The organism is Nesterenkonia ebinurensis, from assembly GCF_008711175.1.
Classification (GTDB): domain Bacteria; phylum Actinomycetota; class Actinomycetes; order Actinomycetales; family Micrococcaceae; genus Nesterenkonia; species Nesterenkonia ebinurensis.
Genome location: NZ_VWNF01000045.1, coordinates 227,694 through 285,158, shown reverse-complemented (window position 1 = coordinate 285,158; position 57,465 = coordinate 227,694). Strand labels below are relative to the sequence as shown.

Here is a 57,465-nt window from a genome sequence, read left to right as displayed (position 1 = left end):
ACTGGTCAGCCCGTTCCAGGTGGCGTTCAGCGACTCCCACACTGGAGCGGAGACGGTCTCCCGGGCGCGCCGGGCGTTCTCCCGGGCGGCGGAGAGCGAGCCGGCGATGGAGTTTCCCTGCTCAAGGTCAAAGGCCATCCTGCGCAGCAGCTGCGGCAGCCCAGCAGGGGCGTCATCCTCAGTGTCCACACCCATCACCGCCAGCAGATTGGCCGAAACGGTGCGCTGCTCGGCAAGTGGCAGCTGATTCAGCCGCTCCAGGTGCACATCAAGGATCCGTGCGGTGCCATCGGCCCGCTCCACATAGCGTCCGATCCAGAACAGTGACTCAGCGATCCGACTGAGCATCAGAACTCCTTCCCGACGCTGGCTTGAGCGCCGAAGGCGCGACACAGCTCTGATTCTGCTGTTGCTGCTGCTCGTCGTACTGATCAGCGGGGTTGCCCTGATTGTGGAAGGCAGAGGGCCAGACCCGCTGGGCGGAGCGTGCGCTGCGCCGGGTGCTCCAGGGCACCGCGGTGGGTACCGCCGGGGCCTGCTCGCTGCCGCCGGAGTCCACCACCCAGGTGTCCTTGGACCCGCCGCCCTGGGAAGAGTTGACCACCAGGGAGCCTTCGGTCAGCGCCACTCGGGTCAGCCCCCCGGGCAGCACCCAGACTTCCTCACCGTCGTTGACGGCGAAGGGACGCAAATCCACGTGCCGGGGTCCGAAGGTCTCCCCGTCCAGGGTGGGCACTGTGGACAGCTGCAGCACCGGCTGGGCGATCCAGCCTCGCGGGTCGGCCAGCACCTTCTTGCGCAGCGCCTCCAGCTCCTCAGGCGTGGCGGCCGGGCCGATCACCAGACCCTTGCCGCCGGAGCCGTCCACGGGCTTGACCACCAGATCCGCTAACCGGTCCATCACCTCCTCACGTGCCTGCGGCTCCTCCAGCCGGTAGGTGTCCACATTCGGGATGATCGGGTCTTCGCCCAGGTAGTAGCGGATGATCTCCGGCACATAGGTGTAGACCAGTTTGTCATCGGCCACCCCGTTGCCCACCGCGTTGGCGATGGTCACGTTGCCCTCCCGGGCGGCATTGACCAGTCCGGGCACCCCCAGCATCGAGTCGGCCCGGAACTGCAGAGGGTCTAGGAAGTCATCGTCGAGCCGCTTGTAGATGACATCCACCCGCTGCTCGCCCTCGGTGGTGCGCATATAGACCCTGTTGCCGCGGCAGACCAGGTCGCGGCCCTCCACCAGTTCCACCCCCATCATCCCGGCCAGCAGGGTGTGCTCAAAGTAGGCGGAGTTGTACACCCCGGGGGTCAGCACCACCACAGTGGGGTCATCCACGCCTTCAGGGGCGGTGCGCCGCAGCGCGGAGAGCAGTCGGCGCGGGTACTCCTCCACCGGACGGATCGAGGTGCCGGTGAACGCTTCCGGCAGCCCCTTGGCAATCGCCCGGCGGTTCTCCAGCACATAGGAGACGCCGCTGGGCACTCTCACATTGTCCTCCAGCACCCGGAAGGTGCCGGCGTCGTCCCTGACCAAATCGATCCCGGAGATATGCACCCGCACCCCGCCGGGGGTGGGGAAGCCGTGCACCTCGCGGTGGAAATGTGCGCTGGTGGTGATCAGCGAACGCGGCACCACCCCGTCGCGGACGATCTCCATCCGGTCATAGACATCGTTGAGGAACATCTCCAGGGCGGTGACCCGCTGGGCCACTCCGGCAGAGAGGCTGTTCCACTCCGCGCCGGGGATGATGCGCGGGACAATGTCCAACGGCCAGGCCCGCTCCTCCCCGGCGAAGTCAAAGGTCACCCCGCGGTCCAGGAAGGTCCGAGCCATGGTCTCGGCCCGGGCGGATACATCAGAGAGGTTCAGCGACTGCAGCACATCATTGACCCCGGAGTAGTCCGGACGCAGACCGGACTCGCGGGAGAACATCTCGTCGAAGGCAGTGGAGCGCTGCATCGCCTTCGGATAGTCAGTAAAGAGATCTGCCATATTCCTACTGTTCTGTCCGGGTCTGTTTGAATACCACTATGTCAGAAAAATTGAACCTCACCAGGGATGAGGCGGCTTCCCGCTCCTGGAGCATCAGCGTCTCCTCCTACCAGGTCCATGTGGATCTCTCATCGGCCGCCGAGGAAGGTGCCACCACCTATCCGGTCCAGACCCGTGTGGAGTTATCCTTCAGCTCGGCGGCCAGTGACGGAAGTGTGCCATTCCTGGATTACGCGGGTGTTTCGGTCAGGTCAGTGCGCATCAACGGCACAGAGCACAACGACGCCGAGTTCAACGGCGCCCGGATCCCGCTTCCCGGACTGGTCGAGGGCCAGAACATCGTGGAGATCAGCTCGGACTCCGCATTCTCCCGATCAGGGGAGGGGCTGCACCGGTTCACCGACCCCAGCGACGGGGCTGTCTATCTCTACACCCAGTACGAGCCTGCTGACTGTCGGCGGGTGTTCCCCGTCTTCGACCAGCCCGACCTCAAAGCCCGGTTCCAGTTCTCCATCACCGGTCCGGCGGACTGGCAGCTGCGCTCCAATGGAGCTGAGATCTCTCGGACTGAGGTGGCCAGCGGCGTCGTACGGGTGGAGTTCGCTGAGACTGAGGTGATGAGCTCTTATATCACCGCCCTGCTGGCTGGGCCCTACCATCTGGTGGAGGACACCTGGCGCGGCGGTGTACCCGGCGGTGATGAGTTCAGCATTGACCTGGCACTGCTGTGCCGGGCCTCGCTGGCCGAGCATCTGGACGCTGCGGAGCTGTTCCGGATCACCCAACAGGGCCTGGACTTCTTCCACGCCGAGTTCGGCTACCCCTATCCCTGGGGACGCGGGGCCGGCGGTAACGGGAAATACGATCAGGTGTTCGTCCCCGAGTACAACCTGGGTGCGATGGAGAACCCCGGGCTGGTGACCTTCACGGAACGCTATGTGTTCGACACCGGGGCCACCGAGGCCCAGCACGAAACCCGGGCCAACACCATTCTGCACGAGATGGCCCATATGTGGTTCGGCGATCTGGTGACCATGCACTGGTGGGACGATCTCTGGCTCAAGGAGTCCTTCGCCGACTATATGGGCACCTACGGGGTGGACTCCGCCACGGAGTTCACTACCGCCTGGGTGGCCTTCGCCAACTCCCGCAAGGGCTGGGCCTATGTGCAGGACCAGCTGCCCACCACGCATCCGATCGTGGCCGATATCCCTGACCTGGAGGCCGCCGATCAGAACTTCGACGGGATCACCTACGCCAAGGGGGCCAGCGTGCTCAAGCAGTTGGCCGCCTATGCTGGTGCCGAGGCGTTCCGAGCGGCCGCCCGGACCTATTTTCAACGCTTCGCCTTCGGCAACGCCACCCTGGAGGACTTCCTGGGCGTGCTTCAGGAGGCCACCGGCAAGAACATGCGCGCCTGGTCCGCCGCTTGGCTGCAGACCGCGGGCATCCCGGTGCTGGAAACAGTTCACGACGACGCCGGCACCATCAGTGTGCGCCAGACCGGCACTGACCCCACCACCGGCCAGCCCATCGCCCGGCCACATGTGATCAAGGTGGGTCTGTTCACCCTGGACGGCACCGGTACCCTGAGCCGGGCTCAGTCGGTTCCCGCCGAGCTGGACCCGGAGGCCCCGGAGGGGCTCACCTCGGTGCCGGGGCTGCAGCTCCCCCAGGCCGGGACACCTCGGCTGATCCTGCCCAACGACGAGGACCTCACCTACGCCAAGCTGGTGCTGGACCCCGAGTCCGTAGAGGCGGCCTTGACCTATCCGGTGGGCGACCCGCTGGCCCGGGCCACCGTCTGGGCGGCGCTGTGGTCCATGGTCCGCGACGCACAGCTGCCGGCAGCCCGGTTCGTCGAGGCGGTGCTGCGGCTGGGCCTGCAGATCCCCGAGGTCGCGGTGGTCCAGTCCCTGCTGCGTCAGGCTAACCAGGCCTGTGAGCTCTATACCCCGGCAGGGCGGCGCGAGGAGCTGGAGGCTCAGTTGGCTGCTGGACTAGCAGCGTTCATTGATTCCGCGCCCAAAGCCGATGCGTCCCTTGCTGCTACTCGGGTGCTCGCATTGCTCTCCCGCAGACACGGCAGCCAGCTGGACTTTTTGGCCGATCGCCTGGAATCGGAGACCGATGAGGAGCTACGCTGGCTGTTCCTGCAGGCGCTGGCCGCCCACCGGAAGACCAGCGCTGCGGATCTGGAGGCTGAGATCAGTCGCCGCACCACCGCTCGGGGGATGATTGCCCACCGGTTGGCCCTGGCCTCCCGGCCTGACCCGGCCGTCAAGGCAGCAGCCTTCCAGCAGGCGCTGGCCGGGCATGATGCTGAGGGCATGGAGCTCTCCAACGACCACCTGACCGCCACTATCGATGGATTCAACGCCGATCCCACCGGCCTGACCGGGCAGTACACCCAAGCCTACTTTGCGGCGCTCACCGATGTATGGGAGCGGATGACCCAGGGCCAGGCCACTCGTGTGGTGCAGGGCCTGTTCCCGGAGCCGTCACAGTCGGCCGCCGAGCGCACTGAGCAGTGGCTGGCCGAGCACCCGGAGGCCCCGGCCGCCTTGCGCCGGCTGATCCTTGAGGAGCAGGACCACCTGCTGCGCGCCCTGCGCGTCCAGGCCGCCGCTCGTTGAACATCTGGTGTGCTGAATTCCTCTGAATGGCGTCAGGTAACCAGGCATTTTTAGGATTTCAACACACCAAATCCCGGGAGGTGGGGTGAGGCTGGTGAGCCCGCGGTGTATTAGGACTTCTTGCGGGCGGCCCGCTCCTCGGCCCGTTTCCGGTCCAGGAGGGTCTTCTCCTCCACCGGGGCGTCTGCGGAGGCCCGCAGCTTCCGGTAGTACTCATTGGCCGCCTCCTGGCGGGACTGCTCCGCCCTGGAGGCCACCTCCATGCGCACATGCTCAGGCGCATAGCCGAAGCTGTCCACCACATCCTGGGCATGCGGACGGACCCGGGCGACCAGCCGGTTGATGTAGGGGGTCAGCGTCCGGGCCCGCTGGGTGGAGATCCGGCCGTTGATCAGGTACCAGTCCAGGGTCTCCTCGATCCGGCTCAGCGCGTAGATGTCCCTCAGCCAGGTCATCACCTGGCGGGTGCCCGGGTGCTCCACCTGTTCCAGGCCCTCGGTGAAGGCCTCCCAGAGCAGCAGGTCGGCATGGGCCTTGGCGGCACTGATGATCTGGTACTGGTGCTCGTTGAAGACGGTGGCCTGCTTCTCGGCGGGCAGCTTGGCCACATGGCGCAGCTCCCCGGCGGCATCGGCCACCATCTGGCGCACCCGGCCGGCCAGCAGCTCCCGCTGCACCTCGGACTGTTTGAACCAGTTGGCGCTGCGCCGTTCGTCCCCGGTGTCCTGGACCCCCTGCAGAGCTTTGCGCAGGCCGAACCGGTGCATCACGGTGTCACCGGCCTGGTTGGCCACATAGCTGGCCAGGGCCCCCACATCGGCGTTCTTGAACTCGGCGGCATAGTCGGCCAGCAGCCGTTTGGCCACCAGCTGCAGCAGCACATTGTTATCGCCCTCAAAGGTGACATAGATGTCCAGATCTGCACGCAGCGAGGTGAACCGGTTCTCTGAGATGAACCCGGCCCCGCCGCAGGCCTCCCGGGCCTCCTGCAGGGTGTCCAGGGCGTGCCAGGTGGCCACCGGCTTGATGGTGGCAGCAAGAGTCTCCAGTTCCTGGCGGTTCTCATCGGAGTCATCCTTGCCGGAGAAGACATCGTCCAGCTTGGCCAGCAGCTTGTCATGGGCGAAGCCCAGCGCCACCGTCTTGGCCAGGCGGGGGATCAGCCGGCGCTGGTGCAGCTGATAGTCCAGCAGCACCTCCTCCTCCGTGGTGGAGGTGGCGTTGAACTGGCGGCGTTGGTTGCCGTAGGTGATCGCCCCGATCAGGCCCAGTTTGGCGGCCGCCACCGCAGCCCCGGTCAGCGAGACCCGGCCCTGGACCAGGGTGCCCAGCATGGTGAAGAACCGCCGCCCGGGGGATTCGATGGGGGAGCTGTACTCCCCGCCCTCGGCCACATCCCCGTAGCGGTTGAGCAGGTTGGTGCGCGGGATGCGCACCTCCTGGAACCGGATCCGGCCGTTGTCCACACCGTTGAGTCCGCCCTTATGGCCGTCGTCCTCAATGGTGATCCCGGGCAGCGGATTGCCGTCGGGATCCCGGATCTCCATATAGAAACAGTGCACCCCGTGGTTGACACCTTTGGTGATCAGCTGGGCGAAGACCACTGCTGCGGTGGCGTGCAGGGCAGCATTGCCCAGGAACCGCTTCACGGCAGCGTCTAAGGGGGTGTGGATGATGAACTCGTCAGTGGCGTCGTCGTAGGTGGCGGTAGTGCCGATGGAGGCCACATCGGAGCCGTGGCCGATCTCGGTCATGGCGTAGGCGCCCGGCACGGAGAGGTCCATGATCGACGGCAGCCACTTCTTCTGGTGCTCATGGGATCCCAGGTGCATCACCGCAGCCCCGAAGAGCCCCCACTGCACCCCGGATTTGATCTGCAGGGAAGGGTCAGCGGTGACCAGCTCCTCGAAAGCGGCGATATTGGCCCCGTGGTCGGCCTCGCCGCCGAACTCCTCGGGGAAGGCCCGGTGCACGGCATTGGCCTCCACCAGGGCGTGGGACTGCTTGAGTGTGCGCTCCCGGTGGTCTTCCTTGGTGAGGTTCTCCGCCTTGTGGAACTGCGGGTCCTTCAGCAGCTCGCGGGCGGTCCGCTTGGTCTGCGCCCAGCGGCCCAGCAGGATCTCCTCCAGGTGAGCGGTGTCTACTGAGGCGGTGCTGATGGGTCCGGTGGCGGCGTCGTCGTACTCTCCCATAGGGTGCTCCTTAAAGACTGTGAGGCTGACAGTGATGGTCAACACAAGTAGTCTAAGATACTGACGAGTAATAAAGCCAAGTCTGAAGGAGACACCCCATGGCAGAAAAAGTGCGCGACGCCGTGATCATCGGCGGCAACCGGATCCCCTTCGCCCGTGCCCACAGCGCCTATGCGAAGTCCTCCAACCAGGACATGCTCACCTCTGCGCTGAACGGCCTGGTGGCCCGCTACGGGCTGCAGGGCCAGCAACTGGGCGCAGTGGCCGCCGGTGCGGTGCTCAAGCACTCCAAGAACTTCAACTTAGCCCGCGAATCGGTGCTGGGCACCCCGTTGGACCCAAAGACCCCGGCCTACGATGTGCAGATGGCCTGCGCCACCGGCACTGAGGCCATCGGCTCACTGGCCAATAAGATCAGGCTGGGCCAGATCGACTCGGCCATCGGCGGCGGAGTGGACTCCATCTCCGATGCCCCGATCGTGGTCACCGACGAGCTGCGCGGCATCCTCATGGAGGCCAACCGGGCCAGGAGTCTAGGTGCCCGGCTGAAGGCCCTGGCCAAGATTCGTCCCGGCCACCTGGCTCCGCAGGCCCCCGGCACCGGGGAGCCGCGCACCGGACTGTCGATGGGTGAGCATATGGCGATCACCGCTCACCAGTGGGGGATCACCCGCCGGGAGCAGGACGAGCTGGCGGTGGCCAGCCACCGCAACTTGGCCGCCGCCTATGAGGAAGGCTTCTTCGACGATCTGGTCACCCCGTTCAAGGGCCTGACCAAGGACAATAATATGCGCGGTGACTCCACTGTGGAGAAGCTGGCCAAGCTCTCCCCGGTCTTCGGCAAGGACTTAGGGGAGGAGGCCACACTGACCGCGGCCAACTCCACCCCGCTGACCGACGGCGCCTCTGCGGTGCTGCTGGGAACCGAGGAGTGGGCCGATGAGCATGACCTGCCCAAGCTGGCGAACTTTGTGGACTATGAGCAGGGCGCAGTGGACTTTGTGGGCGGGGCCGAGGGGCTGCTGATGGCCCCGGCCTACGCGGCCGCCCGGCTGCTGAAGCGCAATAACCTCAGCTTCGCGGACTTCGAATACTTCGAGATCCACGAGGCCTTCGCCTCCACGGTGCTGGCCCAGATCAAGGCCTGGGAGTCCGAGGAGTTCTGCCGAGGAAAGCTGGGCCTGGATGCTCCACTGGGCAGCATCGATAGGTCCAAGCTCAACGTGACCGGCTCCTCACTGGCCGCTGGTCACCCCTTCGCCGCCACCGGCGGGCGGATCGTGGCCACCCTGGCCAAGCTGCTGCACGGCAAGCCCGGAAAACTCGGCTTCATCTCGGTCTGCGCAGCCGGCGGACAAGGCATCACCGCGATCATCGAAGGACGGTGAGGCCAGTGGCTAAGGACTCCTACACCCATTTCGCCAACACCGGGTTCGGCCGCAGGATCACCAAAGCACTGGGCCTGCCCCAGCCGGCCAAGCTGCGCCGCTACAGTCCCTCCGGTCCGCTGATTGAGGGACCGGTGGTGCTGCTGGGCGCCACTGAAGCCTCCGATCTGATCGCCGAGCACCTGCTGGGCTGGGATCTTGACGTACGCCGCCATGTAGGGCCCAAGGAGAAGGTGGCCGCAGTGGTGGCAGTGTTCGACTCCGCCCACACCCCGGCGGAGCTCTCCGAGACTGTGCTGGAACTGGGCGGGCTGCTCAAACAGCTCAAGCCCTCAGCCCGGGTGATCACCGTGTTCCGTAACCCCGCGCACACTGAAGACCCGGCAGCTCGGGCCGCGCGGAAGGGGATCGAGGGCCTGACCCGCTCCCTGGCGCATGAGATGCGTGCCGGCGGCACCGCCAACGGGCTGATCCTGCACGAGGACTTAGCGACTGCAGCACCCTCAGTGGCTGGTGCTCTGCGTTTTCTGCTCTCCGGGCGCTCGGCCTTCGTCTCCGGGCAGTTCATCACCGTGGACTCGGTCAATGGTGCTCTGCCCGAGGACTGGACCGCACCGCTTTCGGGACAGGTGGCTGTGGTCACCGGCGCCGCCCGCGGGATCGGTGCCGCCATCGCCCGCACCCTGTACCGCGACGGCGCCCAAGTCATTCTGGTAGACATTCCCCCAGCAGGGGAACAGCTGGCGGCAGTGGCCAATGAAGTCGCCGGCACCGCCCTGCAGGTGGATATCACCGAGGATGAGGCCGGTCAGAAGATCCTCACCCACGCCGAGCAGCACTACGGCCGACTGGACATCGTGGTGCACAACGCCGGCATCACCCGGGACAAGCTGCTTGCCAATATGGACCCCGGTCGCTGGAACTCAGTGATCGCGGTGAACATAGAATCCCAACTGCGGATGAACCGCGCCTTCCTGGACTCCGAGCTGTTCAGCCGTACTGAGGGTACGGTGGGTCCACGCATCGTCTCCCTGGCCTCCACCTCGGGGATCGCCGGCAACCGCGGTCAGACCAACTACGCCGCCTCCAAGGCCGGGGTCATCGGCATGGTCTCTGCGGCCTCGGCGCAGCTTGCAGCCCGGCACGGCACCATCAACGCGGTGGCCCCCGGGTTCATCGAGACCGAGATGACCGCCAAAATGCCCGTAGCCACCCGCGAGGTGGCCCGCAGGCTCAACTCGTTGAGCCAGGGCGGACGCCCTGAGGATGTAGCCGAGACCATCGCCTATCTGGTCTCCCCAGCCGCAGCCGGCACCTCCGGGCTGACCCTGCGGGTCTGCGGGCAGAACCTGGTGGGGGCGTGATCACCGTGACAGAACCCCGCCGGATCCCATTGCCCGAGCTCGGCAGGCTCTACCGCAAAGCCGTACTGGACGCCGTGAAGTCCAAACTCTCCACCACCGGCAGTCTCAAAGCCCTGCCGAAGCAGCCGGTGCTGGCTGACCACCCTGGAATCACCCAGGAGCAGGCCGAGGCCTACCGCCAGCTGGTGCACGGCGAGGCCTTCGACGGCGTGCACCGCACCTCGCTGCCCTCAGTACTGGTGCACATCGCCGGGTTCCCGGTGCAGATGGCCCTGATGTCCCAACGCAACTTCCCGCTGCCGCTGCTGGGCATGGTGCACCTGTCCAACCAGGTCCACCACCGTAAGCCGGTCACCGCCGGGCAGCCACTGCAGATCCTGGCCCGGGCGGAGAATCTCACCGCCCACCGGCGTGGTACACAGGTGGACATCGTGGTGGAGGTCTCCGCCGAGGGTGAGGTGCTCTACACCAGCACTTCGGTGTACTTGGGCCGCGGCACCTACCTGTTCGAGAAGCCTGCGGCCGCCCCCGCGCCCCGGGAGGAGTTCCTCCCACCGGCCAAGACCGCACTGTGGACGCTGGGTGCCGATGCCGGCCGTGAATATGCGGCAGTCTCCGGAGACTACAACCCCATCCACCTCACCGGGATCACCGCCAAGGCCCTGGGCCAGAAGCGGGCCATTGTGCACGGGATGTATTCGGCAGCCCGGATGTTGGAGGGCCGGGAGCCTGAGACTGCCGGGCACCGTTGGAGCATCGAGTTCTCTGCCCCGGTGACACTTCCTGGCAAGGTGGCCTTCGCCGCTGAGCAGATCGATGAGAAGACCCAGCGGTTCTCTGGCTGGAACCCGCGGAAGGCGCGGCCGCACTTCACCGGAGAGCTCACGCTGCCGTGAGCTGCCAGGCTCGGTAGACTGATCAGATGAGCATACTGCACACGATCCGCTCACCACAGGATCTGTCCAAGCTCAGCGCCGAGCAGCTGGACCGGCTGGGCGAGGAGATCCGCGAGTTCCTGATCACCCATGTCTCCGCCACCGGGGGGCATCTGGGCCCCAATCTCGGCGTGGTCGAACTCACTCTGGCTGTGCACCGGGTCTTTGACTCTCCGCGGGACTCCATCGTGTTCGACACCGGACACCAGTCCTATGTGCACAAGTTGGTTACCGGTCGCCAGAACTTCACCACATTGCGCCAGCAGGGTGGACTGGCCGGTTATCCTGACCGCTCCGAGTCTGTTCATGACATTGTGGAGTCCTCCCACGCTTCCAGCTCGCTGGCCTGGGCGGATGGAATCTCCCGGGCCCGGGCGCTGAAGGGCGAGGGCGACCGTTACGTGGTGCCGATCATCGGTGACGGGGCGCTGACCGGAGGCATGGCCTGGGAGGCGCTGAACAACATTGCCGCCGATAAGCACCGGCGGGTGGTGATTGTGGTCAATGACAACGGCCGTTCCTACGCGCCCACGGTGGGCGGGATCGCCAACCAGCTCTCCAAACTGCGCCGCGGAGTCCTGGACAAAGTTCGCACCCACCCGGTCTACGAATCCGTGATGGACGGCACTAAGCGACGGTTGGTCAGCGGCGGGCCGATGAGCCAGATGGCCTACCGCAGCCTGCACGCCATGAAGAAGGGCGCTAAGGACTTCTGGGCCCCGCAGGGCCTGTTTGAAGACCTGGGCATGAAGTACATCGGCCCGGTGGACGGCCATAACCAGCGCGCCCTGGAGGAGGCCCTGGAGGATGCTCGCAGCTATGAGGGCCCGGTGATCGTCCACGTGATCACCGAGAAGGGCCGCGGCTATGCCCCGGCCCGGGCCGATGAGGCCGACCAGTTCCACGCCGTGGGGGTGATCGACCCCGAGACCGGAGACCCAGTCTCCCGCGGTTCATCCCGCTCCTGGACCTCAGTGTTTGAGGAAGAGATCGCCGCGATCGCCGATGAGCGTGAGGACATCGTGGCCCTGACCGGTGCGATGGTCATCCCGGTGGGACTGCGCACCCTGGCCGCCAAGCACCCGGACCGGGTGGTGGACGTGGGGATTGCCGAACAGCATGCTGTGGCCTCTGCCGCCGGGCTGGCCTATGGCGGACTGCATCCGGTGGTGGCGGTCTACGCGACGTTCCTCAACCGGGCCTTCGACCAGGTGCTGATGGACGTGGCCCTGCACAAGGCCGGGGTGACCTTTGTGCTGGACCGGGCCGGAGTCACCGGTCCGGACGGTCCCAGCCACCACGGAGTCTGGGATCTCTCCCTGCTGCAGCTGGTCCCTGGCCTGCAGATCGCCGCCCCCCGGGACTCCACCCGGCTGCGCGAGGAACTGCGCGAGGCCGTGGCGGTGGAAGATGCCCCCACAGTGGTGCGGTTCTCCAGAGGCTCGGTCAACGATGAGCTGGATGCCCTGGAGCGGCTGGCCGACGGTGTGGATGTGCTCTACACCAGCAGTGAGAAGGACCACGACGGCTCCTACACCAATGACGTGATGATCGTCTCAGTGGGCGCCATGGGAGAGCTGTCCCTGGACCTGGCCCGTCGGCTGGAGGACCAGGGGATCACCGCCACTGTGGTGGATCCCCGCTGGGTGCTGCCAGTCCCGGAGTCGGTGGTGGCCCTGGCTGCCCGGCACCGGATCGTGGTGTGCATCGAGGACGGTGTGAAGGCCGGGGGAGTAGGGGCACGGATCCGCCAGGTGATGCGCGAGGCCGGAGTGGACACCGCACTGAACGAGGTGGGGCTGCCGGTGGAGTTCCTGGCCCACGGCACCCGCAGCCAGGTCTTCGAGCGGGTGGGACTCACCTCGGCCCAGATCGCCCAGGACACCGTGGCCCAGGTGCTGGGCACCAAGGTTCCCTTCGCCCGGCGGCTGCCCGGCGAGGACCTCCCCACCGGAGAGATACCCGTCTTCCGCTCCCGGTAGAGCTGTTTGGGAAACCGTCGAGCAAGAGGTGCTAATAAGCAGCATCAGTGTTGGGACAGACCCGCTTGCCTCCCAACTACCCTTCAATCCGCGTACTCCCGAATAAGCCCGGTAGCCACTTTGGTTACTCATCGGTAGGATGTGATGCGGAACGCATTGTTCATCCCCGAGCACAGGAGGCCGCCGTTGTCCACTGATTTCTCCCGCTACCGCCCCCTCACCGAGAGCTTCCCCCACGAGGAGCTCACCCACTCTCAGGTGGAGGACATCGAACTGCCCGAGGGTGCCGGCACCATGGCGCTGATCCGCATGGACAATCAGCTCGGCAAGCGTCCCAACACCTTGGGCCCGGGCTCCCTCATCACCTTCGGTGAAGCGGTCCTCAGCCAGTACGCACGGGCCGAATCCGGAGAGATCGCATCACTGGGCATCATCGGCAAGCCTGGAGTTTTCGCCGCCGGTGCAGACATCGTCTCAGCCAGGGAGCTCACCGAATCCCAGCACGGGATCGAGCTGGCCGAACTCGGACATGACGCTTATAACCTGGTGGAGGACTTCCCGGTGCCCACCTTCGCCTTTATCAACGGCACCGCACTGGGCGGCGGGCTGGAGATCGCGCTGCCCGCCGACTACCGGACTGTTTCCGCTACCACCAAGGCGGTCGGCCTGCCTGAGGCCTTCCTCGGCCTGGTTCCCGGCTGGGGCGGTATCTACCGGCTGCCCCGGCTGATTGGTCCTGAGGCCGCCGCCCAGGTGATCTTCACCAACCCGCTGAACAACAATAAGTCGCTCAAGGGTCAGCAGGTCTTCGAGTTCGGCATCGCCGATGCGCTCTTCGAGGAATCCAGCTTTGAGCAGGAGTCCCTGGCCTGGGCGGCCAAAGTGCTGAACCACGACGCCGCCACCACCGCAGAGTTGGAGAAGCACCGTGATCATGACACCAGTGATCAGGCCTGGACCCGGGCCGTGCAGCTGGCGGAGAAGACGGTGGCGGCCAAGACCGGGGAGACCGCCCCGGCGCCGCTGCGCGCCCTGGAGATCTTCCGTCAGGTGCCGCAGAACTCACGGGATGAGGACCGCAAGCTTGAGGTGGAGGCGCTCGGTGAGCTGCTGGTGAGCACCGAGTTCAAGAACACGGTCTACGCTTTCATGGAACTGGTGCAGAAGCGGGCCAAGAAGCCAGCCGGGGTGCCCCAGGCGACCCCGCGGACTCTGGACCGGATCGGCGTCGTCGGTGCTGGCCTGATGGCCTCCCAGCTGGCCCTGGTCTTCGCCCAGCAGCTGCAGGTCCCGGTGGTGATCACCGATATCGAACAGGCCCGGGTGGACAAGGGGTTGGAGTACATCGCAGCCCAGAACGCCAAGCAGGTGCAGAAGGGCCGGCTGAGCCAGCAGCAGGCTGAGGCCCTCACCGGACTGGTCACCGGCTCCACCGATAAGTCGGTCTACGCCGAAGCTGATTTCATCATCGAGGCGGTGTTCGAGGAGATCGGCGTGAAGAAGCAGGTCTTCGCCGAGCTGGAGGAGATCGTCTCCCCGCAGGCCATCCTGGCCACCAACACCTCCTCACTGTCGGTGACCGAAATGGCAGCAGACCTCAAGCACCCCGAGCGGGTGATCGGATTCCACTTCTTCAACCCGGTGCAGGTGATGCCTCTGGTGGAGATCGCCCGCACCGCTGAGACCGCCGATGAGCCGATCGCCACCGCCTTCGACCTGGCTGCCAAGCTGCGTAAGACCCCGGTGCTGACCAAGGACACCGCCGCGTTCGTGGTCAACCGGGTGCTGCTGCGGCTGATGGCCGAGGTGCAGAAGACCTTTGACCAGGGCACCCCAGCTGAGACAGCAGACCAGGCGCTGAAACCCCTGGGGCTGCCGATGTCACCCTTCGACCTGCTGGCGATGGTGGGCATCCCGGTGGCACAGCATGTCACCGAATCGCTGAACGCCAGCTTCGGAGACCGGTTCTATGTGTCCAAGAACCTGCAGACGCTGATCGACAACGGCGTCAAAGGGATCTGGTCCACCGATGAGGTCGGGAACAAGCACATCAAGGACTCCACCCTGGAACTGCTGGAGTTCGGGCAGGCCCCGCAGTCCTCGGAGCAGGTGCTGAGCACTGTGCTGGATGCTCTGGCCGAGGAGATCGGGCTGATGCTTGCCGACGAGGTGGTGGCCTCAGCCAAGGACATCGACCTGTGCATGATCCTCGGTGCCGGCTGGCCCTTCCACCGCGGCGGCATCACCCCCTACCTGGACCAGCAGGGCATCAGCCAGAAGGTCAACGGCAAACCGTTCCACGGGTGAAGAAGATCTACTCGGGAAATCTGGAGGCGCACTCCCAATATGACGTCGCATAGTACTGCGGGTCGTCGCCATCCGGCGCGGTAGTGACTTCACAGATGCCTAACTTTCACTGCTGACCGAGGTGGTTGGTGCGGGGACCAGGCCGTGCTTGATGGCAGCCTGATACATCTCAATCCGAGTGTTTGCGCCGAGCTTCTCATAGATCCGGGATATGTAGGTGTTGACGCTGCTCTGCGCGATGACCAGTTCCGCGGCGATCTCCCCATTGGTCAGGCCGCGGCAGGCGGCTTTGAGGATGCTCAGCTCCCTGGGCGCGAGGTGGGGCCCCTTGGTCCAGCGCTTGAGCACGCTCTTGATGTCATCTCTGCGGACTGAGGGTTTGACCTCCAGGAGTTCTGCCACAGGCTGTGAGAATGCGATCTCACCTCGGTGAATGCGATGCAGAGCATGAATTACTTCCTTGGAGCCCGACCGTTTGGTCATATAGCCGCTGGCCCCGCAGTGCAGTGCACGGATTACGTCTTCTTCGGCCTCCAGAGCGGAGAAGACCAGAACACGCACCTCCGTGGATCGGGTGATCTCATAGGTGGCGCTGAGTCCGTCCCGGCGAGGCAGGTTCAGGTCCATGAGCATCACATCAGGCCGGAACTGCTGTGCCAGCTGGATGGCCTGCTCTCCGTCGGTGGCCGTACCCACGCACTCCACACCAGAAGCCGACTCGATGTACTGTTGGAGGATCTCAAGGATCACCGGGTGATCGTCCACCACTCCCACACGAATCATTGCTGCGTTCCTTTCCTGCTCTCTGGTCCACAGTACGCAGGAAGAGCCGCCATATGCCCCGCTGTTTGGTCAAAGTGTCAAGAACTGTCTACAAGGCTCGGGATAGTTCGAGAGATAAAATGTCCCCACCGATGAGGGGAGATGCACAAATGCTGATTGAATTTGGAATCCAACTCGTGGGGCTGTCTGCGGCGGTCTCTGAATTGTATGTTGTGGTGACTTTGGAGGTTACCCCTGACTCTTGGTGGAGGGAGCGGCTCTGCGAGATCGGGTTTCCGGCCTACTGCTAGGTCTGAGCGACCATCCTTGGTTGTCTTCGGTTAGGCGTGGTTTCGCTGGCACACGGCCACCGCAGGCTCTTATCTGGGGCCTGCTCTTTCTGGGTGGGTCAATCGCTGCCTTTACTGCGTTTACTCAACCGCTCTTGACCGATGAACCTTTGACACGGCGGTTTTACATTGGGGCCGCACTGTGGCTGATCAGCAGTGCTGTCTTATGGCTCGGTGTCCAGCACGCAGTATTAGCTGCGGTCATTGCGTCCGCAGTTCCACGGCTGATTCTTGGGTACGCGTCTCTGGAGCAGGAACTGTTCATGATACTCATGGTCGGCGTCGCTGCCACCTATGGGGGTAAACTGCTCCGCCGGTGCTACGCGGCACTCGCGCTGCCATGGCTCAGCAGCCCGCTCTTCAGCAGTGATGATATCCAGCTCGTAGTGTTGGGAGCTGCTGTCGTGACAGTGCTGGTAGGCCTGGCGTATTTGACAGGGCGGACGATCAGGAAGCTGCAGCTGGACCGCGACAAGACGCGCGGAGAACTCCGGCGCGTGGATGAGTCCCTGAATGCGGAACGTGCGCTGTTGGCCCGTGAGCTCCATGACAGCGCGGTCACTGATCTGAGCCTCATTTCCACATCCGCTGAGAATTTGAAGCTGCTATATCCCGATGAAGACCTGGTTGCCCGCCTGGAGAGCATCCGTTCCAGAGCTGGCGGAACCATCGATCAGCTGGGCCGGATCATCACGCTGCTCAGAGGGGGAGAGCCCCTAGAGAGCTCGGAGCATAAGATGCTTCCGACAGTCTCAGAAGGCCTGGAGCGGTTCCGGATGGAGTTGTGCTCTGCCGGGGTACCCACCTCTGTGGAAGCCACCAATGGGGAAGACATCCTGGGCTCCACAGCTCAGGTGGCGCTGTACCGCATGCTGCAAGAAGCAGTGACGAACGTCATCAAATACGGAGCCCGCTCTCAAGAGGAGCCCACGTGTCATATTCGATTCGCTGTGGAGCAGGACAGAGCCGAGCTCTGCGTGAGGAACAGGATCGATCCTGAACGTCAGCGAAAGAGCCCATCCGCTGGTGTCGGGCTTGAGATTCTCAAGGAACGGGCCGCCGCCTACGGGGCTGCTGTACAAGCAGGCTCTGACAATGACGGCAACTGGCACCTCCGTGTCACCAACATGCGTATCAGCTGATCTGAAAACTGCCAGATGAAAAGAACCTGTTCCGGGTGGTGCGGAACTGCCGGAAGGCTTCCGGATTGCGGTCTTTCCAAGTCCGCGGCGGCGGGGGAGTGCCGGTGCTGCTGGGCCGGCCGGCAAAGCGTCGCTGGATATCGTCGTCACAGGCGGAGAGTTCTGTGTGTTAGGAAAAAAGTGTAATGCGTGACGTGCCGAACAGAGTTGGACCAGGACGAAAGGCTCTAATGTGCGGTGCGGGTGTTACTTTCCTTATCGCGAGTGGGATTTCAGGGGCCACCGCGAGTGGAAGTTACGAAGAAGGCGCAGTTGTTCATCACTTAGTTGAGAACGGTCCATCGGAGGCTCTCAATCCAGCGGAAGAGTTCTCGAGGTATCTGGCAGAACTGTTTAGCGGGAACACAGCATTGGCTACCCATACAGGAGGTTCCGACACCGGCTCGCTCATTACTCCAGTACAAGGACTTTCAGACTATTTCAGTGCTGATGCTGGTATCTCGATAGGATCGGAAGAATGAGGCACACGCTGGCAGTTCCCCCCCCCCCGGTGCTTCTGCTCACTCTGACTGCGTGCGGTGAGGAGGGCATCCAAGATCGGGATGACTCTGGATCTGGTGCCGAGTCCCGCTGCCTGAGGAAGCGCCCGAGGCAATGGGGGATCAGTCCATTGAGGTGGCCGCCCTGGAAGAGTTGGACATTGAAGGTAGCGGGTGGTCCGCATCCGCACGTCACGACTCAAGCAATGAATGCATGACCATCACTATCCGCACAGGAGGGGAGGGCATCCCAGATAATGACCTTGAGAACTACCGTGAAGGTGTCGAGGCTGCGACCGGCTTAGATGACGTGAGAGTAGTCCAAGATGATGCAGAACCCGATCAACTTGATAATTAGCAATTAGGACAGAGCTGAAGCTGAAATCACAGATCCTCTAGAGGGTCGGGGTCCAGCATGGCCACGGTGATGATCGCGGCAGTCTGCTCCACCTGCCAGGGGCGAGCGCCCAGCTCGGCTAACGCAGCTTCAACATGCTCCGGGTCGATTATCTCAGGGGGCGTCCAGCACAGCTGCTTGAGCACCGCCGGGGTCAGCAGGGTCTCCGGCATCAGATCCAGCTCCTCAGCACGGCGGGCCAGCCGGTTCCGGGCAGTGCGGAACTGACGGAACGCCTCCGGGTTGCGGTCCTTCCAGGACCGCGGCGGCGGAGGAACTCCGGTGCTGCTTGGACGCCCGGGAAGATCCTCAGTGCGCGCACCCTCCTGCACCGCGCGAAGCCAGCGCGGAGCCTCCCGCTTGGCAGCCCGGCCATGGAATCCCGGCACCGCCAGCAGCTGAGGGACAGTACGTGGGCCAGCCTCCGCGGCAGCCACCAGGGCCGAGTCCGGCAATAGCTGCCCGGGGGCGACATCGCGCTTCTGCGCCAGTGACTCCCGGGCCTCCCAGAGTTCGCGCAGCACCGCGAGCTTGCGCGGGGACTTAAGCCTGCTCAGCCCGGAGGTCTTCCGCCAACGGTCCGCACGCGGGACCACCGTAGGGGTGAAAGTGCACAGATGGGCGAACTCCTGGGCCGCCCAGTCGGTCTTGCCCTGCTCATCCAGCAGCACGGAGAGCTTCTCCCGCAGCGGGATCAGCAGCTCCACGTCCAGGGCCGCATAGCGCAGCCAGTCCTTGGGCAGCGGGCGCTTGGACCAGTCGGCGGCCGAATGCTCCTTGGCCAGCCGCACACCCAGCAGCTGTTCCACCACCGAGCCCAGGCCCACCCGAGGCAGGCCCGCCATTCGGGCGGCCAGTTCCGTGTCGAAGAGCGCATGAGGTGTCAGCCCGAGCTCAGCCAACCCGGGCAGGTCCTGGGTGGCCGCATGCAGAATCCACTCCGCATCACCCAGGGCCTGCTGAATAAGCTCCAAGGAGCCCAGCGCTTCGGGGTCAATCAGCCAGATGCCCGCGCCCTCACGCTTGAGCTGCACCAGAAAAGCACGCTGCCCGTACCGGATGCCCGAGGCCCGCTCAGCATCCACCGCCACCGGGCCGGCGCCTGCTGCCAGTGACTCAGCCGCCCGGTGCAGCCCACGCTGGGAATCAATGACGGCGGGCACACCACCAGCAGGCTCAGCACACAGCGGCAGCTCAGAATCTCCCATGATCAGCTCCGGCGGATATGGGGCAGGGCCACCACGCCATCGGGCAGCGGAGGCAGACCAGCGAAGGAACAGACCATATCCGCCCAGGCTTCCAGGTTCGCACCGAAGGCGGCCCCCTGCGGAGTCCAGGAGGCGCGCAGCTCCACATCATTGCTGGCCCGCCGCGATTCCAGCGAGCCGAAAGACTCAGAAAGAATGCGAGTGGCCGTACCACCGGCGTGCGAATGCCGCACCCCGTGCTGGGCCAGCGAATCGCTCAGCCAGGTCCAGGCCACCGAGGCCAGCAGCGGATCATTCCCCATCTCCGGCTCCAGCTCCGCGCGGATATAGATCACCACCCGGAATGTTCCGCCCCAGGACTCCTGGCCAGCCGGATCATGCAGCAGGATGAACCGCCCAGTGGCGATATGCTCCCCCGTCTCCTCACCGATCTCAGCGCCCAGAGCCACTGCAAAAGGCGCCAGTTTGGCCGGGGCCGGAACCTCGGAGACCACCGCCTCAGGGCGGGGCCGGGCAGAGCGCAGCTGATCGAGCGCACCGCGGAAGGCGGCAGGCATACTGTCAATGCTGGAGGCCGGCCGGGCAGGGGTGCCGGCCAGAGGGCCGAATACGCTCACCAGTCCAGACTATGGAGCAGCGCACGGACAGCGCTTCAGGCACGCCGCATACCCCCGTGACTGGTTCAGGCTCCAGCCGCTGTGTTCACCAGCTGCTGAATCTGCTCATCAGTGGTCTGCCAGGAGCACATCAGACGCAGCACCGGATTCCCCGACGACGCCGTGTTCCAGATATGTGCCAGATACCTGGCTTGGATCCGCTGCGCCATCTGCACCGGCAGCTCCGGAAACACCGCGTTGACCTGGGTCTGCCCGGAGACGCTGACACCCTCCAGAGCAGCCAGCTGCTCGCCCAGCTTCTGCGCCTGAGCATTGGCGCACTCGGCATTGCGCCGCCAGGTCTCAGTGCCGAACAGGGCCAGCAGCTGAGCAGCCACAAACCGCTGCTTGGAGGCCAGCTGCATGGAGAACTTGCGGATATAGCCCAGCCCGGAGACCCGCTCCGGGTTGATCACCACCACAGCCTCCGCAGCCAAGGCGCCGTTCTTGGTGCCGCCCAGGCTGAGCACATCAGCTCCCGTGCCGGCCACCAGATCGCCGATACTGGTGTTCAGGGCCGCGGCTGCATTGGCGATCCGGGAACCGTCAATGTGCACAGCCAGCCCGTGGGCGTGAGCGGTCTTCGCCAGGGCCGACAGCTGCTCCGGGGCATAGAGAGTCCCCAGCTCAGTGGACTGGGTGAGCGAGACCGCCAGCGGCTGGGCAGCATGCACAAAACCCTGTACGCCCAGCTCCTCGGTGATGTCCTCCGGGCGCAGCCGGCCGTCGGAGGTGGGCCGGGGCAGCAGCTTCATCGCACCTACCCGCTCCGGGGCAGCACCCTCATCATTGTTGATATGGGCCTGGGCTGAGCAGATCGCCGCACCCCAGCGGGGCAGAAGCCCCTGCAGGGCCACCACATTGGCCCCGGTGCCATTGAACACCGGATAGATCTCTGCGGCCGGGCCGAACTCGGCCTTGGCCCAGTCAGTCAGCTCTGCACTGACCGGATCGGCCCCGTAGGGGAGGGCGGCACCTGTATTGGCAGCACTGATCGCCTCAAGGACTTCCGGGGAGATGCCTGAGACATTATCAGAGGCGAAACTGGGGTCCAGGTGAGCCCCTGTGGCGCGCTGCTTTCCCACTCAGGCCGTCTTCCCGGCGTCGTCATTCTTCGGCTCGAACGTCATGGAGACCGAATTGATGCAGTAGCGCAGATCGGTGGGGGTGGAGAACCCCTCACCTTCGAACACATGCCCCAGATGGGACTCACAGGAGCCGCAGCGCACCTCGATCCGCTGCATACCCATCGAAGTGTCCTTCAGATACGTCACATTGGAGCCCTCGGCAGGCTGGTAGAAGCTGGGCCAGCCGCAGCGGGAGTCGAACTTCGTCTCAGACTCGAACAGCTTGTCCCCGCAGGCCCGGCAGTAGTATGTGCCGGCCTCCTTATTGTCCCAGTATTCCCCGGTGTAGGGCCGCTCGGTTCCCCCCTGACGCAGCACATGGAACTCGACGTCGCTGAGCTTATTGCGGAACGGATCATCACTCATAGTTCCAGTCTAAGCCTGCACCAAGGCGCCCGGCGTAGAGTAGTGCCAGGTCAAACACGGTGGGAGGACCATGGACACTGAGGAACTGCTGCGCAGGCTCCGCCGGGAGCCCAAACCCACCCCCTGGATACGATCCGTGCTGCTGGGGGCGGCCACTGGACTGGCCGCAGGCACGGTGCTGGCCGGCATCATGTCCAGCGCCTCGGCCTATCTGGCCCGTATGGTGGTCACCCCGGCCCACCGGAGCGTGGAGGACCTGGAGATCCTGGCCGTCATTGAAGACTCAGAGGGTTTCCAGGTCATCCTGCCGGTCACCGATGACACCGTGATCGAGGGTACCTACGGGCTGCAGTTCAACACCGGGGAAGCACTGGCCCAGATCGGGGAGATCACCTCCCTGGAGCCCAAGCAGGGCACGGTCACCCGGCGAGTGCTCAGCGTGCGCGGCGGGGACCTGCGCCGTACACGCTACGGAGCGATCAGCAATGCACTGCACCGCAACCCAGCAGAGGCCGGCTACGACTATCAGGATGTGATCCTGCAGATGCCGGTGGGTCAGGCCCCCGCATGGTACGTGCCGCCGCAGAAGAAGCAGGCACCGTTGGCCGGCCGGAACATCTGGGCAGTGATGGTGCACGGGCGCAGCGGCACCCGGCTGGACGGCATCAACGCGCTAGGTGCCGCCGCTGACTTGGGCCTGCACTCCCTGGTGGTCTCCTACCGCAATGACGGGGAGGCCCCTACCGCTCTGGATGGGCGTTCCGCCCTGGGACTGACTGAGTGGGAGGACATCGAAGCGGCCGTGCAGTACGCCCTGGACAACGGAGCCGAGGATGTGCTGCTCTTCGGCTGGTCCATGGGCGGGGCCATCGCCCTGCAGGCAGCCCACCGGTCCCCGCTGACCACACGCATCCGAGGGCTGGTGCTCACCGGCCCGGTGGTCGACTGGGTGGACGTGCTGGGCTATCAGACCAAGTCCTATCGGATCCCGGAGCCGGTGGGCCGACTGGCCCAGTGGCTGATCTCCCATGAGGCCGGGCGGCGAATCACCGGACTGGCCTCACCGGTGGACCTCAAGGCGCTGAACTGGGTCTCCCGCTCCGAGCAGCTGCATACCAGGACCCTGATCCTGCACACCATCGACGACGAGGTGGTTCCCTACCAGCCCAGCCGGGACTTGGCCGAGCGCAACAGCCTGGTCAGCTTTGTGCCCTTTCACCGCGCCCACCACATCCGGGAGTGGAACTATGACCCGCAGCGCTGGGAGAGAGCAGTCTACGACTGGGTCACCGAGCTGTTTGCTCTTCCTGAGCCTGGCGCTGCTTAGCCAACCGTTTGGCCCGCCAGCCATGCCGCGGCCGGGCATAGAGCAGCAGGGCACGCAGGATCGCCAAGAAGTTCTCATCAGGCTTGCTGATCGGCAGCGGCCCGCCATTGGCCTTATGGTCACCAGAATGCAGCCAGCAGACTGCACCACGGCCTGCCGGGCGGTAGGTGAGCGTAGGAATAGTGATGGTGCTGCCGTCGTCCAAAGGCTTCTCAGTGGTGTAGAGCCAGAGCACATCCTCATTCCAGGTACCGGTGACGTACTCGCCGTCGTCGAGCAGCGGATTCTCAGGAAGCTCCTCGAAGAGTTCTGCAAACTCACCGCCAAGCTCCCCAGCGGCCGCACGGTTCAGCCGGTACTGCACTCCGGGGCGAGGTGTGCCGTTGTCAGGTTCCGCGATCGGCCGGAACTCCTCCAGGGAGCCGCCGGCCAGATTCTGCAGCAGGTGGTTGCGGCTACGCCGGTACAGGGTGTCATGGCCCAGCATCAGCATCCCGCCGTTCTGGGCATAGCGCAGCAGCTTGGTCTGGATCTTCTGCCGGATCCGCCGGTTGGTGCTGAGCATGGTGACATCGGTCAGCAGGATCGCCACCCCGCGGGTCTGGGCGGGGTGCAGGTGGTAGCGCAGGATCTCCTCCGGGTTGCGCAGCCCGATCACACTGATCCGATGCGGGCCCAGCACATCGGAGAGTGCCTCGGTGAGGTTGATCCGGGTGGTCCCGGCATCATCCACATCCGTGTAGAGGATCAGCCGCTGACGGCCCACCCCGCGGCGCAGCACTGTGCGGGTCCAGTCGAAGGCCAGCAGCAGCTTGGGGTAGAAGTCCACCCCCACCACACGGAGCCCGATCACGATCAGCACAATCAGCAGCTCAGTCCAGATGCTGACCAGGAAGCTCCACACCGCGGCTAGGTCTACCGTCATGCCGGGGAGAACCCCTCGAAGATCACGTTGTCGCCCAGCTCATAGGCGCGGTCCATATCCTGCTGGCTGGTGATGGTCCACAGCAGCAGCGGCCAGCGTCGAGAGATCAGGTGGGCGCGACGCGGGGTGATGAAGCCGTACTCATAGGCCACGAAATCCGGTGTGGAGATCCCGTTCAGCCCCAGGTTCTGCAGCAGCTTCTTGGTCGCCCACGACATATCCTTCTTCTCCGCGAAGCTCCCGGCCAGCTGGCCGCGCAGCAGCTCAGGAGCGTTCTTGGCGAACCAGCCCATCATCAGCGGGTCGAAGGACTGCACAGCGAACTCTCCCTGATAGTCCCGCAGCGCGGCGGCGGTGGCCTGGGCGCGCAGATTCCGGTGCTGCCCGGTCTTGATCTCCACCAGCAGCGGTGCACGGCCGTCCACAAACTGCAGAGTCTGGGCGAAGCTCAGCGGCTGCTGGTCCGAACCGGTGACGGTCAGTGCGGTCAGCTCCCCCAGGGTCAGCTCCCGCACCAGCTCATCCCGGCCGAAGAGCCGTTTCAGGTGATCGTCGTGGTGAACCACCAGCTGGTCATCGGCAGTCAGCTGGACATCCAGCTCAATCGGCAGGCCGGCATCGATCGAGGCCTGAAAGGCGGCTAAGGAGTTCTCCGGGACGTCCTCAGAATGCAGGCCACGGTGAGTGATAGGGCGGTCGGTCAGCCAGTCGGGAAGTCTGCTCACCCATTCGATACTACCCAAACCGCAGTGCCCGGCAGGCGTAAGGTGGAGTCCATGCCATCTGATCCTGCCGCACCACTTGCTGAACGAACACCCCAGGTCACCGTGGAGGACCTGCTGGCCGGACTGCGTCCCTCATTCCGGTTCGCAGAAGTCTCCTTCGACAGCTACATCCCCGATCCCGGTCACCCCTCCCAGGCTGAAGCGGTGGCAGCACTGCGCGAGTTCTCCGGCACCGTGGGACAGCAGACGTCGTCGTCTTTTCTGGGCAAGCTGTTCAAAGGGAAGTCCAAGCCGGCTGGTCCGGCCGGGATCTACTTAGACGGTGGGTTCGGAGTGGGCAAGACCCACCTGCTGGCCTCCCTCTACCACGCGGCAGGAGAGCGGGGAGTGCCTGAGCACAAGCGGGCCTTCGGCACTTTTGTGGAGTACACCAACCTGGTGGGCGCACTGAGCTTCCGCAAAACCGTGGAGGTCCTCAGTGACTACCAGCTGGTATGCATCGACGAATTCGAGCTCGACGACGCCGGGGACACCACCCTGATGTCGAGGCTGCTGCGCGAGCTGGCCGATGCCGGGGTGAAGCTGGCTGCCACCTCCAACACACTGCCCGGAGCACTGGGTGAGGGCCGGTTCGCCGCCACCGACTTCAAGCGCGAGATCCAGGTGCTCAGCCGTCAGTTCCGGGTGATCCGGGTGGACGGAGAGGACTACCGGCACCGCGGACTGCCTGAGGCGCCGCCCCCGCTGAGCACCGGGCAGCTGGAGGCCTTCGCCGCTGAGCACTATCCGGAGAAGACCCGGGTGGCTGATGAGTTCGGCCCGCTGTGCGAACGTCTCAGCAAGGTTCATCCCAGCCGGTACCGGCAGCTGATCGCTGGGGTGGAGGTCCTGGTGCTCAAGGATGTGCAGACCATTGAGGGTCAGTCACTGGCACTGCGGTTTGTGGTGCTGGCCGACCGGCTCTATGACCAGGACGTGAAGATCATTGCCTCCGGGGTGCCCTTCGATGAGCTGTTCACCGCCGAGATGCTCTCCGGCGGGTACATGAAGAAGTACTACCGGACTGTCTCCCGACTCACCGCGCTGGCCCGTGCCGGGCAGATGGGCGAGCAGGCTCTGTAGGCGATAGTCTGATAGGTCACAGTTCATCTGGAATTTACGCAGACCTGGTTCGATGACAACAGCGTCATCGGCACCGGGAGAAGGAGCACAGCTGTGGTCAAACAGGACCTCTGGGAGGGCATCGAGGCCAATAAGCCCCGGCAGAACCTGCGTGAGTTCATCGACCAGCTGCTCGAGGGCGGGTACACGGTGGAGGACGGCCACACCCCGGACCCGGATCTCATTGACCCGCAGGGCAATGCGGTGGAGACCTGGCAGGAGAACTACCCGTACCAGGAGCGGCTGAGCCGCGACCTCTACGAGCTCGAGAAGTATCACCTTCAGGTGGAGCTGCTGAAGTTCCAATACTGGGCCGAGGACTTCGGGCTCAAGCATGTGCTGGTGTTCGAAGGGCGCGACGCCGCCGGCAAGGGCGGAACCATCAAACGCTTCACCGAGCACCTCAACCCGCGCACCGCCCGAGTGGTAGCCCTGAACAAACCCTCCGACCGGGAGAAGAGCCAGTGGTACTTCCAGCGCTATATCTACCACCTGCCCACGGCGGGTGAGATGGTGCTCTTCGACCGCTCCTGGTACAACCGAGCCGGGGTGGAGCGGGTGATGGGCTTTTGCACCGACGAGGAGTACGAGACCTTCATGGACCAGGCACCGGTATTCGAGAAGATGCTCATCGACGCCGGCATCCACCTGACCAAGTTCTGGTTCTCGGTGACCCAGAAGGAACAGCGCACCCGGTTCGCCATCCGGCAGATCGACCCGGTGCGGCAGTGGAAGCTCTCACCGATGGACCTGGAGTCCCTGGACCGGTGGGAGGCCTACACCGAGGCCAAGGAGGAGATGTTCCTGCGCACCGACACCGACCATGCGCCCTGGATCACCATCAAATCCAATGACAAGAAGCGCGCCCGGCTCAATGCCATGCGGTACTTTCTCTCCCAGTTCGAGTACGAGGGCAAGGACCATGAGGTGGTGGGGGAGCCAGACCCGCTGATCGTTCAGCGCGGCCGCGATGCCGTGGGCGACTAGGCCGATAGGATGGGTCGAGGATCACAGAGACCTCGACATAGGAGATGCCATTGGGTGCTGATATTGGAGTGACCGGCCTTGCCGTGATGGGTGCGAATCTGGCCCGGAATCTGGCCCGGAACGGGTATACGGTGGCTCTGCACAACCGGACGGCGGCTCGCACAGATGCGCTGATCAACTCGTATTCCGCCGAAGGGAATTTTGTCCGCACTGAGACCCTGACGGAATTGGTGGAGTCTCTGGAGCGGCCGCGCCGGGTGCTGATCATGGTCAAGGCTGGTGCCCCGGTGGATGCTGTGATCGATGAGCTGACCCCACTGCTGGATGAAGGCGATATTGTCATCGATGCCGGTAACTCCTTCTACGAGGAGACCCGCCGCCGGGAGGCTGCACTACGGGAGAAGGGCCTGCATTTTGTAGGGGTTGGTGTCTCCGGGGGTGAAGAGGGTGCCCTGAACGGGCCTTCGATCATGCCCGGCGGCTCTGAGGAGTCCTACCGGAGCTTGGGCCCGATGCTGGAGAAGATCGCAGCACAGTACAACGGTGAGTCCTGCTGCGCGTGGGTGGGCACTGACGGGGCCGGGCACTACGTGAAGATGGTGCACAACGGGATCGAGTACGCCGATATGCAGGTCATCGGTGAGGCCTATGACCTGATGCGCTCTCTGGCCGGGATTGAGCCCGAGGCTCAGGCAAAGGTCTTCCGGGAGTGGAACACCACCGATCTGGCCTCCTACCTGATTTCGATCACTGCAGATGTCTTGGAGCAGGAGGACGAGCTGACCGGCCGTCCGCTGGTGGACGTGATCGTTGATGCTGCCGGGCAGAAGGGCACCGGACGGTGGACGGTGATCTCTGGTCTTGAGGTCGGCTCCCCGGTGACCACGATTGCGGAGTCGGTCTTCGCCCGTTCGGTCTCCTCGCAGCTTCAGCTGCGCGAGATCACCACTGATGTCTTCCCCGTCGGTATCAATGAGGCGGTCACGGCTGAGGAGTTCTACGGCACTGAGGAGTCCCGTCAGGACTTTGTGGAGGATATCCGCAAGGCGCTGTATGCCTCCAAGCTGGTCTCCTATGCTCAGGGCTTCGATATGCTCACCGCCGCCGGGGCAGAGTACGGCTGGAGCCTGGATATGCGGACTATCGCTTCGCTGTGGCGGGCCGGGTGCATCATCCGGGCGGATCTGCTGGATACGATCATGAAGGCCTATGAGACTCAGGACCAGCAGCCGGCGAATCTGCTGCTGGCTGAAGAGTTCACTGAGGCGATCAGCGAGTGCCTGCCGGCTTGGCGGCGGGTGGTGGCTGCGGCGGCCACCTACGGGGTTCCTGCTCCGGTGTTCAGCTCCTCGCTGGCCTACTACGACTCGCTGCGACGGGACCGGCTGCCGGCCGCACTGACCCAGGGGCTGCGTGACTACTTCGGCGCCCACACCTATCAGCGCATCGATAAGCCTGGTACCTTCCACACCCGCTGGTCTGAAGACCGCACCGAAACCGAGGTGTGAGGAGCCGAGTGCGCCATGTGCGCGCCGGCGGGACCAGTTACTGATCAGCCTGGCTGAATTGCACTGACGGCGGGATCCCATTCGGTGTCCGCTGCGGAGGCGTCCATGGCCTCATTGCTGAGCCTGTCGGCGTCGCCGTTCTCATCACGGGGGATCCAGGTGTAGGTGACCTGCATCGGGGAGAGGATCTGGCTGGCCTCCTGAGCCAGCCGCTTCATGTCCTCGTGCTTGATCTTCCAGCGCCCGCTCATCTGCTCGACCACCAGCTTGGAGTCCATGCGGACCTCCACATAGGCATCGGGGTTGATCTCCCGGGCGAGTTTGAGCCCTTCGATGAGCCCGGTGTACTCAGCCACATTATTGCTGGCCCGCCTGCCCAGCGGCACCGCTGCGGCAGCCAGAACCTCTCCCTGCGGATCACGGACCAGGGCACCGGCCCCAGCGATCCCGGGGTTGCCGCGGGACCCGCCGTCGGCCTCAACAATCAGATCAGTCACGATGAGAAACCTTACCCTGTGCCACAGAGGAGACCCGATAGAAGGGCGCGTGCCGTAGGCACGCCATAAGCTCAATGGCCTGGCGTGATGACCAGATCCCAGGGGTCGGTGTTGATGCCTGAGACGGCGATCCCTACCTGGTAGTCCCGGTCACTCAGGGCCCGGTCCAGGGTCTGTGCTGCGGCCGGCAGCCACAGCCATTCGCTGGCGAAGTGGGAGACATCAATCAGATAGGGACGGCCTCCGCGCACTGCCTCGCGGGCCTCAGAGGCCGGGTGGTGGCGTAAATCCGCGGTGATGTAGACATCGGCCTCAGCCTGACGGGCTGCGGCCAGCAAGGAATCTCCCGCACCGCCGCAGAGCGCAACCCGTTGAACGATGGCATCCCGGTCACCAGCCACCCGCACACCACCGGCCACTGCGGGCAGGATGCCGAACACCGTGGCGGCGAACTCGCCCAGGGTGGTGCCTTGGGGCAGGCTGCCGATGCGTCCCAACCCCTCCTCAGGAAGACCGTCCCCAGTGGGTTTCAGCGGCTGGGCATCCTGAAGGCCGAGGATCTCGCCGAGCACATCATTGACCCCGCCTACGGCAGAGTCCCCGTTGGTGTGGGCGGTCAGCAGGGCGCAGCCAGACTCGATGAGCCGGTGCACTGCCTCGCCCTTGAAGGTGCCGGCCTCCACCGAGTGCACCCCGCGCAGCAGCAGCGGGTGGTGGGTGATCAGCAGGTCCGCTCCGGCAGTGCAGGCCTCCTCCACCACGGCGGAGACCGGGTCCACCGCAAAGTGGATCTTGGCCACCTGCGAGTCTCGGCGCCCGGTCACCAGACCCACCGCGTCCCAGTCTTCAGCCAGGCTGGCGGGCCACAGGTCCTCGACCACGTCGAGGACCTCCTGCAGAGTCGGAGTCTGAACCATGCTCCTCAATCTAGTGCCAGTCAGTCCGGCCTACCAGGAATGAACCGCGCAGGTGCTGAGTTTGCACCGGTATGAGTGAACGCACGGTTGTGCTGGCCGCAGGGTGCTTCTGGTGCCTGGACTCCATCGCCCGCAAGCTGCGCGGAGTCAGCGGGGTTCGTTCCGTCTACACCGGCGGCACCGGCCCGGCGAACTACATGGCAGTCTGTTCCGGCACCACCGGCCACGCAGAAGCCGTGGAGATCACCTTCACCCCCGATGAGCTTCCTACGGCTGTGCTCTATGAGATCTTCTTCTCCACCCACGACCCCACCAGCCTGAACCGGCAGGGCCACGATGTGGGCACCCACTACCGCTCTGCCATGTTCTACACCTCTGAGGCGGAGAAACAGGAGTTCCAGGAAGCCATCGACGCCGCCCAGCCCCTCTTCAGCAAGCCCATCGTCACCGCACTGGAGCCCCTGGGAGAGGTCTTTGAGGCCGAGCCGGAGCACCAGGACTTCCACTCCCGCCGTCCTGAGGTGGGCTACTGTCACTTTGTCATCGACCCCAAGATCGCCAAGCTTCGGGCCGGCTGGAGCCAATGGCTGGGTCAAGAGACCCCCGTCTGAACGATAGTCTTAGCTGAAGATGCACACAGCGCCCGTCCACTGAAAGGACTGCACCAATGCCCCTGCTGAAGAACATCACCGAGGCCATCGGCAATACCCCGCTGGTCAAGCTCAATAAGCTCGACGCTGACCTGCCCGGCAATGTGGCGGTCAAACTGGAGTTCTACTCCCCGGCCTCCAGCGTGAAGGACCGGATCGGTGCGGCCATCATCGACGCAGCCGAGGCCGCCGGGGTGCTCAAACCCGGGGGCACCATCGTGGAGGGCACCTCCGGCAACACCGGCATCGCCCTGGCCATGGTCGGTGCAGCCCGAGGATACCGTGTGGTGCTCACCATGCCTGAGACGATGTCCACTGAGCGCCGGGTCATGTTGCGTGCCTACGGGGCTGAGATCGTGCTGACCTCCGGGGCAGACGGTATGCGCGGGGCGGTGGAGAAGGCCAAGCAGATCGTCGAAGAGACCGAGAACGCCATCTGGGCACGGCAGTTCGCCAATGAGGCCAACCCCGCCATCCACTACAGCACCACTGGGGAGGAGATCTGGCGCGACACCGACGGCACCGTGGGTGTGCTGGTCTCTGGAATCGGCACCGGCGGGACCATCACCGGTGCCGGCCGGAAGCTGCGCGAGCACAACCCGGATCTGCACATTGTGGCTGTGGAGCCCGAGGACTCCCCGATCCTCTCCGGCGGGGCGGCAGGCCCGCATAAGATTCAGGGCATCGGGCCGAACTTTGTGCCCGAGGTGCTCGACACCGAGATCTACAACGAGGTGGTCCAGGCCAATCTGGAGGATGCCATCTCCACCGCGCGCCGGCTCGGCACTGAGGAGGGAATCCTCGGCGGAATCTCCACCGGCGCCATGGTGGCCTCCGCGCTGAAGATCGCAGCGCGAGAGGAGATGGCTGACAAGCTCATCGTCACCATCGCCGCAGACTTCGGCGAACGCTACATCTCCACCCTGCTCTATGAAGACATTCGCGGATGAAAAAAATGATCAAGCGGCTGCGTGAGGATATTACCGCCGCCCGTGAGCACGACCCCGCCGCCCGTTCCGACGTCGAGATCGTGTTGGCCTACTCAGGGCTGCATGCCGTCTGGGTGCACCGGGTGGCCAATAAGATGTGGCAGGTGCCGCCGCTGAAGACCCCGGCACGGGTGGTCTCCCAGATTGCCCGAGGGCTTACCGGCATCGAAATCCATCCCGGGGCCACTATCGGCCGGCGCTTCTTCATCGATCACGGCATGGGGGTGGTGATCGGCGAGACCGCTGAAATCGGTGATGACTGCATGCTCTACCAGGGGGTGACCCTGGGCGGGACCTCCCTGGAGCAGACCAAGCGGCATCCCACGCTCGGCGACGGGGTCACCGTCGGCGCTGGGGCCAAGGTGCTGGGCCCGGTGGAGATCGGTGAGCACTCAGCGGTGGGTGCCAACGCAGTGGTGGTGAAGTCAGCACCGGCTCACTCGGTGCTCATCGGCGTGCCTGCCAAGGACCGCAAGCGCCGTGAGGAGGAGCATAAGCCGCTGGTGGACCCGGCTCACTACGAGCTGGACCCTGCGCTGTTCATTTAGCTGATCAGGTCCAGCTGGTGGGGGTCTCTGCCCCCGGCGGGGCGAACCTCGACCCTCCATCGCCGGGAGGCGATGTGGGCGACCTCGTCGATGCTCTCCGGCGCAGTGCCAGCCTGCAGCAGCATCCCGGTCAGCTCCCCGCGGGCGGCCTTGGCGAAGTGGGTGACCACCTTCCGCTGACCGTTCTGCTCGGTGAAGCTGTTGACCTGCAGTCTGCGGGACCGATCCCCGGGGAAGGGCTTCTGATAGGACCCTGAACGGCAGTCCACCAGCAGTCGGTCCTCAGCCAGCTCGCCCAGGGGCTGGGCCAGCTGATTCTTCCAGAACGTGCCCAGGTTCCCCAGCGGCGGCAGCTTCACATCCATCGCGCAGCGGTAGGCCGGAATCCGGTCGGTGAATCCGGTGACCCCGAACAGCCCGGAGAAGATCAGCACATGCTCGGCCGCCCGCTCCAGCTGCTCAGCAGACAACGACGCCGTCCCCAGACTCTCGTAGAGCACCCCGGTGTAGATCTGCCAGGCAGGGGCTGCCGCGGCATGGCCGAGCTGACGGTTGGCCGCCACTTCGGCCAAGACCTTGGCGCCGACTTTGAGCACCTGCTGGGCGTCCTGTCGACCGGAGGCCTCCACCAGCGCTTGAAGCACCTGCCTGCGGGCATTGGCGAGCCCAGGCAGAGTCAGCTGCGCCAGGTTCAGCGGCGGGGCCTCGTCGTTCTCTGGGGCGGTCTTGCCCTCACTGGGCGGGAGCAGGATCAGCACCGGAATACCCTAACAACCTTCGGCGCTGTACTCTCGTCACCAGGGACGGGTCGGCCAGACCATCGCGGCATGCTGCTGGGAGACCAGCAGCGTGTCGAGGAAAGTCCGGGCTCCACAGGGCAGGATGGTGGGTAACGCCCACTCGGGGAAACCCGCAGGCCAGTGCCACAGAAAACAGACCGCCCGCAGCATGCGGGTAAGGGTGAAACGGTGGGGTAAGAGCCCACCAGCGCCGCAGGTGACTGCGGCGGCTCGGCAAACCCCATCCGGAGCAAGGTCGAGCAGGATGCGCTTGAGGGCTGCCCGCCCGAGCATCCGGGTAGACCGCTTGAGGTGAAGCGGCAACGCGGCACCCAGATGGATGATGGTCCGCGACAGAACCCGGCTTACCGGCCGACCCGTCCCCGCAACCCCACCCCAAGGACCTTGGGTAGACTCATGTTCGTTTGAAGACAACGACGTCTCTGTGAAAGGACCTCAGACCCGCATGGCCGAAGTGAGCAAGCACCTCAACGAATGGATCGACCGCGAAGCGATGGCCGAGACCATGATCCCGCTCATCGGGCGGCTCTACCGGGAGAACAATGTAGTCACCGGCATCTACGGCCGGCAGCTGGTCAACCAGTCAGCCATCGACATTCTCAAAGCGCACCGGTTCGCCCGCCAGGTGGACGAGGTGGAGCTGCCCATCTCAGAGACCCTCCCCCTGGTGCAGGCCCTGACCACTCTGGACCTCGGAGCCGCCAGCATCGACCTGGCCCGGCTGAACAGTAAGTTCAAAGCCTCAGGCAGCGCGGTGCTCGAAGCCTTCCTCCGCGAGGAGCTCTCCGAGGTGGTGGGCAGGAAGGGCCAGGGCCGTGCTGAGCCGCAGGATGTGGTGCTCTACGGCTTTGGGCGCATCGGGCGCCTGCTGGCCCGGATCATGGTGGGCCACGCCTCCTCTGCCACCGGGCTGCGGCTGCGCGCCATCGTGGTGCGTCAGGGCAAGGGCAATGACCTGGCCAAGCGGGCCTCCCTGCTGCGCCGGGACTCGGTGCACGGACCTTTCGCCGGCTCCATCCGGGTGGATGAGGAGAACAGCGCGATCATCGCCAACGGCACCTATATCAAGGTGATCTATGCCAATTCCCCGCAGGAGGTGGACTACACCGCCCACGGGATCAGCGATGCCGTAGTGGTGGACAACACCGGCATCTGGCGTGATCAGGAGAGCCTCAGCCAACACTTGCAGTCCAAGGGCGCGGGCCGGGTGCTGCTCACCGCTCCGGGCAAGGGAGAGATCAAGAACATCGTCTACGGGGTCAACCATGGGCAGATCGACAACGCGGATACCCTCCTTTCCGCGGCGAGCTGCACCACCAACGCCATCACCCCGGTGGCTAAGCTCATGGCCGACCAGTACGGCATCGATCACGGGCACGTAGAAACCGTGCACTCCTACACCAACGACCAGAATCTCATCGACAACTTCCACAAGGGTGAGCGGCGCGGCCGTTCCGCTGCCCTGAACATGGTGCTCACCGAGACCGGGGCGGCCAAAGCAGTGGCCAAGGCGCTGCCCGAACTGGCCGGCAAGCTCTCCGGCAACGCGATTCGGGTGCCCACCCCGGATGTTTCCATGGCTATTCTTAACCTGGAACTTGAGCGGGAGACCACCAAGGAGGAACTCAACCGGTTCCTGCGCCGGGAATCCCTGGAGGGGCCGCTGCACTCCCAGGTGGATTACATCGACTCCGCCGAGGTGGTCTCCACAGACTTCGTGGGCTCCACCGCCGCCGGTGTGGTCGACGGGCTGGCCACCATCGTCAACGGCAAACAGGCCATCCTCTACGTCTGGTACGACAACGAGTTCGGCTACTCCGCCCAGGTGGTGCGTGTCCTTGAGCACATCGCGCAGTCCGAACCGCCCAAGTTTCCCAAGGTGTAGCGGGCGCGGGTGATAGTTTCTCTTAGGTGCCCAGCCTGAGTTCCCCGCCAATCCTGCGCGCCCTGATCCAGGGGTTTGCGGGATCGCTCCTGGTGCTCTTCGGCTCCTTCGGAGTCGGCTGGTTGGCCAATGCCTCGGCCATCAACCGGTGGTCCTGGGTGATCCCGCTGCGCACCGAGCCCGCCGGCGTCAGCCTCTCCACAGTGATGCTGACCCTGGGCTGCTGGGTGATGTTCCACGCCTGGCTCTTGCTGGGCCGCGCACTGCGCGAGGCTGACCGGAAGGCCTGGCAGCCCGGCAGCCTGCGGGTGGTCAACATCGCCACCGCCATCTGGTCGGTGCCCCACCTGTTCTGCCTGCCGATCTTCTCCCGGGACGTCTATGCCTACGTGAACCAGGGGCGGCTGGTGCTGGCCGGCCGCGACCCCTACCAGGACGGGGTCTCCGAGCTGGACAACTGGTTCCACTTCGGCACCGACCCCATGTGGGCCCAGTCCGAAACCCCCTACGGGCCCATGTTCCTCTGGATCGAAGCAGTGGTCATGCAGGTCACCAACAACCATGTGGACACCGCCGTGTTCCTCTTCCGGCTGGCCTGCGTGGCCGGGGTGGTGCTCATCATGTTCTACCTGCCCAAGATCGCCCAAGCCTTCGGGATCCACGGCGGCCGGGCCCAGTGGCTGGCCAGTGCGAACCCGCTGTTCATCATCAGCTTCATCTCCAGCGCCCATAATGACGCGCTGATGATGGGCTTCGCCCTGGCCGGGATCTACTTCGCCGTGACTGCGGATAAGCACTGGTCCAGGGGAGTGGCCGCCGCGGTGCTGGTGACCGTCTCGATCGGCATGAAGATCATCTCCATGGTGCTGCTGCCGTTCATCGGACTGATCTGGGCCGCCCACCTCTACCAGCGGTATCCGCAGCTGCATGCCTGGGTCTGGCGGTTCATCTGCTGGGCAGCGACCGCCGGCATCGCAGCAGCCGTTCTGCTGACGGTGGGATGGATCAACGGCTACGGGCTGCGCTGGGTGATGGTGCTGGCCGGCACCGGAGACACCGGAGCCAGCTTCTGGTCCCCGATGGGCATCCTCAATGACGCGCTGACCAACACCCTGCACGCCTTCGGCCAGGACGCCTCCTGGACCCTGGACACCATCCGGGTCACCGGCCGTGCGCTGAGCGTGGTGATTGTGCTGGCACTGATGTTCATCGGTGAGGACAAGCACCTGATGCACCGGATGACCTGGGCCTTCACCGCCCTGGTGGTGCTCTCTCCGATCATCCACCCCTGGTACCTGCTCTGGCTGCTGCCGCTGTTCGCGGTGATCGGCATTCGCAACGACTGGCAGACCAGATGGGTCATCTTCACCGTGGGCTTCTTCATCTGCTACGGCGCTCAGGACCAGCTGAGCGTCTGGGCGTTCCTGGACCTGGATGAGCAGATGCTCCAGCTGAGCCTGACCACCTCGGTGATCAGCATGGTGCTTATTGCCCTGCTTCCCAGCGTGCACTGGGTCTGGCGGCGCGGCTGGTTCGACCGACCGCGCCGGACTGAGGACGCCGAGTCATGATCCCGCTCAAGCACTGGCTCACCCTGGCCACGGTGATGGCTGCGGCCGCCGGGCTCTATCTGGCACATTCGCTGCTGCGGTTCGGCAATTTTGAGGCCCGCGGCTACGATCTGGGCATCTTTGACCAGGCGATCCGGCAGTACTCCCGGTTCAACGCACCGATTGTGCCTATCAAGGGCGAGGACTTCCACCTTCTGGGCGATCATTTCCACCCGATCATCGCCGTACTGGCCCCGCTGTACTGGATCTGGGACGACCCCCGGATGATCAACCTGGCACTGATCGTCCTGCTGGTCTCCGCTGCGCTGCCGGCCTACCTGGTGGTCCGCGAGTGGTTCAGCCACCGCGTCGCTCTGCTGGCGACAACCGCCATGCTGCTGTGGTGGCCCTTCCAAGCCTTCATCAACTGGGACTTCCACGAGATTGCCTTCGGAGTCCCCCTGATCGGCTGGGTGATCTGGGCCATCGAACGACGCCGCCCCTGGACAGCAGTCATCCTGGCTTCCGTCCTGCTCCTGGTCAGGGAGGATATGGGAGCCGTTCTGGTGGCCGTCGCGGCAGTGCTGGCGATCAAGCGGCACTGGGTGCAGGCTGCCGTGCTGGCAGTCATCGGCGCGGTGGGCTTCTGGCTGGTGGTGGGCGTCGTCGTGCCCTACTTCGCTCTGGACGGTGAGTTCTCCTACTGGGACTACACCGCGTTGGGGCCCAGTGCCGGGGCTGCCGCGGTGTTTCTACTCACCCAGCCGTGGAACGCGCTGCCGATCCTGGTGGACCACCCGTTGAAGATCGCGCTGCTGACCGCACATCTGGTTCCGTTGTGGCTGCTGCCGCTGCTCTCGCCCTATGCGCTGATTGCCGCTCCGCTGCTGCTCTCCCGGCTGTTCAATGACCGGCTGACCGTCTGGGGATTGGTGTATCACTACGATGCGATCATTGCCGTGATCTTGCTGTTGGCGGCCTTCGACACCCTGCGACGGATCCGCCGCTGGCGAGGCAAGGGCAGGGGAGAGTACCGTCCAGCGACTGTCTTGCCGGCGGGACTTATTGTGCTCAGCCTGGCAGGCGGGGCCGTACTGCACTTCACCACTGAGCGGGAGCAGCAGATCTTCCCGCTGCACTGGACCTACACCGGGCAGAACTGGCAGGCCGATGAGCGAGCCGAGGCTCACCAGCGGGCGGTGGACCTGATTCCCGATGGTGCCTGCGTGGAGGCCGCTGACACCGCAGCACCGCACCTGACTCAGCGCAGCTACACCGGGCTGGCCGGCACCCTGGACGAGGACCGGGTCAATTGGCTGATCATCGACGCCACTGAGGATGAGCTGGGCGGCAGCGAGCCGCTGACCCCAGATGAGGCCTTCGCCCGAGCAGAGCGCCTGGGCTTCGAGACCCTCACCGCCGACGACGCCGGGCTTTGGGTGATGCACCGTGACATCCCCAATCACCCGGTCTGCACTGAGTACCTGGAGTAGTCTTGTCCATCGTGAAATCTCAAGTCCCACGCATGCAGTGGATGGACTTCCTGCGCGGCATCGCGGTGCTGCTGGTGGTGGTGCTGCACGCCAACACCAGCCATATCGCCGGGGCCAGTGTGGACTGGTGGACCGATGTCAACCGGCACCTGACGCCTTTCCGGATGCCGCTGCTGATGTTCATGTCCGGGATGCTGCTGCACCGTTCCCTGGCCAAACCGCTGCCGGTCTACATATGGGGCAAGATGGCTGCCATCGCCTGGCCGCTGCTGGTGTGGATGTTCCTCTACGGGTTCTTCATCCGCAGCGGGATCGGAGTCCCCGATGACCTGCTGGACTACCTGGCCACCGGCGACTACCTGTGGTTCCTGATGAGCCTGCTGCTCTGCTATGCGGCCGCCATGGTTTTCAAGCCCCTGGCCCGGCGTTTCCCCTCCGGGCACAGCTGGGGGTACCTGGCGGTCTTTCTGGCGATGATCGGCACCTACGTCAGCACTGATGTGGTGCATGGCGGGCTGAGCGGCTCTACCTTCTGGTACGGGGCGTTCTTCTTCTTAGGTGCCTGGGCGGCACATATGGTGATTCGGTGGGTGAGAGTCCCTTGGGGAGTGGTCGTACCTCTGCTGCTAGTGGCTGTCTGGCTGGCCAATATGGGCGTGGATGACCGCAGCCTGCGCATCGGCACTCCGGCTGCGGCAGGGATCTCTGTGCTCGGCATTGCTGTGCTCCTATGGCTGGCGCCCCGCCTGCCACGCGGGATGCTGGTGCGGTGTGTGGAATGGTGCGGGCGCAGTTCGATTGTGGTCTATGTGGCGCACTTCCCGATTATTATTCTGCTGCGCGACCAGGTGTTCACTCACCTACAGCTGGCCGACGGGCCTCGGGTGCTGCTGATGACCACAGCCGCTCTGGTGCTTACCGTGCTACTGGTGGCGCTGCGCCCCTGGACACCGTTCCTGTATGTGTTGCCCGGGCACCGGCGAGTGGCCGCCAGGCTGCGCTAGCCAGAGTGTGTGCCAGAGTTTTCCCCAGTCGAGTCCTGCTGGCCACGGACACGCCGGGTTCTCCACAGGCAGGCATTTTTCTGCCTTAACCATGCAGCGCGCCCTGCAGACTCAGGATTGTGAGCCGATGGCGCATACTCACGGCCCGCCACCGGCTCCCCCCCGTCAGCAGGCCGTGAAGCAAGGAGGTCTCAGCGATGTCTGAGTCCATCACCGTACGCGGCTACGCCGGGAACAAGCCCGAGGTCCGGATGACAAATAATGGAACCGAGGTGGCTACCTTCCGGGTGGCCTCCACTCCGCGCTGGCGTAACAGCACCACCGGGGACTGGGCCTCCGGGGAGACCAACTGGTACTCCGTGGCCGCCTTCGGAAACTTTGCCAATAACGTGGCCGAGTCCATCAGCAAAGGCGATCCCGTGGTGGTGGTCGGCCGGCCCAAGATCCGCACCTGGGAGGGCAAGGAGGGTGGCACTGGCACCGAGGTGGAGATCAACGCCCAGACCGTGGGCCACGACCTCAAATACGGCCGCAGCAGCTTTGCCAAGGTCAACCGAGAACCTCAGACCAGGCAAACTGAGACTGAACAGGTGGACACCGAGACCGGTGAGATCACCGGTCTGCCGGTTCAGGACCAGCCTGCCGATCCCCGCTGGGAGGGCGAGCCGGACCTAGAACGCCAGGCTGCTTAGCCGCGCGTCAAACGGCGGTGGGTGACTCGGCTGGGACGCGCTGCCTCTGGGCCGAGTCGCTCCACCTTGTTCTTCTGGTAGGCCTCGAAGTTGCCCTCGAACCAGTACCAGTTGGCGGGGTTCTCCTCGGTGCCCTCCCAGGCGAGTACATGGGTGGCTACTCGGTCCAGGAACCAGCGGTCGTGGGAGATGACCACAGCACAGCCGGGGAACTCCAGCAGAGCGTTCTCCAGGGATCCGAGGGTTTCCACGTCGAGGTCGTTGGTGGGCTCATCGAGCAGCAGCAGGTTACCGCCCTGTTTGAGGGTCAGGGCCAGATTCAGCCGGTTGCGCTCACCGCCGGAGAGCACCCCGGCCTTCTTCTGCTGGTCGGGTCCCTTGAACCCGAAGGCCGAGACATAGGCGCGTGAAGACATCTCCACTGCCCCCACGTGGATGAAGTCCAGGCCGTCGGAGACCACCTCCCAGAGACTCTTCTCCGGGTCGAGGTTTGAGCGGTTCTGGTCCACATAGGAGATCTTCACCGACTCGCCGATGATCAGTTCCCCGGCGTCGAGCTCATCGAGCCCCACGATGGTCTTGAACAGGGTGGACTTTCCCACGCCGTTGGGGCCGATCACGCCCACAATGCCGTTGCGGGGCAGAGAGAAGGACAGTCCGTCGATGAGGCGGCGGTCCCCGAAGCCCTTCTGCAGGTTCTCGGCCTCGATCACCTGGGTGCCCAGGCGGGGGCCCGGCGGGATCTGGATCTCCTCCAGATCCAGCTTCTTGGTGCGCTCGGCCTCGGCGGCCATCTCCTCGTAGCGGGCCAGACGGGCCTTGGACTTAGTCTGGCGGCCCTTGGCGCTGGAACGCACCCATTCGAGCTCTTCGGCCAGGCGTTTGGCCAGTTTGGCGTCCTTCTTGCCTTGGATCTCCATGCGGGAGCGCTTCTTCTCCAGGTAGGTGGAGTAATTGCCCTCATAGGGGTAGAGCCGGCCGCGGTCCACCTCGCAGATCCATTCAGCTACGTGATCCAGGAAGTAGCGGTCGTGGGTCACGGCCAGCACGGCACCCTCATAGGAGGCCAGGTGCTGCTCGAGCCAGAGCACGGACTCGGCGTCAAGGTGGTTGGTGGGCTCGTCCAGCAGCAGCAGGTCCGGCTTAGAGAGCAGCAGCTTGCACAGGGCCACACGGCGGCGCTCACCTCCGGAGAGATGGGTGACCGGCTCCTCCGGCGGGGGGCAGCGCAGAGCATCCATGGCCTGCTCCAACTGAGAGTCCAGGTCCCATGCATTGGCGGCGTCGATATCCTCCTGGAGCTTGCCCATCTGCTCCATCAGGGCATCGAAGTCGGCGTCAGGACTGGACATCTCATCGCTGATCTCGTTGTAGCGGACTACCTTGGAGTAAATCTCGCCCACGCCCTCCTGGACGTTGCCCAGCACGGTCTTCTCCTCGTTCAGCGGCGGCTCCTGCTGCAGGATTCCCACCGAGTAGCCGGGGGAGAGCCGGGCCTCACCATTGGAGGGCTCGTCGAGTCCGGCCATGATCTTCAGGATGGTGGACTTACCGGCTCCATTGGGACCCACTACGCCGATCTTGGCCCCGGGGAAGAAGCTCATTGTCACGTCATCCAGGATGACTTTGTCGCCCACCTTCTTGCGGGCCTGGATCATTTGGTAAATAAACTCAGCCATAGTGTCACCAGCCTAGCCGACTCAGCACTTCCGGCTGGTCGCTACGCGGTGCGGGTAAGGATGAAACCGCCTGCGGAGGTCAGCCGCAGCCATCTGCCGTGGCGGTGCACTGCGGTGCCGGCGCGCCCATCAGTCGGCTGGGAAGGCTCGGGGCGAGTTCCGGTCTTCGCTTGGTTCAGCCGGTCGTCGTCGTGATCTGTGATGAACCCCAGGGAGAGGGCCCCGAAGGCAGCTCCGGCCGGGATACTGTGCTCCAGCGGCCGTGCCCAGATGCGTTCTCGAACCTGCTCCACCACATGGGCCCCGGCGGCCTGCGGCACCGTCTCAGCCACCTCAGCGATCCCAGCCTCAGCCGCAGCACGCAGCTGCGCATCAGGTACTGTGCCCACCGGCTCCCAGCCCGAGCGCGGAGGAGTCACCGCGGCCCAGGGCACATTGATCCGGCTGGGCGGCAGGGCAAGCTGCACTTCCACCGGGTTCATCCGGGCCAGCCGCTCACTGATCGAGCCCAGCTCTACGGTGACATCGGCAGTGGAGGGCTCGGCCAGTGCCATGGTGCGCAGTCCCAGCACGGCAGGGATACGCGAGGTCAGCGTGGAGGGCGTCATTACCGGCAGCCAGGCCGCCAGTACGGTGCCGGCCGCCTGGAGCCGGATGCCATGCTCATTGATGCGGCGCCCACGTTTGATGTACGTGCTGAGATCCTGAAGTGCGGCGGCTTCGGCGAAGTGCAGATACTGGGTCATAGGATGGATATTGTTTCATGCACCGCCCGAGACTGAAGGAGCTGGACGTGGCCGAGCGCGAGTACCGAGTCCCTACCCCTGAGGAAGCGGTCAGCCAGCTGGTGGGCATGCTGGATCTGGAGGCCCTGCCCGGTGACGGCGGGGAGGACCGGTTCCTGGCCCCGGTGTTCGAGCAGGCGTTCTGGCGGGTCTTCGGCGGCCAGGTGCTGGCCCAGGCGGTCACCGCAGCGATGCGCACTGTGGACCCTGAGCGGGCGGTGCACTCGGTGCACGGCTACTTCCTGCGGCCAGGCGATGCCACCAAACCGATCGAGGTCAGTGTGGAGCGGCTGCGCGACGGCGGCTCCTTCTCCGCCCGGCGATCGCACGCCATCCAGGACGGCAAACCGATCCTGTCGATGATCACCAGCTTCCAGAAGCCCGCCGCCGGCCCGGAGCATCAGGCTCCTATGCCGCTGGGCATCCCCGATCCCGAGGAGCTGCCTGCCCCGGAGGAGCTGGTGGGCCATGTCAAACATCCGGTGATGCAGGAGTGGGCGCGCGGGCGTCCCTTTGAGATCCGGCATATCGACCGGCCCATCTACCTGGAGGCCGATCGGGACCATCGGCCCACTTCCGCAGTCTGGCTGAAGACCCGGACCCCGCTGCCCGATGATCCCAATATTCACCGAGCCGCACTGCTCTACGCCTCGGACTACACACTGCTGGAGCCGGTGCTGCGCCAGCACGGCTTCTACTGGGCAAAGCCGGGACTGAAGGTGGCCTCTTTGGACCACGCCATGTGGTGGCATCGGCACGCCCGTGCCGATGAGTGGCTGCTCTACGTCAAGGACTCCCCAGCCGCACAGAGCTCACGGGGGTTCAGCCACGGGGCCATCTACACCCGGTCCGGGCAGTTGGTGGCCTCCACCGCCCAGGAGGGCATGATTCGCCCGCCGCAGGGGGTCAAACCGTTGCTGCAGGAGACCGTGCAGAAGCGGGCAATCAATGCCGGAAGGGCGCAGAGGCAGCTCAATCAGAAGTACAAGACTGCCTGGCGCTCCCGCTACATGGACTGAGCCCGCCGGTAGGCGACCATCGCCTGGGCGGCAGTGGACCGCCAGGAGTACCGCTGGGCCAGCTCCACTGCGGCAGTGCTGTAGGCCTTCCACCTCTCCCAGTCCCCGGCCAGCCGCAGCAGGGCGGCAGCCCAGTCAGCCGGATCCAGAGAGTTGATGAGCATCCCGGTGGTGCCGTGGTCCACCAGCTCGGCCAGTCCGCCCACATTATGAGCCAGCACCGGTGTGCCGCAGGCCTTGGCCTCCAGGGCTACCAGCCCGAAGGATTCACTGTAGGAGGGCACCAGCACCGCATCCGAGGTGCGGAACAGCTCAGCCAGCTCCGGATGCGGCAGCGGCTTCTTGAGTTCGACGACGTCCGTAATTCCCTCGGCCTCCGCAAGGGCAGAGATATCCACCGCATCCGGGCCCGACTGCCGGCCGGCCACCGTCAGCTGGACAGGCAGGTCTGGGCTGAGCCGTCGTAGTGCGCCCACCGCGGCCACGGCCACATGGGGTCCCTTATGCGGCTGCAGCCTGCCGGCGAAGGTCAGCCGGAATGGCCGCTGACCGGGCGGGATGTGCCGGGGGTCCTGCTCTGCGGGCGGGTAGAAGGTGTTCAGGTCGGTGCCGGGCTGGACCATGGCGATCCGTTCCTCATCCACTCCGAAATGGCGCTGCAGATCGGCGGCCTCTCGTCGGGTATTGGCGGTCAGTGCGGCAGCAGCTGCCGCGATCCGCTCCTCCGCAGGGTGCCTGCGTGGGTCCTCCACTGCGGAGGGATCACGCTCCTGCTTGACCGCTCCGATGGTGTGCATGGTGTGCACCAGAGGAGCACCGGTCTGTCGGGCAAGGGTGAGCCCGGCCAGCCCGGAGATCCAGTAGTGCGAGTGCACCAGGTTCACCGGCGCCGCCCCGGCCCTGCGCAGGCTGACCGCGGCACGGTCGGCCAAGTCGTCCAGACATTCGATGAGCCGGGACTTGTCCTGCTGGCAGCTGTCCCAGACTCTCAGCACGTGAATGCGCAGCCCCGGGTGCAGGGTGCGGATGCAATCACCTGGGGGTGTGGAGGGGCCTGCGGCGTTCTCGTACTGACCGTCCAGATCGGTGGTGATGATGTCTACGGTGGCGGTGCTGCGCCCAGCCAGGGCGTGGGAGAGCGCATTGACGTAGACGTTGAGCCCCCCGGCGTCGCCGGTGCCGGCCTGGGCCAGCGGAGAGGTGTGCAGGCTGAGCATCACAATACGCAGCGATGGCTCTCCTGTCATGGGCTCCTCTCTGCTGCGAGCGGGACCTGTGCCCGCCGCCGGGACCAATGCCGTGCCCGAGGAGGGATTCGAACCCCCGACCGGCGGATTAGAAGGCCGCTGCTCTATCCCCTGAGCTACTCGGGCATGGGCCTTGACAAGGCCCAGCAGTACATCCTACCCGGCTCAGCTGTTGACCATGGAGTGGGCGGCACGCTCCAGGTAGTCCCAGAGCTCGGCCTCATACATGGGAGCCAGCTCCGCTGCCTCCACCGCCTTGCGCATATAGCGCAGCCAGGTGTCCCGGGCCGCGGCGTCGACCCGGAAGGGCAGGTGGCGCATCCGCAGCCGGGGGTGGCCGCGCTCGGTCTGGTAGCGGCGCGGACCGCCCCAGTACTGCTCCAGGAACATCAGCAGCCGGCGCTTGGCCGGCTCCAGGTCCTCCTCCGGGTACATCGCCTGGAAGTCCTCGTCGGCGGCCACCTGCTCGTAGAACACGTCCACAATCTTCTGGAAGGTCTCACGCCCGCCCACCTGGGCGTAGAAGCTGTTCGGGTCCACCGCCTCTGGATTCTCATCCTGTGGCACCGGCCGGCCATCCGGCCCCGGCATGAACCCCAGGTCAGCAGGCCGCGGCGGGCCGGGCTGGTGAGGCACCGCGGGCCCATCCGGGGCACCGGGGCGACCACTGACCGCCGAGGGCGGCTTGCCGGCAGGCTTCACCGTGGCGATCGGGGCACCCAGCCGGCGGGAAAACTCCGGCAGCTTGGGCCTCCCAGCTGAGTTGGTGGCGTCGTGATCTGTCATAGTGCCTTCAGCATAGGATGGACCCAGCTTGTTCCTGAAGTTCAAACCGATGAGGTGTCTATGCGCGTGCACATCGCCACCGACCACGCCGGGATGGAGCTCTCCGCCCACCTGGTCTCCCATCTGAGCGCCGCCGGCTATGAGGTCACTGACCACGGTCCCACCGTCTACGATGCGCAGGACGACTACCCCGGATTCTGCCTGAGGGCGGCAGAGGCGGTGGCCGCAGACTGGGCAGACAACGACGCCGCCTGGGAACCCGGCACCGCCCCCTCCCTGGGCATCGTGCTCGGCGGCTCCGGCAACGGTGAGCAGATCGCGGCCAACAAGGTCAGCGGCATCCGGGCCGCCCTGGCCTGGAACCTGGAGACCGCCCGGCTGGCCCGCGAGCACAACAATGCCAATGTGGTGGGCCTCGGCGGCAGGCAGCACAGCATCGAGACGGCCACCGAGATCGTGGAGGCCTTCCTCACCGCCGATTGGTCCGGGGAGGAGCGCCACACCCGGCGGCTCGGGAAGATCGCTCACTACGAGAGCACCGGCGAGATTCTTCACTGAATGCCCGAAGGCCACACACTCCACCGCCTGGCCGCCCAGGTCAACCGGCTTTTCGCCGGCCGGCACTGGCGGGTCAGCTCCCCGCAGGGACGGTTCAGCGCCGGGGCCGCCCGGCTGACCGAACGGGTGCCCGAACGCGCCGAAGCCTGGGGCAAGCAGCTGTTCGTGCACCTCGGGGGTGATATCTGGCAGGTGCACCTGGGCCTCTACGGGGCGTTCAGCTTCCGCGGGGACGAGAGCTTCACCGGGGCCGCATCCCTGGGCGCCCCGCGCAGCCGGGCTGAGCAGTACACGCCCCGGTACGACGACGCCGGGTGGATCATCCCCGCCCCGCCGGCCGGCTCAGTGCGGGCGCGCGTCCAGGTGCCCAACGGCTGGGCGGACCTGCGCGGCCCGGCCAAGTGTCAGGTGCTCAACCCGATGCAGTACCAGGCGGTCATCGTCAGGCTCGGCCCCGACCCCCTGCGACAGCCGGAGGGCGCGACCGACCAGCAGCTGCTGGAGCAGTTCCGCGGCAACCTCGACCGCCGCCGGATCAGCATCGGCGCAGCCCTGATGGACCAGGCGGTGATTGCCGGGGTGGGCAATATCTACCGGGCCGAGTCGCTGTTCGTGGAGCAGCTGGATCCCGATATCCCCGTGCAGCAGCTCGACGCCGCCCAGGTCGCCTCCCTCTGGGAGACGCTCACCGGGCAGCTGCGCACCGGGGTGGCCGAGGGCATCATCCGTACCCTGCGGCCGGAGGATCCGCTGCTGGGCGCCCGCGGATCCGACCGGAATCCGCGGAGGCACTGGGTCTACCAGCATCAGGGCACCCCCTGCCTGCGCTGCGGGGAGAGCATCCGAATGCGTGAGCTGCAGGGGCGGCGGCTCTACTGGTGCCCCGGCTGCCAGCGGCGGTAGCGGCGGCGTTGTGCTGACTCCAGTAGACTCAGCTGGTCAGTATTACCACCGATCCAGGAGATTCCGAGAGAAGTGTCCGAGCAGATCAGCATCACCCTCAACGGCGCACCAACCACCCTTGAGGCGGGCACCACAGGCACCACCCTGTTCGAGGACTCCGCCACCACGGTAGTGATGCGGGTCAACGGCGAACTCTGGGATCTTTCCCGCCAGCTGCCCGAGGGTGCCCAGGTGCAGCCGGTGGACATCACCGAGCCCGAGGGGCTCAACGTGCTGCGCCACTCCACCGCCCATGTGATGGCCCAGGCCGTCCAGCAGCTGTTCCCGGAGTCCAAGCTGGGCATCGGGCCCTATATCACTGACGGCTTCTACTTCGACTTTGATGTGCAGAATCCGTTCACCCCCGATGATCTGAAGAAGATCGAGAAGACGATGCAGAAGATCGTCAACCAGGCCCAGACTTTCGAGCGCGAGGCGGTGGACCTGGAGGAGGCTAAGCGGCAGATGGCCGATGAGCCCTACAAGCTTCAGCTGCTGGCCGGCTCCGATGATGCCGAAGGCGCCTCGGTGGAGGTCGGCGGAGCAGAGATCACCATCTATCACAATGTGGACCGCAAGGGGGAGCGGGTCTGGGCCGACCTCTGCCGCGGACCCCACCTGCCGCACACCAAACTGATCGCCAATGCGTTTGCGGTGATGCGGGCGGCCGGCGCCTACTGGCGGGGCAAGGAGACCAATCCGCAGCTGCAGCGGATCTACGGCACCGCCTGGCCCACCAAAGAGGACCTCAAGGCCTATAAGGACCGGCTGGCCGAGGCGGAGCGCCGCGACCACCGCAAACTCGGCCGCGAGCTGGACCTGTTCAGCTTTCCTGAGGAGATCGGCTCCGGGCTCTCCGTATGGCACCCCAAGGGCGGGCTGGTGCGCGGCATCATGGAGCAGCACGCCCGGGCCCGCCACCTGGAATCCGGCTATACCTACGTCTACACCCCACATATCTCCAAGGCTGATCTGTTCGAGACTTCCGGGCATCTGGCCAACTACAAGGAGGATATGTGGCCGGCCATCTCCATGGATGAGGAGCGCGACGAGGCTGGCAATATCACCAAACAGGGCCAGGACTACTATCTGAAACCCATGAACTGCCCCATGCACATCCTCATCTACAAGGAGCGCGGGCGCAGTTACCGGGATCTGCCGCTGCGGCTGGCGGAGAATGGCACCGTCTACCGCAACGAGCGCTCGGGTGCCCTACACGGGCTGACCCGGGTGCGCGGTTTCACCCAGGACGATTCGCATCTGTTCGTCCGAGCGGATCAGTTGGAGGATGAGGTTGCCAAGGTGGTGGAGTTTGTGGTCTCCCTGCTGCGTGACTTCGGCTTGGAGTCCTTCGAGCTGGAGCTCTCGATGCGCGATGAGGAGAAGTCCAAATGGGTGGGCTCTGACCAGTACTGGGAATCCGCTACCCAGGCACTGCGCAATGTGGCGCTGCGCTCTGGACTCAAACTGACCGAGATCCCCGGCGAGGCGGCGTTCTACGGGCCCAAGATCGACCTGAAGATCACTGATGCGATTGGTCGGAAATGGCAGCTCTCCACCGTGCAGGTGGACCCCAACCTGCCCGAGCGCTTCGAGCTGGAGTACACCGCTGCTGACGGGTCCAGGCAGCGGCCCATTATGATCCACCGTGCGCTCTTCGGCTCCATCGAGAGGTTCTTCGCCATCCTGCTGGAGCACTACGCCGGGGCATTCCCGGCCTGGCTGGCCCCGGTCCAGGTGCGCGGGGTTCCGGTGGCTGAGCCGTTCAATGACTACCTCGGCGAGGTCATCCAGAAGCTGCAGGCCCGCGGAGTCCGTGCTGAGCTGGATGACAGCACCGAGCGCTTCCCCAAGAAGATCCGCACCGCCTCTAAGGACAAGATCCCGTTCGTGCTCATTGCTGGAGGGGACGACGCCGAGGCAGAGGCGGTCAGCTTCCGGTTCCGTGACGGCAGCCAGGACAACCAGATCCCGGTCGATGAGGCTGTGCAGCGGATCCTGAAGGCGATCGAGAGCCGCGAGAACCAATGAACGAGCCATCCTGGGAGACCGATGACTTTGTGCTTCCCGGGGTGCCTGACGCCTTCCAGCGGCTGTGGACCCCGCACCGCGAGGCCTATCAGTCCAAGGGCCAGGACCAGGTCACCGGCCAGCACGACTGTCCCTTCTGCGCGGCCCCGGAGCGAAGCGACGAGGACTCCCTCATCGTGGCTCGGGGACAGACCTGCTACGTGCTGCTCAACCTCTATCCTTACAACCCCGGGCATCTGCTGGTCTGCCCCTACCGGCACGTACCAGACCTCACGGATCTCACAGAGGAGGAATCAGCGGAGTTCACTGCGCTGAGCCAGCAGTCCATGCGCGCCTTACGGGAAGAGTCCAATCCGGCGGGGTTCAACCTAGGCATCAACCAGGGCAAAGTCGGCGGGGCCGGGATCGCCGCACATCTGCACCAGCATGTGATCCCACGCTGGAGCGGGGACACCAACTTCCTGCCGATAGTGGCCCGCACCCAGGCACTGTCTGTGACCCTGGGAGAGATCCGGCGGCTGGTAGCGGAGGCATGGCGCGATGCTTAAGCATGCCCGCGCTTTCTTCTCCGCCATCTTCACCCCGATCGCCAGGTTTCTGCTGCGCATCGGGCTCACTCCCAATGCAGTGACCGTCATCGGCACTGCCGGGGTGAGCCTGGGGGCACTGATCTTCTACCCCCTCGGTGAGCTGTTCTGGGGCACAGTGGTCATCACCCTGTTCGTGTTCAGCGATCTCATCGACGGACTGATGGCTCGCCTGGGTGAGAAGACCAGCGTGATCGGCGGGTTCCTGGACTCAGTCTCCGACCGGGTGCAGGACAGTGCGGTGTTCCTGGGCCTGATGTTCTGGTTCTTCGGCGCCGGGGAGAACTACTGGATCGGAGTCGCCGCCGCGGTGTGCATGATTCTCGGCCTGCTGGTCTCCTATATCCGTGCCCGGGCCGAGTCCGAGGGCTACGACGCCAACACCGGCATCGCTGAGCGTCCCGAGCGGATGGTCTTAGCACTGGTGTTCACCGGGTTCGTGGGCCTGGGACTGCCTGAGCTGGTGCTGCTGGTGGTGCTGACCCTGCTCGCCACGGCGTCTTTGGTCACCGTCATCCAGCGCATCATCACGGTGGTCCGTCAGGCCAGTCAGGCAGCCTGAACGAAGTCCGCGCGAAGCGGCGGTGCGTGAACCTCGTAGCCCCAGGATTTCAGGCGGTGGTGTCTGCGGCAGAGCAGTTGGAGGTTCTCTGCCTGAGTTTCTCCATCCGGCCACGGGGTCATGTGGTCGGCATCGCAGTGCTCAGCGGGCACACTGCACCCATAGGCGGTGCAGGTGCGGTCACGGAACCACAGCGCGACTCGGAGCCGCTCGGGCGGATATCGGCCCTCGGAGTGGATAGCCAGCAGATTCTTGCCGGTGGGAAGTGCTCCGAGGTCGTCCTGGGTGTGCGGCGGTCGGTGGATGAGTTGGTACCAGTCGAGCTGGTCGGTTTGAGCGATGAGCCAGTCTCTGATGTTGCGGGCAGGGATCGGTATCTTGCCGTCCCGGGTGAATCCGGGCTGGTCTGATGCACCGGTGAGGGTGGCTTCGTCGACGAGGATGCCGATCTGGGCTGCAGTCTGGAGTTCCTCGGGTGTTTGGGCGGCCAGCAGCCAGGCGCAGAGAGCGTCTGCGGCACGCTGGTCCATGGACCGGGGGTCACCGTCTTCACGTGCGGTGGGCAGCTCGTGGAATCTCCTGGGCGGCTCGATCGCTGAGGGCAGTTCATCCGCATCGTCATTGGGACTGTGGTCAAGGAGGTGCAGAGCCGGGGCTCGGAGCTGCTCGCCGTCTTGGGTGCCGCCGATGCTGAACCCGGCGGTGACGTCGGGGTGGTTCAGCTCTGCAGGGACTTGCTCGATGGGGACCTGTTCCGGGTCCCCGGTGGCCCAGGCGAGATGCAGGTCGTTCCGCTGATGCTGAAGCTCGGTGGTGGACTCGGCGATCAGCGGGTTGTGCGGCACATGCTCGGTAGCGGACCGGGCGGTGGCATCGAGTTGGCGTTTGATCAAGTGAGCGGTCACCGTCGGCAGCAGTGCGCTGAGCAGGCTCATGCCGTCGTCGACGTCGGTGACTCTTACGCTGCGGCTACGGGCTGCTGCGGCGAAGCGTTCGGCAGCCTGGATGGGTTCTGCGATGTGCTCGAAGCGTCTCAGCCAGTCCTTGACCTGACCCAACCGGTGGGTTTCTGCATATTCCGGGGCTTGTTCGTCGAGCTTTTCTACAGCTTCGGGGGTTCTCAGCTTCTGGAGGGTGGTGGTGATCCTGTGCAGCCGCAGCTGGCAGATCCGCCCGGTGGCGAAGGCCTGCCAGACCCGGGGCAGCTGGGACTTCGCCCGCTGAGCGGCGTTGATCTGCTGGGCTACTACATATTCGGAGCGCCCCACTGCTTGGGCGATGTGCATCTCTGCGGCACGCGCTGCTTCCCCCGCCCGGTGCTGAGCTGTGTGCTTCAGCCAGTGGATCTCATGCGAACCGGCCTCCCGTTTGAGTGCGGAATCCAGTTCCTGCCGGCTGGCTTCATCAGCCTCCCGCACGTACTGGTCGCGCAGGTGAAGCATCCAGATGAACTGGGCGGCCTGGGCGATGCGGAGATCCCGCTCCATCTGCCATCCAGGAAGAGCCCGGGGAGCCATCAGCGGCTGGGCAGGGGACTGAGGCACCACAGCGGGATCAGCGGCGGTGCCATACCCCTCGCTGTGCGCCTGCCGTGGTTCCTTACCCATGATTCGAGTATATATTCGAGTGAGAGCTAAGTCAACACATTATCGGATATTTGTTCCATTTTGATGTGTCTTTCAACCCGCCAGAGTGCCGATCTCGTCCTCAAGCTCCGTCAGCCCAGGCCGAGGCTGCGCAGCAGGTGCGCCGGGTCGGGGTCGGTGCCCAGGGCCACGCGGAAGGACTCCAGTGGATCGCGGGTATTGCCGCGGGCCAGCAGCTCAGCACGGAAATGGGCGCCCCGGGAAGCCAGGGCGACGTCGTCCCCTAGCACCTCACGGAACCACTCACTGGAGTGTGCGGCCAGCACCTCGGCCCACAGATAGGAGTAGTACCCGGCGGCATAGCCGGCGCTGGCGAAGATGTGCTTGAAGAACCCGCCGTGATACCGCGGGGGCACCAGCGGCAGGTCCAGGCCCCAGTCAGCCAGCACCTGGGCCTCAAAGCCTGCCGGATCCTCCGCTGCGGTTTCCGCCTGCTGCGGCGACAGGGTATGCCACGCCAGGTCAATCACCACCGCAGCCACATGCTCAGCGGTGGATGAGCCCTTGCCCCAGAGCGCATCATCGTCAGGCACCGCGCCCGGGGGAGTGGGATTGTGGTAGAGCTCCTGGAACACCTCATTGACCTGAGAGGGGAACTCCACATTGTCCCGCGGCACCGCGGTGCCGGAGAGCTGCGGAAACTCCGCGTCGGCCAGCAGAGCGTGCAGGGCATGACCGAACTCGTGGAAAAGGGTCTTCTGCTCGCCCTTGGTCAGCACCGGCTCCTGACCCTCGGCCGGAGGGGCCACATTGAGGTTATTGGTCACCACGGCCTTGGACCCGGCCAGCGAGGACGGCACGGAGAATCCGTTCATCCACGCGCCACCGGACTTGGTGGGTCGGGTGTAGAGATCCAGCAGGAACAGTCCCAGCCCGGTGCCGGGCTCACCGGCTGCGCCGTCGAAGACCTCGAAGCTGCGCGCGCCGGGCACATAGCTGGGCAGGTCCTGGCGCTCCATCACGGTGATGCCATAGGTGCGGTGGGCGGCGTCGAAGACTCGCCGCAGGCCCTCCTCCACGGTGATCTCTGCACCGGCTGCGCCGGCGGGCAGGGTCTTGCGGACCTGCTCAATCCCAAAGGTGAGATCACAGGGCTCAGGGACGAAGCCCAGATGCTCGGTGACTTTCTCCGTCTCGGCCCGTGCTCGTTCTGCAGCACCGGAGGCCAGTTTGCGCAGCATGGACTCCACCGCCTCCCGGCTGGGGGCGGTGCGCAGCGGCAGTACCGACTCCAGGAAGTTCTCATAGCCCAGCAGCCGGGCCTTCCGGGCACGCAGCACCGCAATCTGAGCCCCGATCGCCCGGGTGGTGCGGCCCTGCTCGTCTTTCAGGCTGCTGCGGGTCACCGAGGCGGTGTGCAGCCGCCACCGGGTCTCCCGATTCTCCAGCGAACCCAGCAGGGGCTGCTGGACCGGCATGGTCAGGCTGAGCAGATATCCACTGCTGTGCCCGGCAGCCTCAGCAGCCGCCTTTGCTGAGGCGATGCGCGAATCGCTGAGCCCGGCCAGCTCCTCGGCGGTCTCCACCAGCAGTGCGGCCTCGCCGGCTTCGCGAACCTGCAGCCGGGAATAGGCGGTCTCCAGCTCGGCCAGGCGCTGGTTGAGCTCCTTGAGCTCGGCCTGCCCGGAGCTGTCCAACCCGGCGCCAGCCACTGTGGCTTTGAGGATCTGTTGCTCCAGGAACCACTGCTGTTCATCAGTGGCCGCCACCTCACCGGCAGCGATCCGCTCGCGCAGCTGCCGGAACCGGGCAAAGAGCCCCGGGTGCAGGGTGATCCAGTCAGTATGGGCGGCCATCTCCGGGGCCGCCTCAGCGCGTACCTGCTGACGAGCCTCGGTGCCGTCGGCGGCAGCCACCACCCCGAAAGCGCGGATCAGCCGGTCCAACTCCGTTCCGGAAAGGGCGAAAGCGTGCAGCACATTCTCCACCGTGGCCGGGTCGGTGTCCGCACCGATCGACTCCACCCGCTGACGCTGGGCTGCCAAGGCTGCCCGCCGTGCTGGTGACCAGGCGGCATCGTCATCCACCGTGGTCATATCCGGGTAGTTGTAGTCGAGGGTGAGAGTCCAGGGGGTGTCCACGACGGGCGAATCTGCCACAGGAAGTCCTTTCGAGCGAGTAACCTGGAACCAGACTACCGAACCGTTGTCTGAGGCAACCAAATCGCCGCGCAGGCGGCATCGACAGAGCCGAGGAGAAGCATGGCCGGTCACTCAAAATGGGCCAACACCAAGCACCGCAAAGCCGCAGTGGATGCCAAGCGAGCCAAGATCAACGCCCGCTACATCAAGCAGATCGAGGTGGCCGCCCGCAACGGCGGTGCGGACATCGACGGCAACCCTGCCCTGGCACTGGCCGTACAGAAGGGCAAGAAGGAATCGGTGCCCAACGACAATATCGACCGGGCGATCAAGCGCGGGGCCGGACTCACCGGGGACACCGTGGAGTACGAGGAGATCACCTACGAGGTGCGCGGCCCGGCCGGCTCCGCCCTGCTGGTGGAGTGCCTGACCGATAACCGCAACCGGGCTGCCGCTGAGGTGCGCACCGCGGTCACCCGCGCCGGTGGCACTGTGGCCGACCCCGGCTCGGTGGCCTATATGTTCCAGCGCAAAGGTGTGGTCACCGTAGCCAAGACCGACGGCGTCACCGAGGACGATGTGCTCGCCGCGGTGCTGGAGGCTGGAGTGGAGGACCTGCTGGAGCAGGACACCAATTTTGAGGTCCAGTCTGAGCCAGCTGACCTCCACGAGGTCACCAAAGGGCTGGATGAGGCCGGGATCAGCTACGACTCCGATGAAGTGGCCTTCGTTTCCGATATTAAGATCGATCTGGAGCTGGAGGACGCCAAGAAGTTCCTGCGCCTGCACGATGCCCTGGACGACCTGGACGATGTGCAGAACATCCACACCAATGCCGACCTCAGTGCGGAGACCCTTGCCGCGCTGGACGCCGAGAGCTAGGTCCAAGCTCCTGTGCAACGCATTGCCTCCACCGCAGGCACCTCCCGGGTCTCCCAGCGGATCATGGGTGTGGACCCCGGGCTGACCCGCTGTGGGTTCGCGGTGGTTCAGATGCAGCCCAACCGTACCGGCGCCTCCCTGCACGTGGAGGTCAAGGGCACCCGCAGCGATGAAGACTTAGCGGTGCGCATACTGGCCATCCAGCGCGCCGCCGAGAAGCTGCTGGATGAGTACGCACCAGACGTGCTGGCCATTGAGCGGGTCTTCTCCTCCTCCAATGCGCCCACCGCTATCGCCACCGCCCAGGCCTCCGGCGTGGTGATCGCCGCCGCCGCCGCCCGCGGAATCCCAGTGGCCTGGCACACTCCCTCGGAGGTCAAGGCCGCCGTCACCGATGACGGCCGGGCAGACAAGGACGCGGTGGCCCGGATGGTAGCGCGCATCCTGGGGCTGCCCGGTCTGCCCAAACCAGTGGATGCCACCGACGCCTACGCAGTGGCGATCTGCCACGGCTGGCGCTCCGGGGTGGGGGCCAAGTTCAGCATGACCGCAGGCACCCAGACCCATCAGGGGGCACGCACAGCACTGGAGAAGGCGACCGCCCAGCGCAGCAGCGGGATGACGGCTGCCCAGCAGGCCTGGCTGGCGGCAGAACGGCGTGCCGCACGGGGCTGATCAGCTCATCAGGTACGCTGGTCGAAAATGTGTACTAATACGGGAAGGGAGAGGAGATGATCTCCAGCATCCGCGGTGAGGTGCTCCACCTGGGACTCGACCATGCGGTGGTGGAGGTCTCCGGGTTTGGGCTCACCGTCCAGGCCACCCAGCAGACCCTGGGTGCCCTGCGCACCGGTCAGCAGGCCTTCCTGCACACCAGCTTCGTACCGCGCCAGGACGAGGCTCCGCTGCTCTTCGGCTTCGCCGAGACCACCGAGCGGGAGATATTCACCACCCTGCTGGGCATCTCCGGCATCGGTCCGCGTCTGGCCCTGGCGGTGCTCAGCGTGCACACCCCGGATGAAGTCCGCCTCGCTGTGCGCGAGACGGACACCGCCGCCTTCACCAAGGTGCCCGGTATCGGCAAGAAGACCGCACAGCGGATCCTGTTGGAGCTGGCCGGAAAGCTGGTGATCGAAGCAGAGCCGGCAGCACAGCAGAGCACGACGCAGCCCACCTCAGCTGAGACCACTACAGCTGAGGTCCGTGCCGCGCTGACCTCTTTGGGCTGGACAGAGAAGGATGCGGGTAAAGCCGTAGACGAAGTCCTGTCCGCTGATCCTGAGCTCGGCGATGCCGATACTGCCACGGTGCTGCGCACGGTGCTGCGCAGCCTGGGCACGGCCAAAGCGGGGGCCGGCCGGTGAGCACCGACCCCCGGGAGATCGACGGCCGTGAGCTGGTCAACACCGCACCGGCAGCCGAGGAGAAAGCGCTGGAGGCCGCTCTGCGTCCCAAGGCGTTGGAGGATTTTGTGGGCCAGGCCAAGGTGCGCAGTCAGCTCTCCCTGGTGCTGCAGTCCTCCCGGATGCGCTCCGCCGCCGCCGACCACGTGCTGCTCTCCGGGCCGCCCGGACTGGGCAAGACCACCCTGTCAATGATCATCGCCGCGGAGATGAACGCTGCTCTGCGCATCACGTCCGGACCTGCGATCCAGCACGCCGGGGATCTGGCCGCCATCCTCTCCTCGCTCACCGAGGGGGAGGTGCTGTTCATCGACGAGATCCACCGGATGTCCCGTCCGGCCGAGGAGATGCTCTACATGGCCATGGAGGACTTCCGGGTGGACATCATCGTGGGGAAAGGTGCTGGAGCCACCTCCATCCCTTTGGAGCTGCCGCCCTTCACCTTGGTTGGGGCCACCACCCGGGCCGGACTGCTGCCCGGGCCGCTGCGTGACAGGTTCGGGTTCACCGGACATCTGGAGTTCTACAGTGCCCAGGAACTGCTGCAGGTGCTGCGCCGCTCCGCCGGCATGCTGGGGATGAAGGTCAGTGAAGCAGGCTTCGCTGAGATTGCCTCCAGATCTCGCGGCACCCCCCGGATCGCTAACCGGCTGCTGCGCCGGGTCCGCGACTGGGCCCTGGTGCACGGGATCAACCAGGTGGACAAGGAAGCAGCATCCCAGGCACTGGATACCTATGAGGTCGACTCTCTGGGTCTGGACCGACTGGACCGTGCCGTGCTGGAGGCCCTGTGCACCAAGTTCAAGGGAGGCCCGGTGGGACTCTCCACCCTGGCGATCCTGGTGGGAGAGGAGACCGAGACTGTGGAGACCGTCGCCGAGCCCTATCTAGTGCGTGAGGGCCTGCTGGCCCGCACTCCCCGCGGGAGGATCGCCACCGAGGCCGCCTGGCAGCACCTGGGTCTGACGCCTCCTCCGTCAGACCCTGAGACACCGGCCCTCTGGGATGAGCAGTAGCCGCCTCAACTGCTAGTATGGCCGGTTGTGATTGATTCCCTGACACTCCACCTGCACACCCTCACCCGGGCACCCCTCGCCGGGGGAGAAGGTGGCGAGGCAGCCGGCGACGGCTCCGCCATCTTCCTCATCCTCATGTTCGGCATCCTGCTGCTGTTCGTGGTGACCACCTGGCGGCGGTCCAAGAAGATGCGCGCGGACGCCCGGCAGGCCCACTCAAACGCCGTGGTCGGCGCCGAAGTAGTGGCCGGCGGGGGCATCGTGGGACGAGTGGTCAGCCGCGACGAGGAGAAGCAGCGGGTCACCCTGGAGTTCTCCGACGGGCATCGCGCAGACTTCCTGCTGCAGGCTGTGCACCAGGTCATCGAACCTGCCCCGGGGTCGCAGGAGCCCGGCAACGACCCCACTGCCGCTGACGGCAACGAGCCGAAATAGCCGCAGGCCTCATGGCTCCCCCCAAACCAGTGCGGAAGGCTCGCGCCGCACTCGTAGTCCTCTTCCTGCTGCTGCTGGGCATGGGCGGCGGTCTGGCCTACGGCGTCCAGCAGAGCCAGGCCCAGTGGGCGCCCCTGCTCGCCCTCGACCTTGAGGGCGGCACCCAGATGGTGCTCTCCCCCCAGGTTGAGTCTGGCGAACAGATCGACGACGACCAGCTCAACCAGGCTGTGGAGATCATCCGTCAGCGTGTGGACGGCACCGGCGTGGCTGAGGCCGAGATCGCCGTCCAGGGCGCGGAGAATGTAGTGGTCGGCATGCCGGGTGTTCCCGATGAGCAGACTCGCGAACTCATCCAGGCCAGCGCCGCCATGGAGTTCCGCCCAGTGTTGGAGGTGCGCCGCGACCCGGCGATCGCCCAGGAGGCCGAGCTGCGAGCCATCGCCGAGAACCCTGATCTCTCCGATGAGGACCGAGCCGCCATCGAGGAGCAGATCGAGGCCCTCTACGAGGACGAGGAGTACGAGGAGGGCGAGACCGCCCTGCCAGAGGACTTCCCTGAGCCGGAGGGCGAACCGGAGCACAACTCCGACCTCAACTGGATCACCCCTGAGCTGGCTGCTGACTTCCATAACTACGAATGCCGCCCCGATATCAGCATCGAGGACCGCCAGGCGCAGGACCCTGAGCAGCCCCTGATCACCTGCAACCCTGAGTCCGGCGAGGTCTACCTCCTGGGTCCGGTGGACGTGGACGGCGACTACATCGATGACGCCAGCTGGGGCACCGAGACCGGCCCCACCGGAA

General features: G+C 65.1%; 51 protein-coding genes, 1 tRNA gene and 1 other RNA gene (2 of these 53 running past the window's edge). 33 read left to right on the top strand and 20 right to left on the bottom strand.

The genetic code is table 11. The annotated features are described in order from the left end of the window. Window positions 1–348 carry the beginning of an alpha-E domain-containing protein gene (locus F0311_RS14175; RefSeq protein WP_150462571.1) on the bottom strand. It extends 582 nt beyond the left edge of the window, so the window shows 348 of its 930 coding nt (coding positions 1–348); it begins with the start codon at window positions 346–348; its stop codon lies off the left edge, out of view. Next, complete coding sequence (locus F0311_RS14170; protein WP_150462570.1) at window positions 329–1,990, bottom strand: circularly permuted type 2 ATP-grasp protein; 1,662 nt, start codon at window positions 1,988–1,990, stop codon at window positions 329–331. The genes F0311_RS14175 and F0311_RS14170 overlap by 20 nt, the downstream gene beginning before the upstream one ends. A gap of 38 nt (window positions 1,991–2,028) precedes the next feature. On the opposite strand from F0311_RS14170, the gene pepN reads away from it, so the two are divergent. Continuing rightward, window positions 2,029–4,626, top strand: a complete 2,598-nt coding sequence (pepN, locus tag F0311_RS14165; RefSeq protein ID WP_150462569.1) for an aminopeptidase N — start codon at window positions 2,029–2,031, stop codon at window positions 4,624–4,626. A 110-nt stretch (window positions 4,627–4,736) separates the two neighbouring features. Here pepN and F0311_RS14160 read toward each other — a convergent pair whose 3' ends face one another. Next, window positions 4,737–6,818 (bottom strand): acyl-CoA dehydrogenase family protein, encoded by a 2,082-nt coding sequence (locus F0311_RS14160; RefSeq protein ID WP_150462650.1) that lies wholly within the window; start codon window positions 6,816–6,818, stop codon window positions 4,737–4,739. A 98-nt stretch (window positions 6,819–6,916) separates the two neighbouring features. Here F0311_RS14160 and F0311_RS14155 point away from each other — a divergent pair, with 98 nt between their 5' ends. The 5 genes from F0311_RS14155 to F0311_RS14135 all read left to right on the top strand — a co-directional run bounded on the left by F0311_RS14155 (window position 6,917) and on the right by F0311_RS14135 (window position 14,794). Next, window positions 6,917–8,206: an acetyl-CoA C-acetyltransferase gene (locus F0311_RS14155; RefSeq protein WP_150462568.1), complete on the top strand. Its 1,290-nt coding sequence runs from the start codon at window positions 6,917–6,919 to the stop codon at window positions 8,204–8,206. A gap of 5 nt (window positions 8,207–8,211) precedes the next feature. Further along, complete coding sequence (locus F0311_RS14150; protein ID WP_150462567.1) at window positions 8,212–9,570, top strand: 3-oxoacyl-ACP reductase; 1,359 nt, start codon at window positions 8,212–8,214, stop codon at window positions 9,568–9,570. 5 nt (window positions 9,571–9,575) lie between these two features. After that, window positions 9,576–10,466, top strand: a complete 891-nt coding sequence (locus F0311_RS14145; protein ID WP_150462566.1) for a MaoC family dehydratase — start codon at window positions 9,576–9,578, stop codon at window positions 10,464–10,466. Window positions 10,467–10,492: 26 nt separating this feature from the next. Beyond that, the gene (gene dxs, locus F0311_RS14140) at window positions 10,493–12,487 is read left to right on the top strand and encodes a 1-deoxy-D-xylulose-5-phosphate synthase (RefSeq protein ID WP_150462565.1); all 1,995 of its coding nucleotides are present in this window, start codon (window positions 10,493–10,495) and stop codon (window positions 12,485–12,487) included. Window positions 12,488–12,631: 144 nt separating this feature from the next. Further along, window positions 12,632–14,794, top strand: a complete 2,163-nt coding sequence (locus tag F0311_RS14135; protein ID WP_150462564.1) for a 3-hydroxyacyl-CoA dehydrogenase NAD-binding domain-containing protein — start codon at window positions 12,632–12,634, stop codon at window positions 14,792–14,794. Window positions 14,795–14,893: 99 nt separating this feature from the next. Here the strand turns inward: F0311_RS14135 and F0311_RS14130 are convergent, their stop codons facing one another. Further along, on the bottom strand, window positions 14,894–15,577 hold the full coding sequence (locus F0311_RS14130) for a response regulator (protein WP_150462563.1): 684 nt from the start codon (window positions 15,575–15,577) through the stop codon (window positions 14,894–14,896). A gap of 424 nt (window positions 15,578–16,001) precedes the next feature. Between F0311_RS14130 and F0311_RS14125 the strand changes: the two genes are divergently transcribed. Together F0311_RS14125 and F0311_RS18155 are read left to right on the top strand one after the other, a co-directional pair. After that, window positions 16,002–17,048, top strand: coding sequence for a sensor histidine kinase (locus tag F0311_RS14125; RefSeq protein ID WP_150462562.1), 1,047 nt, complete (start codon window positions 16,002–16,004; stop codon window positions 17,046–17,048). 753 nt (window positions 17,049–17,801) lie between these two features. Beyond that, complete coding sequence (locus F0311_RS18155) at window positions 17,802–17,945, top strand: hypothetical protein (protein ID WP_191089941.1); 144 nt, start codon at window positions 17,802–17,804, stop codon at window positions 17,943–17,945. Between the two features lie 26 nt (window positions 17,946–17,971). Here the strand turns inward: F0311_RS18155 and F0311_RS14120 are convergent, their stop codons facing one another. The 4 genes from F0311_RS14120 to msrB form a co-directional block, all read right to left on the bottom strand. Beyond that, entirely contained in the window at window positions 17,972–19,192 is a 1,221-nt protein-coding gene (locus F0311_RS14120; protein ID WP_150462561.1) for a ribonuclease D, read from the bottom strand. A gap of 2 nt (window positions 19,193–19,194) precedes the next feature. Then, window positions 19,195–19,809 carry a DUF3000 domain-containing protein gene (locus F0311_RS14115; RefSeq protein ID WP_396897448.1) on the bottom strand — a complete coding sequence of 205 codons (615 nt, stop codon included), beginning with the start codon at window positions 19,807–19,809 and terminating at the stop codon, window positions 19,195–19,197. A gap of 65 nt (window positions 19,810–19,874) precedes the next feature. After that, the gene (locus F0311_RS14110; protein ID WP_150462560.1) at window positions 19,875–20,933 is read right to left on the bottom strand and encodes a threonine aldolase family protein; all 1,059 of its coding nucleotides are present in this window, start codon (window positions 20,931–20,933) and stop codon (window positions 19,875–19,877) included. Beyond that, window positions 20,934–21,341, bottom strand: a complete 408-nt coding sequence (gene msrB / locus F0311_RS14105; RefSeq protein WP_150462559.1) for a peptide-methionine (R)-S-oxide reductase MsrB — start codon at window positions 21,339–21,341, stop codon at window positions 20,934–20,936. It abuts the gene before it with no gap. A 70-nt stretch (window positions 21,342–21,411) separates the two neighbouring features. Between msrB and F0311_RS14100 the strand changes: the two genes are divergently transcribed. Beyond that, window positions 21,412–22,668: an alpha/beta hydrolase family protein gene (locus F0311_RS14100; protein WP_150462558.1), complete on the top strand. Its 1,257-nt coding sequence runs from the start codon at window positions 21,412–21,414 to the stop codon at window positions 22,666–22,668. Here F0311_RS14100 and F0311_RS14095 read toward each other — a convergent pair. After that, window positions 22,628–23,593, bottom strand: a complete 966-nt coding sequence (locus F0311_RS14095; protein WP_150462557.1) for a hypothetical protein — start codon at window positions 23,591–23,593, stop codon at window positions 22,628–22,630. The two genes, F0311_RS14100 and F0311_RS14095, sit on opposite strands and share 41 nt — an antisense overlap. Then, window positions 23,590–24,318 (bottom strand): glycerophosphodiester phosphodiesterase family protein, encoded by a 729-nt coding sequence (locus tag F0311_RS14090; protein WP_191089940.1) that lies wholly within the window; start codon window positions 24,316–24,318, stop codon window positions 23,590–23,592. The genes F0311_RS14095 and F0311_RS14090 overlap by 4 nt, the downstream gene beginning before the upstream one ends. 51 nt (window positions 24,319–24,369) lie before the next feature. Between F0311_RS14090 and zapE the strand changes: the two genes are divergently transcribed. The 3 genes from zapE (at window position 24,370) to gndA (ending at window position 27,974) form a co-directional block, all read left to right on the top strand. Next, the gene (gene zapE / locus F0311_RS14085; RefSeq protein WP_150462555.1) at window positions 24,370–25,440 is read left to right on the top strand and encodes a cell division protein ZapE; all 1,071 of its coding nucleotides are present in this window, start codon (window positions 24,370–24,372) and stop codon (window positions 25,438–25,440) included. Between the two features lie 93 nt (window positions 25,441–25,533). After that, complete coding sequence (ppk2, locus tag F0311_RS14080; protein ID WP_223881364.1) at window positions 25,534–26,466, top strand: polyphosphate kinase 2; 933 nt, start codon at window positions 25,534–25,536, stop codon at window positions 26,464–26,466. Window positions 26,467–26,510: 44 nt separating this feature from the next. Next, complete coding sequence (gene gndA / locus F0311_RS14075; RefSeq protein WP_191089939.1) at window positions 26,511–27,974, top strand: NADP-dependent phosphogluconate dehydrogenase; 1,464 nt, start codon at window positions 26,511–26,513, stop codon at window positions 27,972–27,974. 44 nt (window positions 27,975–28,018) lie between these two features. On the opposite strand, the gene F0311_RS14070 is transcribed toward gndA, so the two are convergent. Together F0311_RS14070 and F0311_RS14065 are read right to left on the bottom strand one after the other, a co-directional pair. Continuing rightward, a complete protein-coding gene (locus tag F0311_RS14070) occupies window positions 28,019–28,471 on the bottom strand; it encodes a reverse transcriptase-like protein (RefSeq protein WP_191089938.1) in 453 nt (150 codons plus the stop codon). Window positions 28,472–28,542: 71 nt separating this feature from the next. Next, window positions 28,543–29,388 (bottom strand): Nif3-like dinuclear metal center hexameric protein, encoded by an 846-nt coding sequence (locus F0311_RS14065; protein ID WP_150462553.1) that lies wholly within the window; start codon window positions 29,386–29,388, stop codon window positions 28,543–28,545. 71 nt (window positions 29,389–29,459) lie between these two features. Between F0311_RS14065 and msrA the strand changes: the two genes are divergently transcribed. From msrA to epsC, 3 genes are read left to right on the top strand one after another with little or no spacing between them, the layout of a single operon-like run. Further along, window positions 29,460–29,999: a peptide-methionine (S)-S-oxide reductase MsrA gene (gene msrA, locus F0311_RS14060; protein ID WP_150462552.1), complete on the top strand. Its 540-nt coding sequence runs from the start codon at window positions 29,460–29,462 to the stop codon at window positions 29,997–29,999. 56 nt (window positions 30,000–30,055) lie between these two features. Next, window positions 30,056–30,988 carry a cysteine synthase A gene (gene cysK, locus F0311_RS14055; RefSeq protein ID WP_150462551.1) on the top strand — a complete coding sequence of 311 codons (933 nt, stop codon included), beginning with the start codon at window positions 30,056–30,058 and terminating at the stop codon, window positions 30,986–30,988. Beyond that, a complete protein-coding gene (gene epsC / locus F0311_RS14050) occupies window positions 30,985–31,575 on the top strand; it encodes a serine O-acetyltransferase EpsC (RefSeq protein ID WP_223881363.1) in 591 nt (196 codons plus the stop codon). Before cysK ends, epsC begins: the two co-directional genes overlap by 4 nt. Here epsC and F0311_RS14045 read toward each other — a convergent pair. Continuing rightward, entirely contained in the window at window positions 31,572–32,333 is a 762-nt protein-coding gene (locus F0311_RS14045) for a YaaA family protein (RefSeq protein ID WP_191089937.1), read from the bottom strand. The two genes, epsC and F0311_RS14045, sit on opposite strands and share 4 nt — an antisense overlap. A gap of 46 nt (window positions 32,334–32,379) precedes the next feature. Here F0311_RS14045 and rnpB point away from each other — a divergent pair. The 6 genes from rnpB to F0311_RS14015 all read left to right on the top strand — a co-directional run bounded on the left by rnpB (window position 32,380) and on the right by F0311_RS14015 (window position 38,999). Continuing rightward, window positions 32,380–32,738: RNase P RNA component class A (rnpB, locus tag F0311_RS14040), an RNA gene on the top strand. Between the two features lie 82 nt (window positions 32,739–32,820). Continuing rightward, window positions 32,821–34,260, top strand: a complete 1,440-nt coding sequence (locus tag F0311_RS14035; protein ID WP_150462549.1) for a glyceraldehyde-3-phosphate dehydrogenase — start codon at window positions 32,821–32,823, stop codon at window positions 34,258–34,260. A 26-nt stretch (window positions 34,261–34,286) separates the two neighbouring features. Continuing rightward, complete coding sequence (mptB, locus tag F0311_RS14030; RefSeq protein ID WP_150462548.1) at window positions 34,287–35,831, top strand: polyprenol phosphomannose-dependent alpha 1,6 mannosyltransferase MptB; 1,545 nt, start codon at window positions 34,287–34,289, stop codon at window positions 35,829–35,831. Beyond that, window positions 35,828–37,303: a DUF2079 domain-containing protein gene (locus F0311_RS14025; protein ID WP_223881362.1), complete on the top strand. Its 1,476-nt coding sequence runs from the start codon at window positions 35,828–35,830 to the stop codon at window positions 37,301–37,303. Before mptB ends, F0311_RS14025 begins: the two co-directional genes overlap by 4 nt. A gap of 11 nt (window positions 37,304–37,314) precedes the next feature. Beyond that, window positions 37,315–38,307, top strand: coding sequence for an acyltransferase family protein (locus F0311_RS14020; protein WP_150462547.1), 993 nt, complete (start codon window positions 37,315–37,317; stop codon window positions 38,305–38,307). Between the two features lie 197 nt (window positions 38,308–38,504). Then, the gene (locus F0311_RS14015; RefSeq protein WP_150462546.1) at window positions 38,505–38,999 is read left to right on the top strand and encodes a single-stranded DNA-binding protein; all 495 of its coding nucleotides are present in this window, start codon (window positions 38,505–38,507) and stop codon (window positions 38,997–38,999) included. Here F0311_RS14015 and ettA read toward each other — a convergent pair. Together ettA and F0311_RS14005 are read right to left on the bottom strand one after the other, a co-directional pair. After that, window positions 38,996–40,678 (bottom strand): energy-dependent translational throttle protein EttA, encoded by a 1,683-nt coding sequence (ettA, locus tag F0311_RS14010; RefSeq protein ID WP_150462545.1) that lies wholly within the window; start codon window positions 40,676–40,678, stop codon window positions 38,996–38,998. The two genes, F0311_RS14015 and ettA, sit on opposite strands and share 4 nt — an antisense overlap. A gap of 41 nt (window positions 40,679–40,719) precedes the next feature. Continuing rightward, window positions 40,720–41,424, bottom strand: coding sequence for a hypothetical protein (locus tag F0311_RS14005; RefSeq protein ID WP_150462544.1), 705 nt, complete (start codon window positions 41,422–41,424; stop codon window positions 40,720–40,722). Between the two features lie 17 nt (window positions 41,425–41,441). Between F0311_RS14005 and F0311_RS14000 the strand changes: the two genes are divergently transcribed. Beyond that, window positions 41,442–42,482 carry an acyl-CoA thioesterase gene (locus F0311_RS14000; protein WP_150462543.1) on the top strand — a complete coding sequence of 347 codons (1,041 nt, stop codon included), beginning with the start codon at window positions 41,442–41,444 and terminating at the stop codon, window positions 42,480–42,482. Here the strand turns inward: F0311_RS14000 and F0311_RS13995 are convergent. The 3 genes from F0311_RS13995 to F0311_RS13985 all read right to left on the bottom strand — a co-directional run bounded on the left by F0311_RS13995 (window position 42,470) and on the right by F0311_RS13985 (window position 44,320). After that, the gene (locus F0311_RS13995) at window positions 42,470–43,729 is read right to left on the bottom strand and encodes a glycosyltransferase (RefSeq protein ID WP_150462542.1); all 1,260 of its coding nucleotides are present in this window, start codon (window positions 43,727–43,729) and stop codon (window positions 42,470–42,472) included. The genes F0311_RS14000 and F0311_RS13995 overlap by 13 nt on opposite strands. A 53-nt stretch (window positions 43,730–43,782) precedes the next feature. Next, a tRNA-Arg gene (locus F0311_RS13990) sits at window positions 43,783–43,855 on the bottom strand. Between the two features lie 39 nt (window positions 43,856–43,894). Further along, window positions 43,895–44,320, bottom strand: coding sequence for a globin (locus tag F0311_RS13985; RefSeq protein WP_191089948.1), 426 nt, complete (start codon window positions 44,318–44,320; stop codon window positions 43,895–43,897). Window positions 44,321–44,575: 255 nt separating this feature from the next. Between F0311_RS13985 and F0311_RS13980 the strand changes: the two genes are divergently transcribed. The 5 genes from F0311_RS13980 (at window position 44,576) to pgsA (ending at window position 49,195) form a co-directional block, all read left to right on the top strand. Then, on the top strand, window positions 44,576–45,073 hold the full coding sequence (locus tag F0311_RS13980; RefSeq protein ID WP_150462541.1) for a ribose-5-phosphate isomerase: 498 nt from the start codon (window positions 44,576–44,578) through the stop codon (window positions 45,071–45,073). After that, entirely contained in the window at window positions 45,074–45,976 is a 903-nt protein-coding gene (locus F0311_RS13975) for an Fpg/Nei family DNA glycosylase (RefSeq protein WP_150462540.1), read from the top strand. A 72-nt stretch (window positions 45,977–46,048) separates the two neighbouring features. After that, window positions 46,049–48,046, top strand: a complete 1,998-nt coding sequence (gene thrS / locus F0311_RS13970) for a threonine--tRNA ligase (RefSeq protein WP_150462539.1) — start codon at window positions 46,049–46,051, stop codon at window positions 48,044–48,046. Further along, on the top strand, window positions 48,043–48,594 hold the full coding sequence (locus tag F0311_RS13965; protein WP_150462538.1) for an HIT family protein: 552 nt from the start codon (window positions 48,043–48,045) through the stop codon (window positions 48,592–48,594). Before thrS ends, F0311_RS13965 begins: the two co-directional genes overlap by 4 nt. Continuing rightward, window positions 48,587–49,195 (top strand): phosphatidylinositol phosphate synthase, encoded by a 609-nt coding sequence (gene pgsA / locus F0311_RS13960; protein WP_150462537.1) that lies wholly within the window; start codon window positions 48,587–48,589, stop codon window positions 49,193–49,195. Before F0311_RS13965 ends, pgsA begins: the two co-directional genes overlap by 8 nt. Here pgsA and F0311_RS13955 read toward each other — a convergent pair. Further along, window positions 49,183–50,802 (bottom strand): HNH endonuclease signature motif containing protein, encoded by a 1,620-nt coding sequence (locus F0311_RS13955; protein WP_150462536.1) that lies wholly within the window; start codon window positions 50,800–50,802, stop codon window positions 49,183–49,185. The genes pgsA and F0311_RS13955 overlap by 13 nt on opposite strands. Window positions 50,803–50,912: 110 nt before the next feature. Then, entirely contained in the window at window positions 50,913–52,940 is a 2,028-nt protein-coding gene (locus F0311_RS13950) for a M3 family metallopeptidase (protein ID WP_150462535.1), read from the bottom strand. Window positions 52,941–53,042: 102 nt separating this feature from the next. Between F0311_RS13950 and F0311_RS13945 the strand changes: the two genes are divergently transcribed. The 6 genes in view from F0311_RS13945 to secD are tightly spaced (at most 56 nt apart) and all read left to right on the top strand, a layout consistent with a single transcriptional unit that may run on beyond the window. Continuing rightward, on the top strand, window positions 53,043–53,804 hold the full coding sequence (locus tag F0311_RS13945) for a YebC/PmpR family DNA-binding transcriptional regulator (RefSeq protein WP_150462534.1): 762 nt from the start codon (window positions 53,043–53,045) through the stop codon (window positions 53,802–53,804). A gap of 12 nt (window positions 53,805–53,816) precedes the next feature. Beyond that, window positions 53,817–54,479, top strand: coding sequence for a crossover junction endodeoxyribonuclease RuvC (ruvC, locus tag F0311_RS13940; protein ID WP_223881361.1), 663 nt, complete (start codon window positions 53,817–53,819; stop codon window positions 54,477–54,479). Between the two features lie 56 nt (window positions 54,480–54,535). After that, on the top strand, window positions 54,536–55,168 hold the full coding sequence (gene ruvA / locus F0311_RS13935; protein ID WP_150462533.1) for a Holliday junction branch migration protein RuvA: 633 nt from the start codon (window positions 54,536–54,538) through the stop codon (window positions 55,166–55,168). 17 nt (window positions 55,169–55,185) lie between these two features. Further along, window positions 55,186–56,223: a Holliday junction branch migration DNA helicase RuvB gene (ruvB, locus tag F0311_RS13930; protein ID WP_150462642.1), complete on the top strand. Its 1,038-nt coding sequence runs from the start codon at window positions 55,186–55,188 to the stop codon at window positions 56,221–56,223. Between the two features lie 27 nt (window positions 56,224–56,250). Continuing rightward, a complete protein-coding gene (locus F0311_RS13925) occupies window positions 56,251–56,658 on the top strand; it encodes a preprotein translocase subunit YajC (RefSeq protein ID WP_150462532.1) in 408 nt (135 codons plus the stop codon). 11 nt (window positions 56,659–56,669) lie between these two features. Further along, window positions 56,670–57,465, top strand: partial view of a protein translocase subunit SecD gene (gene secD / locus F0311_RS13920; protein WP_150462531.1) — the 5' portion only. It continues 1,139 nt past the right edge of the window; the window shows 796 of its 1,935 coding nt (coding positions 1–796); its start codon is at window positions 56,670–56,672; the stop codon falls past the right edge of the window.

What these genes read in the sequence shown, in the direction of transcription:
- F0311_RS14170 (WP_150462570.1), bottom strand. Translation starts at nt 1,990, where the DNA reads ATGGCAGATCTCTTTACTGACTATCCGAAGGCGATGCAGCGCTCCACT.
- pepN (WP_150462569.1), top strand. Translation starts at nt 2,029, where the DNA reads ATGTCAGAAAAATTGAACCTCACCAGGGATGAGGCGGCTTCCCGCTCC.
- F0311_RS14160 (WP_150462650.1), bottom strand. Translation starts at nt 6,818, where the DNA reads ATGGGAGAGTACGACGACGCCGCCACCGGACCCATCAGCACCGCCTCA.
- F0311_RS14155 (WP_150462568.1), top strand. Translation starts at nt 6,917, where the DNA reads ATGGCAGAAAAAGTGCGCGACGCCGTGATCATCGGCGGCAACCGGATC.
- dxs (WP_150462565.1), top strand. Translation starts at nt 10,493, where the DNA reads ATGAGCATACTGCACACGATCCGCTCACCACAGGATCTGTCCAAGCTC.
- F0311_RS14135 (WP_150462564.1), top strand. Translation starts at nt 12,632, where the DNA reads ATGCGGAACGCATTGTTCATCCCCGAGCACAGGAGGCCGCCGTTGTCC.
- F0311_RS14130 (WP_150462563.1), bottom strand. Translation starts at nt 15,577, where the DNA reads ATGATTCGTGTGGGAGTGGTGGACGATCACCCGGTGATCCTTGAGATC.
- F0311_RS18155 (WP_191089941.1), top strand. Translation starts at nt 17,802, where the DNA reads ATGACCATCACTATCCGCACAGGAGGGGAGGGCATCCCAGATAATGAC.
- F0311_RS14120 (WP_150462561.1), bottom strand. Translation starts at nt 19,192, where the DNA reads ATGGGAGATTCTGAGCTGCCGCTGTGTGCTGAGCCTGCTGGTGGTGTG.
- msrB (WP_150462559.1), bottom strand. Translation starts at nt 21,341, where the DNA reads ATGAGTGATGATCCGTTCCGCAATAAGCTCAGCGACGTCGAGTTCCAT.
- F0311_RS14100 (WP_150462558.1), top strand. Translation starts at nt 21,412, where the DNA reads ATGGACACTGAGGAACTGCTGCGCAGGCTCCGCCGGGAGCCCAAACCC.
- F0311_RS14095 (WP_150462557.1), bottom strand. Translation starts at nt 23,593, where the DNA reads ATGACGGTAGACCTAGCCGCGGTGTGGAGCTTCCTGGTCAGCATCTGG.
- zapE (WP_150462555.1), top strand. Translation starts at nt 24,370, where the DNA reads ATGCCATCTGATCCTGCCGCACCACTTGCTGAACGAACACCCCAGGTC.
- gndA (WP_191089939.1), top strand. Translation starts at nt 26,511, where the DNA reads ATGCCATTGGGTGCTGATATTGGAGTGACCGGCCTTGCCGTGATGGGT.
- F0311_RS14065 (WP_150462553.1), bottom strand. Translation starts at nt 29,388, where the DNA reads ATGGTTCAGACTCCGACTCTGCAGGAGGTCCTCGACGTGGTCGAGGAC.
- msrA (WP_150462552.1), top strand. Translation starts at nt 29,460, where the DNA reads ATGAGTGAACGCACGGTTGTGCTGGCCGCAGGGTGCTTCTGGTGCCTG.
- cysK (WP_150462551.1), top strand. Translation starts at nt 30,056, where the DNA reads ATGCCCCTGCTGAAGAACATCACCGAGGCCATCGGCAATACCCCGCTG.
- epsC (WP_223881363.1), top strand. Translation starts at nt 30,985, where the DNA reads ATGAAAAAAATGATCAAGCGGCTGCGTGAGGATATTACCGCCGCCCGT.
- F0311_RS14035 (WP_150462549.1), top strand. Translation starts at nt 32,821, where the DNA reads ATGGCCGAAGTGAGCAAGCACCTCAACGAATGGATCGACCGCGAAGCG.
- F0311_RS14025 (WP_223881362.1), top strand. Translation starts at nt 35,828, where the DNA reads ATGATCCCGCTCAAGCACTGGCTCACCCTGGCCACGGTGATGGCTGCG.
- F0311_RS14015 (WP_150462546.1), top strand. Translation starts at nt 38,505, where the DNA reads ATGTCTGAGTCCATCACCGTACGCGGCTACGCCGGGAACAAGCCCGAG.
- ettA (WP_150462545.1), bottom strand. Translation starts at nt 40,678, where the DNA reads ATGGCTGAGTTTATTTACCAAATGATCCAGGCCCGCAAGAAGGTGGGC.
- F0311_RS14005 (WP_150462544.1), bottom strand. Translation starts at nt 41,424, where the DNA reads ATGACCCAGTATCTGCACTTCGCCGAAGCCGCCGCACTTCAGGATCTC.
- F0311_RS14000 (WP_150462543.1), top strand. Translation starts at nt 41,442, where the DNA reads ATGCACCGCCCGAGACTGAAGGAGCTGGACGTGGCCGAGCGCGAGTAC.
- F0311_RS13995 (WP_150462542.1), bottom strand. Translation starts at nt 43,729, where the DNA reads ATGACAGGAGAGCCATCGCTGCGTATTGTGATGCTCAGCCTGCACACC.
- F0311_RS13985 (WP_191089948.1), bottom strand. Translation starts at nt 44,320, where the DNA reads ATGCCGGGGCCGGATGGCCGGCCGGTGCCACAGGATGAGAATCCAGAG.
- F0311_RS13980 (WP_150462541.1), top strand. Translation starts at nt 44,576, where the DNA reads ATGCGCGTGCACATCGCCACCGACCACGCCGGGATGGAGCTCTCCGCC.
- F0311_RS13975 (WP_150462540.1), top strand. Translation starts at nt 45,074, where the DNA reads ATGCCCGAAGGCCACACACTCCACCGCCTGGCCGCCCAGGTCAACCGG.
- F0311_RS13965 (WP_150462538.1), top strand. Translation starts at nt 48,043, where the DNA reads ATGAACGAGCCATCCTGGGAGACCGATGACTTTGTGCTTCCCGGGGTG.
- pgsA (WP_150462537.1), top strand. Translation starts at nt 48,587, where the DNA reads ATGCTTAAGCATGCCCGCGCTTTCTTCTCCGCCATCTTCACCCCGATC.
- F0311_RS13955 (WP_150462536.1), bottom strand. Translation starts at nt 50,802, where the DNA reads ATGGGTAAGGAACCACGGCAGGCGCACAGCGAGGGGTATGGCACCGCC.
- F0311_RS13945 (WP_150462534.1), top strand. Translation starts at nt 53,043, where the DNA reads ATGGCCGGTCACTCAAAATGGGCCAACACCAAGCACCGCAAAGCCGCA.
- ruvA (WP_150462533.1), top strand. Translation starts at nt 54,536, where the DNA reads ATGATCTCCAGCATCCGCGGTGAGGTGCTCCACCTGGGACTCGACCAT.